Source organism: uncultured Clostridium sp. (assembly GCF_963515715.1).
GTDB lineage: Bacteria > Bacillota > Clostridia > Clostridiales > Clostridiaceae > Clostridium_AW.
Genome location: NZ_CAUPZS010000032.1, coordinates 1 through 50,295, shown reverse-complemented (window position 1 = coordinate 50,295; position 50,295 = coordinate 1). Strand labels below are relative to the sequence as shown.

Sequence of the window (50,295 nt, the reverse complement as noted above, 5' to 3'; positions counted from 1 at the left end):
TAAGTGCATAATATTTTAATTAAATAATCTGTCTACTTGACAAGGGTCAGTTCATTTACTCCACGGCTTTTTTATTTGCAGTAATAATTTTTATTTTATATTTTTATTAATATCTTTTAATACTTTATCTATATTTTCATTTATTATATTAATATTAACCATTTCCATTGCTTCATCATCGATATAATATTTATTCTTAAGTTTTAATATTCTATATAACTTTTCATCAATTTCTTCTTCACTTAAAGTTCCATCTTTTACTGATTTTTTTATAAAATTAATCATCTCCTCTTGTTTATCTGGAGTGTAACAAGACAGTACTATATCAGAACCAGCCTTTAATGCCTTAAGTGCACTCTCACCTACCCCATATTTATTTGATATTGCCTTCATTGATATATCATCTGTTATAACCACACCTTGGAAACCAAATTTCTCTCTTAATATATCTTTGATTATTACTGGTGATAAGGTAGAAGGATTCTCTTTATCTAATTGAGGTAGTAAGATATGTGCAATCATAATCACATCCGCTCCCTCTTCTATACCTTTTTTGAAAGGTAACATCTCAAATTTTTCAAGACTTTCTATATCTTTATTTATTATTGGCAAATCCTCGTGTGAATCTACAGATGTATCACCATGGCCTGGAAAATGCTTTAATGCTGGAATAACTTCTGCATTTTTTAATCCTTTCATAACTTCAATACCTAACTCGCTAACAGTTTGAGGATTATCCCCAAAGGCTCTATCCCCTATAACTTTATTTGCTGGATTATTGTTTATATCCATCACAGGAGCAAAATTCATATTAATACCAAAATTTCTTAATTCCTCTCCCACTGTTAATCCAACATTATAAGCCACATCCTTACTTCCTGCCCTGCCTATTTGTCTACTACTAGGCAGTTTTCTCACTTCTTTAGGCATTCTAGTTACCCTTCCACCTTCTTCATCTATAGAAATAAACAAGGGTATAGGATTTTCCACATTATATTTTTTTATGGAATTAATTAATTTTACTAACTGTGAGGAATCTTTTATATTATTTTGAAATAATATCACTCCTCCAATTTTATCTTCTGTAATTAATTTCACTGTATTTTCATTAACCTCTTGTCCTTCTATTTTCATAATAAACATTTGCCCTATTTTTTCTTCTAATGTAAGGTTTTTTATCTCCTCTTTAATGGGGTCTATAGTAGGAACTATAGGTTTATCTTCTATTTCCTTGATTTTACTTTCTTCTTGTCTACCACATCCTAAAAACATAGTACATAAAATTAAGATTAAAACGGTAATTTTTTTAAACATAATTCTTTTCCTTTACTAATTTAATAATAGAATAGTTTATTAAATATAGGATAAGACAAAATACACCAAACATAAATGTATATTTTAGTGATTGATAATTGATATCTTTTGTAAGCATAGCTACTATATTTTTAGGTTTTATTACATCCCAACTATTCCATCTTACAAACCTACCTAAATATATAGCAAATCCGCTAAGCATATTAACAACAAATACAAATATCCAACTGATAAAATTGTTAGCTTTTTTTCTTATTAACCTTTGATTTATATATAAGGATATGAATCCCACTACATATCCTAACCACACTCCTATGGCAATATTTATAAACTCTAACCAGACTTTTAAATCCTTATTGTATAGGACTTTTGGCTCTAACCCATAAGGAATATAATTAGGATTTGAAAAATAAAATTTCTTAGTTGATAAATGAATAAAATCAGTGATTATATAAGGTGAATTAGGGTAGAACAACAACCAAAGTATCCCTAAGAAAAGTACAATAATATTATTCCTTATTTTTTTACCACCTTTTTTACTTAACTTATTCATTTGCATCGCAACAATTAACGGAATCCAAGCTAAAAATAGGTTCCATATCATATAAAACAAGTGTATATTGCCACTTAAAATAATCCACCCAAAATAAACAATTGTTAAGACTGCTAAATAACTAATCCCCACTTTCCCCTCCTAATTAAGTGTTATAAATCATTAGCTTATCCAAGTCATATCCGTATTTTCTAATTTCCATTGCCCATCACTAAGTTTTATAGTTGACTTAAATCCCACTGCCCCTTTTCCCGAGCGAAACTTTGAACCTTTCACTACAGCCCGATTATCTGAAGTGAATTCAATACTTTTAATTGATAATAATATTCCTTCAATATAATTTCCTTCTTTGACCATACCCTTTTCTTTTAAGCTTTCAAAAGATTCGTCAATGACTTCTAAATTATACTTTTCGAAATATTTTATTATAAGATTTTTCTCTTCTCCTTCTACTCCCTTTAAAGTATCAAAATCTATAGCTATATATTTAATATCATCATTCAATCCAGAGTCTATCGTCATATAAGAGTCTAATGTTTGAGAACAAATAAAATAATATTTGGAATAATTCTGTTCTCTGTTTTCTATGCCATCAGTATCTTTAATTTGCTCTTTACTATACTCCATACTTTTTTTAGTACATCCTGCAAAAATCACCCCGAATAATATTAAAAACGTAATTATTATTCTTTTCATTTAATTACCTCCTAGTACCCTATTTACTTATATTACGGAGTACCAAGGAGATAAGTTAATAATTTATAATATTTCTACACTATTAATTCCTTCGCTCTTTCTTAACTCCATAACAATCTCCTCTTTATGAGCACGTCTAGGTAAGAGAACTGTATATAAGCTACTTCCAAAACCTGTATCCTCATCTTCCAAAAAGAATTCTATATTTTTAATTTTTATGTTGCTTTGCTGAAAATAATGTGTTACATCATTAATAGCTTTTTCTTTATTATTATAATCTATTTGAAATCGTATAGCGGTACACTTTTCTCTAAACATATTTTCAAACTTCGTTAAAAATGCCAATATGATAATCACAGATAGAGCTGAGATTATACTTAAGGAATAATATCCCTTTCCCACTGCTAATCCAATGCAGCCAACAGTCCAAAGACTTGCCGCTGTAGTAAGCCCTTTTACGGAACCCTTGTCATGAATTATTGTACCTGCTCCCAAAAATCCAATACCACTTATAACTTGTGCTCCTAGTCTTCCTACATCTGCTTTTAAAACATTGCCCCATTCTGCTCTTTCATTTATTAAATTAAGGGTATATTCTATATCATATAATTGTATCATTGATATAACAGCTGCACCTAAACAAACTAAAATATGAGTTTTGAAACCTGCAGGCCTATTTTTATTTTCTCTTTCATACCCTATAATTCCACCAACTAATATTGCTAATAGTACTCTACTTATAATTTCTTTTACATTCATAGCCACTCCTCCCTTCTAATCTATTATGACTTATTCATAATAATAGATTAATTTATTTTCTTATAATTTACAACCATATTATGTAAGTAAAGTATTGATTTATATATTTTCACTTAAAAAAAGTTGTGTCCTAGGACACAACTTAGTTTTTATTGATCTTTATTCTTAGTTAACAGTTCCCCAACTGCCGCTATGCTGCCAAAGGACGAAATAGCTTCATTTGGTAATATAAGTTTATTAGCTGGATTTTTAGCCATTTCTCTAAGAGCTTCAACCTGTTTTAATGCTATTACTTTTTCATTTGTACCAGAATCAATTATAGCCTTATTAACCATTTCAATTGCCTTAGCTTCAGCTTTTGCTACTGCTTCTATTGCTTCAGCTTTACCATCAGCTTCAAGAACTTGAGATTGTCTTAATCCTTCTGCACGTCTAATGTTAGCTTCCTTTTCCGCTTCTGCTTGAAGTATTTTAGCTTGTTTTTCACCTTCTGCTCTAGCAATTTCAGACTGCTTTTGTCCTTCTGCTTGAAGTATTGCAGCTCTCTTATCTCTTTCTGCTCTCATCTGCTTTTCCATTGCTTGTTGAATTTCTGCTGGTGGAATAATATTCTTAATTTCAACGGATAAAATTTTTATTCCATAAGCATCTGTTATCTGATCTACTACTTCCAATAACTCATTGTTGATTTTATCTCTTCCTGATAAAACTTCGTCTAGACTCATATTACCAACTATATTTCTCATATTAGTTATTGTTGAATAAACTATACCAGATTTATAATTTTCAATATTATAAACTGCATCTTTTGCACTCATAACCTTATAGAATATAACATTATCTATGGAAATTTTAACATTATCTTTTGTTATAACACTTTGTGGCTCAATATCTAAAATTTGTTGTTTTGTAGAAACCTTTTTTCTTACAAAATCTGCAAAAGGAATAGTAAAATGCCATCCTGGTTCTAACACCCTATAAAATTGTCCAAATCTCTCTAAAATGTAAAGATATCCGGTGTTTACAACTTTAATTGAAGATAGCACTCCTGATAATAAAATAACTAAAATCAAAATAAATATAATTTTTCCTATCATAAATTAACCCCTCCTATATTTTTTTTATTATTAATTTATTTCCTTCTATACCAACTATTTTCGCTCTGTCACCTTTTTTCAACACTTCATCCTGAGCTTTAGCTGTCCAATAAATTCCATCTATCTTTATTAATGCCGTCTCTATAACATCATTATCTACATTAATTTCTCTTCCTATATACCCTTCTTCCATAGTAAGTGTCTTGTCCACAGTTTTATTTAATGTTTCCTTCGCCAAAGGATATCCAATTGCCATGAACAATGCACTTACTGCACCAAAAGTAATTAATTGAGTAGTAAAAGAATAGTTTAAAATTAAAGCTATTAGAGAAGCCAACGAACCTACCGTAAACCAAACAAACAATAAACTGCTAGTAAATAAATCTATAGCTACACCACCTACACCTATAATTACCCACAATAAAATAGATACTGTTGTTCCTATGGCCATTCCCCCCTTTCAAAATAAATAACAAATTTGATTTTAAATATAATTATTGTTATTATCATTATACAATAGTTTTCTTATAATTTGCATACTTAAATGCATTTATAAGATAAATTTAAGTATATGTAAAAATTGACATATAAAAAGGGTTTATTTAATAATAATTTTGTAAAAAATATATTTAACAATCTAATTGGAGGAAAATTTATGAACTCAAGCAATAATAAAAATTATAGCCCTGAAAAAGATTTTATAAATGTGGCTGCTGCATGTCCTATAACAAATGTTTGTGATATAAATTTTAATATAAAGAATATAAAGAAATGTATAGATGATGCTTTAAATCAAAATGTGAAGCTAATAGTTTTTCCTGAACTTTCAGTCACCTCATATACCTGTGGAGATTTATTCTTAAATAGAAGCTTTCTTTCAAAATCTTTAGTGGGCATAGAAGATATATGCTCCTTTTCAAAAGGCAAAGATATATTAATTGCAGTAGGTGCTCCCCTAGTATTCAATGATTCCTTATATAATTGTGCCTTCATAATTTACGAAGGAAGAATACTCGGCATAGTTCCTAAAAGCTTCATACCAAATTACTCTGAATTCTATGAAAAAAGATGGTTCTCTGAGGGAATTTGTATTAACAACGAAAAAATTAGTCTAGACTTCCAAAAGGACATTCCCTTTGGAATAGATTTAATATTCAAAAGTGGAGTAATTAAATTTGGCTTTGAGATTTGTGAAGATCTATGGGTAACCATTCCTCCAAGTAGCTATTTAAGCCTAAAAGGCGCCAATATAATAGGTAATCTTTCCGCTTCTAATGAAATAGTAAGTAAGTCTTCTTATAGAAGAGACTTAGTTAAGTCTCAAAGTGGTCGTTGCGTTTCATCATATATTTATGCATCTTCAGGAGTATATGAATCTTCTACAGATTTACTATTTAGCGGACATTTAATAATAGGAGAGAACGGATCTATATTAAAGGAAAATGATAGATTCGAAAGAGAAGGAAACATAATAATTTCTTCTATAGATGTAGAGAAGCTAAATAACGAGAGGTTAAAAAACATCAGCTTTAGAGATAACAACAAAAATACTTTATTTAATGTAAGGGAAATAGAGTTTAGCTTTAAAAAATCAAGCTTTAAAATGCATAGATACATAGAAAAACATCCTTTTGTGCCAAAAGATATTAATGAACAAAAAATAAGATGTAAAGAAATATTTAATATTCAAAGTTCTGCATTGGCTAAAAGAATAGAACATACCAATCTAAAAAAAGCCGTGATTGGAATTTCCGGAGGACTAGATTCAACTTTAGCTCTTTTAGTAGTTGTTAAAACCTTTGATTTATTAAATATAGAACGTAAAAATATCATCACAATAACAATGCCTGGTTTTGGAACAACAGATAGAACCTATAATAATGCCATTAACCTTTGTAAAAAGTTAGGTACGGAACTAAGAGAGGTGGATATAGTTCCTTCTTGTCTTCAACATTTTAAAGATATAGATCATGACCCATCAATTTATGATGTAACCTATGAAAATGTTCAAGCAAGAGAAAGAACTCAAGTTTTAATGGATGTGGCTAACAAGGAAGACGCTTTAGTTATAGGTACTGGTGACTTGTCAGAGTTAGCATTAGGTTGGTGTACATATAATGGAGATCAAATGTCAATGTACTCTGTTAATCCCTCCATACCAAAAACTTTAGTTAGATATTTAGTTAAGTACGTTAGTGAAAATGAATCTGAAGAAGAAATTTCTAATATATTGATAGACATTTTAGACACTCCAGTAAGCCCTGAGCTTCTTCCAAAGAATAAAGAAGGAGAAATAGCTCAGAAAACCGAGGACATAGTGGGCCCTTATGAGTTACACGACTTTTTCCTTTACCACTTTGCAAAAGGTTCATCGCCAGAAAAAATATTATATTTAGCTGAATTAGCCTTTGAAGGAATCTATGATAAAGATACCATATATAAATGGCTACAGCTATTTATCAAAAGATTTTTCACTCAACAATTTAAACGTTCCGCTATGCCTGATGGCCCTAAAGTTGGTACTATCAGCTTATCTCCTCGTGGAGACTGGAGAATGCCTTCTGATGCAAGCTATAGTTCGTTTTTAACAAGAGAATAAAATAAATATTTGAAAATACGTTTGTAAGCACAAAAGAGCTAAGTATGTAGTGAAATAGCGACTTTTTCTGGAGCGCCTTCACTGCTTGCTTAGCTCTATTCTGTATAACAATTTAACTTTGTAGAAAATTACAGTTGAGAAAACAATTTTTCTTAACTACATTTTTTCAGGTTCTGGATATTCTACTCCAAAAGTTTCTACAGTAACTTCTTTAATTTTTTGAGGTTCTAATGGTTTATCCATATGGTCTGTAGCCACTGCTCCCATTTTAAGAGCTATGTCTAAACCTTCAGTAATTTTTCCAAAACCAGCATATTGCCCATCTAAATGTGGAGCAGCACCTATCATTATAAAGAACTGGCTTCCTGCTGAATTAACATTCATAGATCTTGCCATGGATAAAACTCCAACAGTATGCTTTAAGTCATTATTAAATTTATTGCTTTTAAATTCACCTTTAATAGCATATCCTGGGCCACCCATTCCAGTACCTTCTGGGCATCCCCCCTGTATAACAAAACCTGATATTACTCTATGAAAACTAATTCCATCGTAAAATCCCTTCTTAATTAGGCTTATAAAATTATTTACAGTATTAGGGGCAATTTCAGGATATAGTTCTCCTTTCATTATATCCCCATTTTCCATTGTTATTGTAAATATTGGATTGCTCATATTCATCTCTCCTTTTTTGGTAATACAAAGTAGATTATATTATTATTTAAAACAAATTGCAAAATATTTTATTCTAGGAATTTTTAAAAAGTAATATTAACCAACTTTATTATACTTACCACATCTATCTCCAAAACATCCAATTATATTATCATCCTCATTTATTCTGACAACTTCACATCTGTTACTACATCCTTCACATTCAAAGCTTGATGAAGTCATAGGATTCTCTCCAAGATTTAGCCCCCTAAATCTACTTCCTCCTGCTTTCTCTGCGGCAGATTTCGCAATAATTGCAGCACCTACTGCTCCCATTATATTATAATGTTCTGGAACAACTACCTCAAATCCTAATGCATTTTCAAAGGCTACTTTCATACCTCTATTTGCAGCTACTCCCCCTTGAAAAAACACTTTAGACTTAATTTCCTTACCCTTCCCTACATTATTGAGATAATTCCTAACCATAGCTTCACAAAGACCTCTTATTATATCGGATTCATTATATCCCAACTGTTGCTTATGTATCATATCTGACTCTGCAAAAACAGCACAACGCCCTGCAATCCTCACAGATATATCTGATTTTAACGCATAATCACCAAATTCCTCTATTGGAATTTCAAGTCTTTCCGCCTGCCTATCAAGGAAAGAACCTGTTCCTGCAGCACAAACAGTATTCATTGCAAAGTCAGTAACTATTCCGTTTTTTAAAATTATAATTTTTGAATCTTGTCCGCCTATTTCAATTATAGTTTTTACATCCTCATCTACTTGCAGGGCTGCAACTGCATGGGCAGTTATTTCATTTTTCATTGCATCTGCACCGATTATAGCTGAGGCTATTTGTCTTCCACTACCTGTGGTTCCAGCTGCAAGTATTTTAGCCCCATCATATTTATTTTTTAAAGCCCTAAAACCTTCCTGAATAACATTTATGGGTCTTCCCTTTGTTCTTAAGTATAGTTTCTCTACAACGTTCATTTTATCATCCAAAAGCACAAAGTTCGTACTAACTGAGCCTACATCAACACCTAAATAATACATTATCTCTTCTCCTTTCAAGCAAATCTATAAAGGCTTCTATTCTTGTAACATAACCTGCTTCTCCTGTCATTTCGTCAACTATGAGAGTCATGATTGGAAAATCTTTATCCTTTGATATTTGTGGCAATATTGCTTTTGATACAATCTCTGGCATACACCCCATTGGAAATACTTGAATAGCGCCATGAAATCCTTCTTTATGAGCTAACACTGCTTCTCCTACACATTCTCTTGCATGACCGCCAATTTGTACGGGCAAATATTCTTTAGCAACTTTCTTAATATCTAGCTGATTTAATTTTGTAGGATGTAATGCCATATTTTTAACCCACCAGCTAGGGGTAAGTTTTCTTTTAGTTGAAACCCCATAATCCATTAATTTATCTTCAATATAAAAATTTGAAAAGGGCTCTATAACTGTATATATCTCCCCTATTACAGCAATTTTAATAGGATCTTTTGTTTTATCTATTTCTACATTGTTTATTTTATTTTTATATTCCTTCAAAATCTTAATCATATTTTCTGGATTATTACACTTTTCAGCTTCTGCTCTACAAGTATTTAAAATCTTTTTACATTCACCTTTTGTTTTCTCATAGCCTGCAAGATAATGTGCCCTTGCCTCTATTCCATCAATTAAATTCATAACATTTAGAGCCCGAGTTGCAGCTTTAAGTTTCTCTCTTTTACTTTTTTTACTATTAAGTGATATTTTATTTATTCTATTTAAAAGCTCTTGTACTCCTATGTCTTTCGGAGCATCCATAACTATAAAATCCACATCATATCCTAATCCTTTTAATGTGTTCATTTGCATTTCGCAATACTCTCCAAACCTACATGGCCCACAACTACCTGTCAATATTACTGTATCTGCTCCCTGTTCAATTGCTTGTATATAATTCCCTATCATTAATTTAAATGGTAAACATATTTCATCTGGAGAATATAATGAACCAATTTCAAGGGACGCTTTACTATTCAAATCAGGTATAACATAGTCTATTCCAAGTCCATCGAATAATGCCTTGGCAGCTAAATATACATTCCCCATATGAGGGCTTGTTATTTTCAAATCAACAGCTCCTTTCTAACATATCAACAAATGCTTCTATTCGAGTATCAATACCAGCTTCTCCTGTGTGTTCATCTACCTTAAGAACCATGAAAGGAAAATCTTCAATTCTGTCCTTTACGAGTTCAATTACTACAGAATCTATTCCACAGGCAAAAGATGATATATATATGATTCCATCAACCTTCTTATTTTTTGATATATGTGATAAAAAACCATAAGTATTTCTTGCAAAAGTCCAAAATGGTTTTTTATAAAGGCTTTTTACTTCACTATCTATGTATTCATCCTCTACATACTCCTCAGTTATAACTCCAATCCCTAATTTATTGAGTTTTTTAACCAAATTCATATTTATAAAGTCATCATATATATTATATGGATGTCCCGCTAAAGCAACATTAAGTTTAAAGTTTTCATCTTTTATGCCACTTTTAAACTTTTTTTGCTCCTCAATGGCTTCATTAAAAGCTTTTTCTATCTTCCTATTATCTTTTGTAATCATTTTTCCGGCTTCTTTGGCCCATTGATATAATTTTCTCATAGATGTGGAGTAAATGGGTGCTGTTATTGCCTTTGGCATATCTGGTATAGTATTTATCACCATTTCCGGTAAGCCACAAAATTTAGGACATATAAATTCCCCTTCTCTAATTTGCATAACCCTTGGTATTAATAAAATATCACATTTATCTTTTATTGAAGCAATGTGTCCATGAAATATCTTTATGGGTAGACAGGCTTCATCTACACAATATTTAACCCCTTCATCTAATATATCTTTATTAGTATCAGATGAATATATAATTTCTGCATCCAATTCTTTAAAAAACTTAATAAAAAATGGATAATACTTATAATATAAAAGACCCTTAGGAATTCCTACCTTCATACTAACCTCCATTAAAAATCATATAACATTCAAATATTCTATCCACATTTTATAAAGATATTCAATAAGATTGGAGTAACAAAAAATTCTAGCATACTTAAAACAATCACATTTTATAAGGCCAATTAGTTTTTATCAAACGAAAAGGGACTTTGTAAAACAAAGTCCCTACCATTTATTTATTCTTATTTTTTAATTCTTAACTTTTTATAAACTATTAATATACAACCAAATCATCTATCTTGCAACATAATATGTTGGCTAAAACTATAACCTTTTGCAAACTAGGGTTACTCTTATCTCCTCTCTCAAGTTCTTCTAAATATGACTTTGAAATTGAAGTTTCATATTTTGGGTTTTTAGTTAAATTTTCAATATCAGAAGCAGTATATCCTAAATTTAATCTATACTCCCTTATTTTCTTCCCATTTAACATGTAAAGACCCCCCTATTTGATTTTCTGAGTTGTTTTTATTATAACATATATTTTCATAAAAATATAGATGTCCCTTTAAATTCACGTAAATAGATTCATATTTTAACCAATATACTTCTTACCATTGCGAACTATATAGAAGTTTTATGTAATATATCCCACATAATCACTGTCCTTCTTTTCTTGCTAGTATAATATAATTACTATGACTTTAGATATTTTATAACTTCTTAAATATAAATAATTTTATTGAAGATAATAAATACTCCTTAGCTCTCTATTTCGAAATCCAACTTACTCTCGTAGAAACTTATAATAGACAGAATAATTTGTTGTAACTTAACTCAAAGATTTAATACTAAAAAATAAAACTGTTGACAAAATAACTTCGCCAACAGTCTTATTGCACAAAACCATAGTTTTCAAGTCTATGTTTTTTAAAAAACCGTAATTTTTTATATTATTTTAAAACTTTGATTTTGCTAGCCCTCCTAGGGATGTTTCTTTATATTCACACTTAAGGTCCATGCCTGTTTCCTTCATTGTAAGGACAACCTGGTCGAATGAAACCATGTGTTTTCCATCTGTATAAAGTGAATAGTTTACAGCATCAAGAGCTCTAACAGCTGCTGCTGCATTTCTTTCTATGCAAGGAACTTGTACATATCCACCCACAGGATCACAAGTCAATCCAAGATGATGTTCAAGTGACATTTCAGCTGCATACTCTATCTGCTCCACGGATCCTCCAAGTAAAAATGCTGTCATTCCTGCTGCCATAGCACATGCCGACCCTACTTCAGCTTGACATCCACCCTCTGCACCTGAAATAGTTGCATTTTCTTTAATTAAATTTCCTATGAGCCCTGCTACAGCAAGTCCCTTTAATACTTCATCCTTAGGTAAATTATATTCTTCTCTTAAAGCATATAATAGTCCTGGAATAACTCCTGATGCTCCGCAAGTAGGGGCTGTTACCACTGTTCCTCCACCGGCATTTTCCTCTGATACTGCTAAAGTATATGCAAATATCTTTCCTCTAAATACATTTTCAGGATTATCTTTTCTAGTTTTCCTATAAAAAGACTGTGCTTTTCTTGGATACTTTAGGGTTCCTGGAAGCACTCCTGTTTTATCTAGTCCTGTCTGAACACATTGTTCCATAGCTTGCCAGATATCTTCAAGATACTCCCATATGTATGCTCCTTCTGCTTCATCTACATATTGCCATATTTCTTTTTTGTTATTTTTGCACCATTCCATTATCTCTTCCATGGTTCTTAATGAATAAACTTTAGAACCACCTTGTCTTGCTTCTCCCTCGTCCATTATACTTCCACCGCCTACGGAGAAAACAAGCCACTCTGAAATCACATTTTCTTCACTATCCAAAGCAAAAAACTTCATTCCATTTGTATGATATTCATGTACAACTTCTGGTTTCCAAATAATTTCAGTAGAATATGGCTTTAACGTCTCTATAATGATCCAATCAGTGAGGTGACCTTTTCCAGTAGCTGCTAAAGAGCCGTAAAGTTCTATTTTAAATTTCGCTGCATTAGGATTTTCTGCCTTAAACTTTTTCGCTGCTCTTTCTGGACCCATTGTATGAGAACTAGACGGACCATTTCCAATTTTAAATAATTCTCTTAAAGAATCCATTTTTATCTCCTCTCGCCTGGTTATTTGTCAGGAATCTATTAATAGATTTTATATTAATTTATCTCCCTCAAATAATTCTACTTTATCTAAGCTTTGCATGAAATCTATATACTCTTTTTTAGTCATTTTTGCATTAAAGTTATTTAATATATCTTTTCCTGTTGATGCATTATCAAATAGTAAATCTACAACTGTTAAAGCCATAGCTTTAGCTGGTACTATATAAGCTAGATTTTCATCAACGATTTCAAATTCACGAGTATGTAAATCTCCTTTTATTCCTCCTATCATTGGGTGCATAGTTGGCATTATATGAGATACATCTCCAAAGTCAAAGGATCCTGTAAAGTCTCCTCCTTCTATTATCTTCTCTTCTGGCATACCCATGAACATTAAGTTTTCTTTAAATAAATTATCTAATGCCACTGTTCTTAGTATAGGAAGATATCCAGGAATACTTGTTATTTTCACATCTGCTCCAACTGCCATTGCTCCAGCTTTTAAAGCTCTATCTACTTTAGCATTAGAATCTAACATTCCATTTATTGTTCTTGCTCTTGCATATGACTCCATTTGGACATCAGCTGGAACTGAGTTTACAATATCTCCACCTTTTGTAATTATAGGATGAACTCTTACTCTATCAGAGTCTTTAAAAGTTTCCCTTTGTGCGTGTATATTGTTTATAGCAAGCATCGCTGCATTAAGTGCATTAATTCCATTCTCTGGAGCTGAACCTGCATGAGATTCCTTTCCTATAAACTGAACCTTTTTTCCTACAAAACCATTACTTACTGGTCCTACTAATGCATCTTTATCTCCCATATCTAAAGAGTGAAACATCATAGCCATATCTATATCATCAAAATAACCTTTTTTAATAAGCTCTTGTTTTCCTCCAAAATATGTTAGCTTTCCTTCATCTTTTAATTTAGCTCTATATTCTAATTCTACAAATTCTTCTGATGGTGTTGCCATAACAGTTACATCTCCAGAAAGTTCCGGTAAAACTCCACTTTTCACAAGACCCAAAATAGCTCCTAACATTCCTGCTATTTGAGCATTGTGTCCACAAGCATGAACTGCTCCCCCTTCAACTGAATCACGGTGATTTGCACAAGAAATAGCGTCAAGTTCTCCTAATATAGCAACATTAGGACCTGGTTTTCCACCTTTTATGCTTGCTTTACATCCTGTAACTGCAATATTTTCTTCAACCTCTAATCCAAGATTTTTCAAGAAATTAGAAGCTGTCTCTGTAGTTTTAAATTCTTTATATCCCATTTCAGGATTAGCATAAATCTCCTTACCAGCTTTTAGTATGACTTCCTTATTGTCATCTATTGCTTTAATTACTTTTTCTTTTAATTCATTTATATTCATAATATCCTCTCCTTTAAGATACTTAAATTTTTCCTTGCAATTTTAGAACTATCTGTGCAATAGAAGCACATGCAAAGAATATAGCTGTAAATATAAACATAGCTATTAAAATTATTTTCCATGACATTTTCTTTAAATCATCTATCTTATTTCCTACTGAAATTCCCGCAAAAGCCAACAAAGGTGTAGTAATAGCCATAAAGTTTATATTTTCTACATTTGATAAAAATATTTTTGATGTTGGATTATATGGCATACTAAGAATCAATCCTAATATAGTAGCCCATCCAAAGGCTGGAAATATAGATTTAGGAAACAAATCATTTATAATAAAAGAACTCTGTGCTACTAAAACAAGCATAATCATTCCTAAAAACGCCTTACTCATAGGTATTCCTAATCCTAATTGCTGACCCATTAGAATTATTAATCCAACTAAGAGCATTGAAATAAATTGATAGCCTGTTTTTTTGATATCAAAATTACCCATTTACGTTCTCCTTTGCTACTTTTTTCTTATCACGAATTTTTATTAATCTCTCATAGAACCAATTTGAAAAAGGTATTGTTACAAATATTAAAAAGTTAACCCCTGTAATTCCTGAAAGCATATTACTAGTAGCTGCATAAGCTAAAATTGTATCTGCCATTTCTGGAACTGCTACTGCTAAAGATGATGCAGCTGCAGTGGTCATACTTCCACTTCCTACTCCACATGCCATTGCTAATGCATAAGGATGTAATCCACTATATATACAAACAGAGCCTAAAATTCCAAAGAATATAGTTCCTAAAACAGTACCTACTAAGTAAGTTCCAAGTACACCATTACCTTCTGGTGAATCTATTCCATATTTTTCTGATATAACTCCTAAAGAAGGCTCTCTACCTATACTAGTAGCAGCTCCTATGGCTTCTCTATTCATACCTGCAAAAACTGCCATTGGTAAAGCTAATAGAGGAGCAACTATATGTCCAAATTCCTGTGCTAAAAATGCCCATCCAACACTTATAATTTTATCTAAATTAGGTCCAACTAAAGTTCCATATCTTACTCCTAGTAAGATAAGAGATATCCCTACTAGTTCTCCAGCTATACCCATCTCTTCTTTATCCACAAATTTTTGTAATGATTTTATTTTTTTACCTAACAAATCTGGCGTTATTAACATTCCTATTATTACAGCATATAACATTGGGAAAAATGCTATTTTAACTACTCCTATTTCAAGATTCCTTGCTCCAATCAATTCTGTAACTAAAGATATTATCATTACTACCAGAAAGATTTTCTTGTAATTTTTATTAATTTTTTCTTTCATATCCGTATCTCCTTACATATTATTCAAAATTTATATATGTACGTATTAGTTCAGTTCAAATCTTTCCTCCCTTCTTCATGCTTCTCTTGCTTCTTGTTAGTTTCCTGTAATAAATTATATAATTGCATTTAGGTCGTGTCCTTTGGTTGTCTTTAATGCTTTATGTACAATTATATGAAAACAGTTACAATAAGTCAATATATAATTGTAGATTTTTATCGAAAAAACAAGATTCAGTTTACCCGAATCTTGTTTAAATAATAATATATTTAATTTTTGTCGAAATTTATCCTAACTATTTTTTTAGGTCTTCCTAAAGAATTATTTGATTCTAATCCCACGGCCTCTCCACAGTTATTGTCTAGTATTTTTTTTATTATTCTATTTGCACTTCTTATACTTATATTTAAATATTGCGCCAACTCTTCACTTGTAAATGTATCTTTCGAATACTTTTCTTTTATAGCATTAATCTTCCTTATGTACAATGGATTTAAATTTATCAATTCTGCCATTTTTTCTACTTCAGAATTATTCATTGTTAAATTATACGCAAGTTCTTCTTCTTCTAACAAAGGACCTTCTATTTTATTCCCATCAACTTTAAAAATACAGCTTCTTTCTTCTTTAACAGCTACCTCTAATGCCTTTTTTGCATTAATTTCACTTTCATATGCTGTTCTTCCTAATCCTGTTCCAACAAAAATTTTAATATTATTCTTTTCTAAATAATCCAATGTCTTTTTTAATTTTGTTAAATTTTGAGTGTTCTCAATAGCTCCTCTAGTAGAAAATATTATGTATTGATTGGATTTTAAATTAAAAATACTTCCCTGGATTTCTTTTAAATATCCTACTAAATTACTTTCTATAAGTGATCTTATTTCCAAAGCTTTATATTGTGAAATATTTTCTTGGGCCTTTACATTTAGAACCTGTACTGCCATAGTTGCTTCTTTGACTTCTGCTTGCTTTATCTTATACAGCAAATCATTAATTGTATTTTTTATTGCACTTTTAGTTGAATAAAGCCTTATTGCAGGATATCCTTTCTTTTTTACTTCTTCATATACCCATCCTAGACCTATAATAGATACACTTACTTCTTTTCTCTCCTGCATTTCTACATGAAAATCAACATATTTCTGTTCAGGATACAAATGGTTATAGTCCATGCTTTGTACATTTATATCATTTAAATTTAACTCTTCAAGAATATCCTCTACTTCTGATTTTTCTACAATATCTATTGAAATATTTTTACAGTCTGGAAATCTTTCTTTTAATTCCCAAATTGATTTCATAATACTAGATGTTAAAAAAGGAGTATAAACGTATGGTGCAGAAGGGTCAATCTTTTCTATTATTTTAGAATATACTCCTACACCTGTAAAAATTAATCCTTCGCATTCTTTTTCAGATTTTTCAATTTCTAAATACGCTTCATCTATTTTACTAACAGCATATATCTTAGCTGTTAATTTAGGAAAATACTTTTTCATAACCTCAGCTATCTTTTTACAAGAATCTAAGGGACCTATTATTCCAATATTCAAATTTTTTATCCTTTCTTACATTTGTATTTTATTTTCAACACAATTATAGCCTTTTTAAATATAATAGTCTATATCTTTATTGGAAGGCATATGTAGATTAACCAACTTTTATTAATAATGAAAAGAGACTATCTTCATTTAGAAATTGCTTTCTATTTTAAGATAGTCCCTGCAATTTATTATCTATTGTATCCTAGGTTCTAGCTAATCCTCTAACAGGTTTATTCATGTTAGGGTCTACTTGCATGGTTATTGGATTTGCTGTCTTAGAATTTTTAGTTTTATTATCATTTTTTCTTTTCTTTTCACCCTTAGTTGCCATAGAATATCACTCCTTTTGTTTATGAATATGATTATTCTTAATGACTATATTCCAGCCTTTCAGCTCTTTTTTTTGCTTTTAGCAAAAAATTTTCAACACTATCCATTTCTTCTTTGACTCTTTCATCTGTCATGTTCCCTCTACCAACTCTATCACAAATAGCTAGAAGAGCTATCTCATCTGCTGAAACTTCTTCTAACATTCTATCTATTTCAGCAAAAGGCATATCTTTTGCTATGAAGAGTGGTTGCATATGCCACCTTACTCTATCCGCTACTTTATATATAAAATCATTATCTTCTATTAATTCCTTTAAAAAAATAACTGTCATATTTTTGCCTATTTTATCATGGTCGTAAGAAGTTATTTTGCCTTTTCTTATTCTAGTTGTAGGTGCCTTACCAATATCATGTAGCAAAGCTGCCCACATAAAAACTCTAGGATCTTCACTTAAATGCCTAAATTTTGCAGCCTGATCTAATACCAACATTGTATGATTCCACACAGTTCCTTCAGGATGATGTTTAGGACTTTGATCTGTTTTTATCAAATCCCATAAAAAATTAAGAGGATACATCTCCTTATATTCTTCCTTTTTTGATATATCATTAAAATATAATGATGGTTTGGAATCATTTAAAAGATGAGTATTAAATTCTTCAAATACTTTATTTTTATCCATAATATTATCTTCCCTTATTATTTTTTAGTTTCAGGAACAGGCTGTTGATTCTTATTTCTTTTCTTAGTTTGATACGTTGGCGCTTCTTCAGGTGCAGGTCTTTTCATACCTTTCTTAGCCATTTTTATTCCTCCTTTAATATTATCTTATATTATTATTTTGTTCAAATATATTTTCCCCAAAATCATTTTAAATACATATAAAAAAAGGAGGTTTTTTCAACCTCCTTTTACATTATTTTTTTAATTTTTCATTATAGAATTTAGTAGCATGATTTACTCCATATACAACACCTTCAGAACTTACAGTTGCACTAGTTACACCTTGAATCTCTTCTCCTACAGTCAATGGTTTATCTACTGGTTTATCTACGAAGTTATTAGTAAAATCTTTTTCTAATACTCCATCTCCAAGACCTGGTGTTTCTTGTTGCTCTATAACTCTAATTCCTGTTATTTTTCCATCTAATGATATACCAACTAAAGTTTTCAATTCTCCACCGTAACCTTCAGATATAGCAGTGATAGCATATCCTATTACATCGCTTCCTTTATAAACCGCATTAACTTCAGCAATATTATCATTTAATTCCACTTCATGTGGTTTCATTTCATCTCCATCAGGCATTACATCTTTAACAGTTACTTCTTTATTTTTCTCATCTACAACTTCTTCACCTAAAACATGTTCTTTATAAAAATTAATTGCCGTATTAGCACCTGCAAGCATACCTCCAGAACTTATAGTAGCTCCAGTAATAGCTGCAATTTCATTCTCAGCTGCTGCTGAACCTTTTACTAATTTTAAAGATTCTTTTGTTGGCTTATCTCTATATTGAGATAACACTTTTTCATCTTCAATTACGCTACCTATACCTGGTGTTTCTCCATGAGATGCTACTTTTATACCGCCGATATTGCCATCTTTATCAAAGCCCACTGTCATCTTTATAGGCCCGCCATATCCCTTAGGAGTTACAACGATTGCATGTCCAATAACTTCACCGTTTTCTAAAACCTCATAAGCACCTTCAACATTTTCTATTCCTTCAAGATTAATGTCCATTTCCTTTACATCGTTAGCTTTACTCTTTGGTAAGATAACTTCTAATTGCAAACTTTCTAATTTTTCTCTTTCTGCAATTATATCCTTAGTTGCACCATGACTAATACCTAAAATAAGACCGCAAATAGATGCTATTAACAACAATACAATGGTTCCTTTAAACTTTTTCACTTGTTTATTACCTCCCAATCTATTAAATAATCTAAGTTCTAATTTTAAAATTAAGGGGCTTTAACTTTTAAAAGCCTCTCAATATATTATTCTAAACTTAAAAATCTACTTTCATTAATTATGTTAATATAATATCATTTTAGTGTCAATATAATATTTATGAATTTAGTATAATATTCTCACAAAAGAACACAATTATTCAATATTTAATTCATCAAACCCATATCTTTGGAACAAAACTCCCAGTTTGCGAATTATTTTGTTTCTTCTCTAAGAGCTAAATTTTATTTTTATTTTAGTAAAATCCGTGTCTAGAAGGTTTTAATGCTATTTAAATGTATATATATAATTTATTTCATAAAAATATAGATTTTTTATAATTCTGTTTTTTTAATATTCAAACTTATTTTTTTCGTTTTATTTTTAATCTATATTAATTATTTTTGTTAAATTATTCTCTTATTATATATATGTCTTGTAAGAAAAAACATTAACATAGTAGGTAAAAGTTTCTTATATTATAAATCTTTATGAAGATATTTAGATTTCACAAATGAGGAACTGAGGTACATAGTGACGTCGCTTCGAAAAAAAGGCGCTCTCCCCCTATATACCTCAGTGTTGAAAACTTAAAAATGTTATGCAATGTGCCCCTATGCATTTGAGCAAAAATCTAGAAATTCTTATTGCAGTGAGACAGTATAAGAAGCATTATATGGCGTTTTTATTTGTTGAAATCATAAGTATTTCTCAATCTCTTTATATTTCTCTTAATAAATTTGCCATTTCTATTGCAGTAACCGCAGATTCATAACCTTTGTTTCCAGATTTAGTACCTGCTCTTTCTATTGCTTGTTCTATATTTTCAGTAGTCAATACTCCAAATATAACCGGTATATCTTCATCTAAGCTAACCTTTGCTATTCCCTTTGTAACTTCCGCTGTTACATGCTCATAATGTGTAGTTGCCCCTCTAATTACAGCTCCTAAGCATATTACTCCGTCATATTTTTTACCTTTAGCCATCTTTTTAGCAACTAATGGAATTTCGAAGGCTCCTGGCACCCAAGCTATTTCTATGTCTTCCTCATTCACTCCATGCCTTTTTAATCCGTCTACAGCACCACTTAATAATTTACTTCCTATAAACTCATTAAACCTTCCTACTACTATACCAAATTTCAAACCTTTTCCAATTAAATTTCCTTCATACATTTTCATATTGAACCCTCCTAAATTATTATTTTATTTATCAAAATTTAATAAATGTCCCATCTTTTCTTTTTTGGTTTTTAAATAAAACTCACTTTCTTTATGGTCATGTATTTCTACAGGTACTCTCTTTACTATTTCTATACCATATCCAGAAAGCCCAGAAATTTTCTTAGGGTTGTTAGTCATTAATTTTACTTCCTTTACCCCTAAATTAGATAGTATTTGAGCTCCTATTCCATAATCCCTTAAGTCCTCTGGAAATCCTAAAGCAATATTAGCTTCAACAGTATCCATCCCCTTGTCTTGAAGGTTGTAAGCTTTAAGTTTGTTTATAAGCCCTATTCCCCTTCCTTCTTGTCTCATATAAACTAGGACTCCCCTTCCTTCTTTGCCAATAGCTCTCATAGCTGCTTCATATTGATCTCCGCAGTCACATCTTACGGAACCCAAAGCATCTCCAGTAAGACATTCTGAATGCATTCTCACTAATACTGGCTCCCCATCATTAATATCTCCCTTTATTAAAGCCACGTGATGTTCTCCATTTAATTTGTTTACATATCCATATATTTTAAATTCTCCATATTTAGTAGGCATCTTTGCCTCTACTACTCTTTCTATTAAGGATTCGTTTTTTCTTCTATAAGCTATAAGTTCAGCTATAGTAATTATCTTTAAATTATGTTCTTTTACATACTCCATAAGCTGGGGAACTCTGGCCATCGTCCCATCTTCATCCATTATTTCACATATAACTGCTGCTGGGTATAATCCAGCGAGTCTTGACAAGTCCACTGATGCTTCTGTATGACCTGCTCTCTTTAATACTCCACCCTCTCTTCCTTCCAAAGGAAATATATGACCTGGTCTTCTGAAATCTTCGCTTTTTGATTCATTTTCTAAGACTTTTTTAATTGTAAAAGCTCTTTCAAAGGCTGAAATTCCTGTAGTGGTTTCTTTATGGTCTATTGACACAGTAAATGCTGTCCCTTTGTTATCTGTATTAATTTCCACCATTTGACCAATGTTTAACTCCCTTAACCTCTCCCCATCTATAGGCATGCATATAAGCCCTCTGCCATACTTAGCCATGAAATTTACGGCTTCCGCTGTGACCTTCTCAGCAGCCATAATTAAATCTCCTTCATTTTCTCTATCCTCGTCATCTACTACTACAATCATTTTACCTTCTTTAATATCTTCTATAGCTTCTTCTATTGTGTTAAATTTAATCATATTAACATCACCTCTTAAAAAATTTTAAATAAATCCATTTTGATTTAAGTAATTTAAATTTATAGAGCTTTGAAAATTATTTTTTTCTTCCTTAAAACTTATTAATTTTTCTACATATTTGCCTATTATGTCACATTCTAAATTTACTTCATCACCAAGTTTCTTCATTAATAATATAGTTTCTTCTCCCGTATGAGGAATAATAGACACTTTAAATTCATCATCATCAACATATGCAACAGTTAAACTTACCCCATCTATGGTTATAGAACCTTTATATATTACATATTTCAAAACTTCCATAGGAGCTTCTACTGTAATCCACATAGCATTATCCTCTTTTTTTAACCCTTTAATTCTCCCCCTTCCATCTATGTGTCCACTGACTATATGCCCGCCTAATCTGTCTGATACTCTTAAAGCCCTTTCTAAATTAACTTTGCTTCCTATAGACAAATCTTTTAAATTGCTTTTTCTCATAGTTTCAGGCATTACATCTACAGTAAAATCTTCTTTATTAAAAGCTGTTACCGTAAGACAAACTCCATTAGTGCATATACTATCTCCAAGCTTTACATCTTCAATAACTTTTAGAGATTCAATTGTTATGCTTGCTGAATACTGCCCTTTTTTTATGGTTTTCACCTTTCCTATCTCCTCTACAATACCCGTAAACATCCTTATCACTTCCTTTCCTTTCGAGTGAATAATTAACGTAAGTATCCTTCTATGAGAAAATCCTCTCCGAATTTTTGAAAAGAAATATTTTTTAAATTTATTGCATGTTTCATACTCTCAATTCCCTTACCTTCTACAGAGGTTTTAGAGGAGCTTCCTCCAATTATCTTAGGTGCAATAAAGGCCATGACCTTATCTACTAATCCTTCTTCTAGAGCTGAATAATTTAATGTACCTCCCCCCTCTAAGAGAATACTGTCAATTTTCCTCTCTCCTAATTCTTTCATTAAATACTTTAAATCTACTTTATTATTTTTTAATGGAGTAATTATTATTTCTGCTCCCAATTTTTCTAGCTCAAAACGCTTATCAGTAGGCATATTTTCAGTAGCAGCTATAATAGTTTTCCCCTCTTCTTTTAATAATTTTGATTCTACTGGTATCCTTCCTTTACTATCTACAATTATTCTTATAGGATTTCTCCCTTTTTTATCTTTAAGCCTTGTAGTTAAGCTTGGGTTATCTTTTATAACTGTGTCTATTCCAACCATTATTCCACTTATTTTATTTCTTATTTGATGTACGTGTTCTCTAGCATTCTCTCCAGTTATCCATTTCGAATCTCCTGTTACTGTAGCTATTTTACCGTCTAAAGTTGTTGCTGTTTTTAAAATGCAATATGGCAATTTAGTTGTTATATATTTTATAAATACTTCATTTAATCTTTTTGCTTCCTCTTCTAATATGCCAACTTCAACCTCTATACCATTGGATTTTAGTAAATCTATTCCTCTACCACTGACAATAGGATTAGGATCCTTCATAGCAATTATTACTTTGCTTATTCCTTTTTCAATAATGGAATTAGCACAAGGCGGAGTCTTTCCATGATGGGAACAAGGTTCTAGGGTAACATACATATGAGCACCTTTTACATCCTCTATAGCATTATTAAAGGCATTTATTTCAGCATGAGCTCCTCCGAAAAACTGATGATATCCTTCCCCTATTATCCTTCCATTCTTTACTATAACTGCACCCACTAATGGATTAGGATTAACAAAACCCTCTCCTAGTTTAGCTATTTCTAAAGCTCTTTTCATATATTTCTCTTCCATAAGCCCCTCCTTAAACTCATTTAATTCAGGATAAATTCAATTATAAAATCAACGGCAAAAAAGCCCTGAAGATTCTCTTCAGGGCTTAGTATATACAGATACAAAAATAGTATAACACTCCTATAAAATGATAGATTTTATGCACAAATAAAACCCTATCATAGGTATAAATATACCATAGGCATTACACTTTCTTCCTTCTTTCATCCAGACTATAACTGTCGGCCCTGGAGTTTCACCAGATCTGCCTTTCGGCTGGCGGGCTATACCGCCGGTATGGAATTTCACCAAACCCTGAAGGAACTACGATATTTAATTATAATTAAAGAATACCACTTTGATATTTTTATGTCAATATTTTTTATTTTTATTGACATATTTTCTTACCCTGTATAAAATATACATGGTACGCTAGTAAAATACATATGTTTATTAAATAAGAACATAATTTTATAAAAATTTTTAAGGAGGGTCTTTGATGAATAGGGAAGAACTAAAAGAATTAGTTTGTAAAACCATAGAGGAGAACAAGGAAAAATTGCTATCCTTAGCTAAAGATGTAGAAAGTTTCCCGGAACTTGGTTACAAAGAAGTAGAAACCTCAAAAAAAGTTTGTAACTTTTTAAATGAGCTAAATATTTCTTATAAAGATGGAGTGGCTTTAACTGGAGTTAAGGGAAAATTAAAGGATAATTCTTCTGGACCTAACGTAGCAATACTAGGTGAACTAGATGGAGTAATCTGCTTTGACAGTAAAAATGCAAATAAAATAACAGGAGCTTCTCATACCTGTGGACATAATTTACAAATTACTGCGATGCTAGGTGCTGCTCTTGGTCTTAAACTTTCCAGAATAGAAAATGAGCTCCATGGAAACGTAACTTTTTTAGCAGTGCCTGCTGAAGAATATATCGAAATAGAATATAGAGAAAAATTAAGAGAAGAAGGCAAAATAAATTTCCTAGCTGGTAAACAAGAGCTTATATATAGGGGTGAACTAGAAGATGTAGACATAGCTATGATGATGCATTCTCTTAAAAATTGTCCAGAGCCTACTGTAGCTATAGGAGAAACTAGTAATGGATTTATTGGTAAAACCATTCAATATTTAGGACAGGCCGCTCACGCTGCAGAAGCTCCTCATGATGGAATTAATGCTTTAAATGCAGCTACACTTGGAATTATGGGAATAAACGCTCTTAGAGAAACATTTAAAGATGAAGATTCTATAAGAGTTCACCCAATAATCACTAAAGGTGGAGATACGGTTAATAGTGTTCCATCAGATGTGCGCATGGAATCCTATGTAAGAGCCAAAAACGTAGATGCTATGATGGCTACTAATAAAAAAGTGGACAGGGCTTTAATTGCTGGTGGCTATACAATGGGAGCTAAAACAATCATAAATACAATACCAGGACATTTACCACTTAAATGTTCAAAGGAACTAAATAATTTATTTAGAGAAAATAGTTTAAGTTTATTACCAGAAGATAAAGTTATAGATGCTGGTCATTTTGCTGCTTCAACAGATATGGGAGATATATCAAACTTAATTCCATCCATACATCCATTTGTAGGAGGAGTTTCTGGAGCATTGCATACAAAAGACTTTAATGTGGAGGATTTCGATGCTGCATGCATATTGCCAGCTAAGTTAATGGCTATGACAGCTATAGATCTTTTATATAATGATGCTGAAAGGGCTAAAGAGGTTATAGATTCTTATGTACCAACATTTAACAATAAAGAAGATTATATCAAGTTTTTAGAAAGTTGCTTTGAAAGGAAGGTTGAAGAATGAAGAATTGGAAAAACCACCTATTGGTTTTAATTTTAGTAGTTATTGCCGAAGCCATAGGAGTGATGAAATTTAACTTTGGTCCTGGAACCATAGTATTATTACCTATGCTTTATGCACTTATTATGGGAGTATTTTTAAGCCCTAAATTTTTAAAAGTTGTAAATGATAAAGATATGAAAGATGCAGGAACTTTAATAACTATATCCTTAATGCTTTTAATGGCTAGATATGGAACTATGATTGGACCTACTCTGCCGACAATAATCAAATCCAGTCCTGCTTTGATATTACAAGAATTCGGTAATTTAGGTACCGTTTTCATAGGTGTGCCGCTAGCAGTAATGCTTGGATTGAAAAGAGAAACCATTGGAGCTGCTCACTCTATAGCTCGTGAACCAAATATAGCCTTAATAAGCGATATTTATGGTTTAGATGGCGAAGAGGGACAAGGTGTTATGGGAGTTTACATATGTGGTACAGTTGTTGGTACTGTTTTCTTTGGACTTCTTGCAAGTGTCTTCGCTGCTTATACACCATTACATCCTTATTCTTTAGCGATGGCATCCGGAGTTGGAAGTGCTAGTATGATGACTGCTGCTGTAGGTTCTTTAAGTGCAATGTATCCTGAAATGCAAGAAACTCTAGCTGCCTTTGGAGCTGCAAGTAATATGTTATCAGGATTAGATGGTCTTTATATGTGCCTATGGTTATCTCTACCAACAACAGAATGGTTATACAGGAGATGTTATAAAGCAAAATATGGAGTTGAAGCTCCTAAAGTAGAACATTCTAAATCAAGCCCTTCTAAGGAGGTTTAATTATGAAAATTAAAGATAACGCATTTATATTAGTTTTAATAGGAGTACTTACTCTAATAGGAAATATGATAGGCCCTAAACATAATATCTTAGAAGCAATTCCAGGAATGATTATATTGATATTAATATCCTTAGCAGGTATGTTACTAGCTAAGGTAATGCCTGGAAAAATACCAGCTGTTGCTTATGTTGTAACTCTTGGATGTATTTTAACTTATCCTTCTGTACCTGCCGCTGCAGCAATAGCAAATTATATGTCTAAGGTAGATTTCTTAGCATTAACAACACCAATACTCGCGTATGTCGGAATTTCCTTAGGTAAGGACTTAGATACATTTAAAAAATCTGGCTGGAGAATCATTATAGTTTCCTGCTTTGTATTCACAGGAACTTACATAGGTTCTGCACTTATAGCTCAAGTAATTTTGAAATTATTAGGACAAATTTAATTAGATGTTTAGATATTTAGATTTTTAGATATTATAAAATACAAAAGAGCTAAGTATGTAGTGAAATAGCGACTTTTTCTGGAGCGACTTCACTATGTACTTAGCTCTCTGTTTGAAAAACTAAATTATCTTTGTAGAAATTTATAAATTTAAAAACAATTTAGGATACGACAAATAGAAAATGTTATATAATGTTTTACACAATAGATAAGTGTCCACAATTCTCGATTAAAATAAATTCACAAAAATCCCTGCTATTATTACTGATGTAATAGTTACTGTAACAAAACCTCCTACTATCATTTGAGGAAGCATTTGATCCATTAAATACTTTTTTTCTTCTTCATTTTTAGCTAAAGCTTTTGAAGCTTCTTCTGTTAAAACATAGTTAGGCGGGAATCCATATAGTGCTGTAAGGGATGTGGCGAAAGCCATTTCCTTTGTCATACCGAGTATTTTCCCCGCTATTATGGAGGTTACTGCCATACCTGAAACGCCAACAACTATTATTAAAATTAATGGTCCTACTATCCTTAAAAGCATTTCTGGAGTAGCCTTTGACAATGCTCCGAAAATATATACCATTAAAATAAACATAAGAAATCCAAAAGATTTAGAAACATTTAAAGAATCTCTATCTAAAAATCCTATTTCTTGAAGTATTATTCCAAAAATTAAGCATAGTACAAAGGGAGATATCTTATTATTGGTTAACCCAGCTACTTTGAAGGCCAAAAATGAATTTAAGGCCATTTTAGCAAGAACTGTTGCTGTAGTGTTATATTTATCAGGTATTGGTGGGATTAACTTTTTCTTTTTAATTATTTCTTTAGAGTGTGATTCATTTTCCTCCTCTACCTTTGTTCCTTGCGTATTGTATATCCTAAGTAATCTTCTCCCCTCTTTTTTGAGACAAATTGCTGTTAATGGATATCCCGCAAAGCCTTGCATAACGTACATCACTATAGCTAATATAGAAGCTAACTCCAATCCTTGTTTCATGGCTGCTTCTTGCATCATTAAAGCCGCTACAATCCCTCCAGTTAATGGAGGAAGCCCTGCTATAATATATTCCTTTCCAATGAGTGGAACGCATATAAGCCAACAAGCTAAAATCATACCTACTAGACCAGCACAAGTCACAACAATAACTTTCCATTGCTTTATCAGTTCAGAAACACTAATAATAGTCCCCATATGAGTTATACACATGTACATACCAATACCCGCTAAAGGCATGCCTAGACCTGGTATATCGATCAAATTTTTAGGTAAGCAAGTCCAAAATCCCAATAAAAACAACACAGCAACAACAAATACAGAAGGTATCCAAGCTTTTGTTTTTGTACCTACAAAATCACCAAGAGCAAAAATAACTGCAATTATTAAAAGCGCAGTAATTGGAGCCATTCCCATACCATCCTCCTCTTTTTATTTAATATTAACTTAGGTATATTTATAATAATATGTAGAATGTATATGCATTTATGATGATCTACCAAAAATATTTGGATATGTTATTATTCATGGCTTTAGAGGCAATAAAAATAGGGTTCTGAAAATCAGAACCCATTATTTTAAATTATAATTCTCTTGTAGATGGAACTACTGTTGCAGTTACCACTCCAAGGCCATCAACTCTTAATCTTGCAAATTGAGCTACTGCATTAGTTGTTAATACAGCCTCTCCATTAGCAACTATAGCTATAAGAGTACCTGATTCATCAGTCCAATTTACTCCATCGTTGCTTAACTGTATAATTGCATTTGCTGCACCTACTCCGCTTAGTTTAATACTAAAGCTTACTTCTGTTTTTGGTCCTAATTCAATTGAGCTAGTAGTTTGACTTCCAGCTGCCAAGAAGCTTAATACCTCAGCAGGATATATTGTTATAATCCCTGTAACATAATCTACAACCAAGTATGGCCATACAGTATAATCGTTATCGTCAACTCCTTGGAATCCGATTAATGCATTAGAAGCTTCTACTCCTTCAAGGGTTATACCTGTATTTGGAATAGTTCCATTTAACCATGCTGTAACCAAGCTAGTAATATCTACACTAATATAGGTGTTAAGCTCTGCATCTAATACGCTATGAGTTCCTACTGATGCTCCTAAATTAGGTTGATTATTCCAAGTTACTTCATTTTCATCAAAATCATTTAAATTAGGGTAAACATTTAATAGTTGTGGTCCTGGAATATCTTTTCTGCCTACATATAGTCTTAAAGTCGCTGACTTTACTGTAACTTTTTGAGGCATTTTACTTAAATCAAATTTTAAAAGACTTCTATATATATCCCCTGCTCCAGCAAATCTACCTACAAATAATCTAATTGGATTGGGAAAATTCTGATTAGGATAGTATTCTGCTACATAAGCAGTCTCAGAAGTATGCAAATTTACTATTGACATAAAAGTTCCTCCTTATTACATAATTTTGTATATTAAGACGTAAATTTCTAAATTATTTGGTTTGTCTAATATATTGTATTAGCACTTATGTAATAAGGTGCATGTCAAGTTACTTATATATATCCACTAAAAGGCCAGTAATTTCATCAATACTGCTTGCAACATCTAAATTTTCTTTTTGTTCACTTAAAAGCATTTCTGTCAATTCTTGTAGTTTTTCATCTATTGTTTCTACTGTTATAAAATACTGTGTTTGCCAGAAGCTAATATCTTTTTTTATGCTATACATATAATTTAGTACAGAATTTAAATAGTCTTTTATCATTCTCTTATAAGCTGCCACGTCTGCATAGCATTTAGTTACTACTAATCTATTTCCCTTTTTCTGTATATCTTCTAGCATCTGTTTCAATTGCTCTTCCGATTTTCTTTCCCTAGCAAAACTAAAACTCTGAGAAAAGTCCTTCTTGCTAGCTACTGTTTTATTATCACTGTTCCTTACTGGGGAGTTACCTCCCACTCTAGATATTTCCATATTAAATCACCTACAGTTCTTTACTTATTCTTTCTTATCTATATTATATATTAATTTTATATACAAACAAATACAACATTATCTATTATGTATATTTACTATAGGATCATATCTACTTATATAGTGAGTTTAATTGGGATAAAAATTGAATTTATCCTAATACTATTATAAAATTTTAAATTCACAATATAACTAATGGGATTTTATGTATTAAATATTAATTTTTTGTTAATAAACTTTTACCAATATATAAACGTCGTCCTATGCTAAAGTTATTTAAAGTTATTTAAAGTTATTTGAAGTATTGTAGATTTATTCCTTGTCCAATAAATCTCACGGTATATTTATCGAAATTACGTAGAATTACTGAATTTTTTTTAATTTTCTTATGCTTTCACTGATTTTACAAGTAACATCTTATATGTTAGAATTAAGTTGTCACTTTATAAAAGGAGGGAATTTTATGATAGAATTTAAAAATGTATCAAAAAGTTTTAAAAATACTGATGTATTAAAAAATATAAATCTCACTATAAATGATGGAGAATTTTTAGTACTTATTGGTCCCAGTGGTTGTGGTAAGACTACTTCTCTAAAAATGATAAACAAATTAATTAATCCTACCTCTGGAACTATATCAATCAACGGTGAAGATATATCTAAAAAAAATACCATTGAACTTAGAAGAAATATAGGATATGTAATTCAACAGACAGGCCTCTTCCCTCATATGACTATAGGAGAGAACATAGAGTTGGTTCCATTTCTTAATAAATGGTCTTTTGAAGATAGAAGAAAAAAATCCAAAGAACTATTAGATTTAGTTGGATTAGATCCAGATAAGTACATAGATAGGTTCCCAGATGAACTAAGTGGTGGCCAGCAACAAAGAGTTGGGGTAGCAAGAGCACTGGCAGTAAATCCAGATATCATATTAATGGATGAACCCTTTAGTGCTTTGGACCCAATAACCAGGAATACTCTTCAAGAAGAGGTGTTTAAACTTCAACAGGAATTAAAGAAAACCATAGTATTCGTTACTCATGATATGGATGAAGCTATAAAATTAGGAGATAAAATTTGCATAATGAAGGATGGGGATATCGTTCAATATGACAATCCTGAAAATATCCTTAGAAATCCTGAAAAAGGATTTGTGGAAAACTTTATAGGAGCTAATAGACTATGGAACAAGCCAGAGTTTATAAAAGCAGAGGATATTATGATTAAAAATCCTATAACTTCATCTTCTAACAGAACAGTTTTACAGGCCATAAGGATAATGCAAAGTAATAAAGTAGATAGTCTATTAATAGTAGATAATTATAATAAACTTTTAAGCATAGTTACTTCAAAAGATGTAAGAGAACATATGGATTCTCCAAATTTAAAAATTGGATCTTTTATGCCTAAAGACTTAGTATATGTTTATAATGATGATTCAATTAGCACTGTATTGAAGTCCATTAACGAGCATAATGTTGGCTTCATACCAGTAGTAGATAAATTTGGATTACTACAAGGACTTGTTACAAAGAGCAGTCTTATAACACTATTTGAAGAAAAGTTATTTTAATGAAGGCGGTGAATATACATGAGAACAGGTAATTTTATAGATTTTATAATTCTTAAAAAAGGCGATATTCTTTCTTTAGCTTTAAAGCACATACAACTTTCTCTATTTGCTGTTATAATTGCAATAGTTATTGGAGTACCTCTTGGAATACTTATAGCTAAAAGAAAAAAAATGGCTCCTCCTATTATAGGAATTGCCAATGTATTGCAAGCTATACCTAGTTTAGCTTTAATGGGATTTTTAATTCCTGTTTTAGGAATTGGAGAAACACCTTCAATAATTATGGTTTCTCTATATTCCCTTTTACCTATAATAAAAAATACATACACAGGACTTATTAATATAAACCCTGCTACTATCGAAGCAGGTAGGGCCATGGGAATGACAGAGACTCAACTTCTTACAATGGTACAACTTCCTCTAGCACTCCCAGTTATGATGGCAGGTATAAGAATTTCTGCCGTAACTGCTGTTGGGCTTATGACTATAGCAGCATTTATAGGTGCTGGTGGTCTTGGTAGTTTCATTTTTACAGGAGTACAGACTGTAAATACTAATATGATTTTAGCTGGTGCTATTCCAGCATGTATACTTGCACTGCTTATGGATTTTGTAATCGGAAAGGTTGAAAAGACCGTTAATCCTAAGAACAAATCAAATAAAGTTCAAAAGAAAAGATTAGCTATAGTAGCTGTAATTCTTGTAATAGCTATTATTTCTCCAATGGTATTTAGTGCTTTTGGCAAAAGCGATAAAATAGTCATAGGCAGTAAAAATTACACCGAAAATAATCTTCTTGCAAATATGTACGCTATATTAATTGAGGAAAATACTGATGTTAAGGTTGAGAAAAAGCTGGATTTAGCAGGAACAGATGTAGTATTCAAAGCTACTACTATGGGTTCTGTTGATATATATCCAGAATATACAGGAACGGTTATAGTCAGTGTATTAAATGAAGAAACAACTTCTGATCCTGAAAAGACTTATGAAGCGGCAAAAAATGGACTTAAAGAAAAATATGACATTGAAATGTTAAGACCCCTTGGGTTTAATAATACCTATACTTTAGCAGTTACACAGGATTTTGCTAAAAAACATAAATTAGAAACCTTCTCAGACTTAAAAAAGATAAGCAATAATACGACAATTGGTGCAACTATGGAGTTTTTAGGAAGAGACGATGGGCTCCCTGGATTAAAGGAAAAATATAATATGAACTTCAAATCTGAAAAAGGGTTGGATTCTGGTCTAAGATATACTGCTATAAATTCTGGTGAAATAGATGTAACTGACGCTTTTGCAACAGATGGTCTTCTAAAAGCCTTCGATTTAAAGGTACTAGAAGATGATTTGAAATTCTTTCCTCCATACTATGCAGTGCCTATAGGCAGAAGTGAAACCTTTGAAAAACATCCTGAAGTTAGAGAAGAACTTTTAAAACTAGAAGGATTGATTGATGATGAAACAATGAGAGATCTTAATTATCAATGTGATAAACTAGGAAAAGAAACTCAAACTGTAGCTAGAGAATTCTTAAAATCTAAAGGATTAATTAAATAATTTTACAAATAAGACTCTGCAATATAAAAAATTGCAAAGTCTTATTTTTTATGACTTTTAGTATTCATGAACATCATCTGCACTTATAGAATTGGTAGATATATAATTTTAATGTATTAATGCATTAAAGGTTATAGTTCCAGAAGTTCCCTTTACTCTAAGACCTAAGTTCCATGTTATAGTTGTAGTTCCATCTACATTATTCACCACTGAAGTTGGAGGCATTGATGCTGATCCTACAATATAACTTTGACCATCAGGAAGAGTATCTGTAATTATAAAGCTTGAAACGCCATCATATCGATTTATTTTATATTCTAAAGTATAAATTACTATAGAACCTACATCCCCTATTGAAATATTAGAGGATTTATTTATTAATGAATCCTTTGCATGGGTAGCAGTATTAGATGCCGCTGGACTTGATAGCACATTTAAAGTAATTGTATTTAAAAGTGGAGCACTATTTGGTATTTTACTACCACTGTTTTCTATATAACTGCTGTTATAATCATTCCATACTGCTGCATTGAAAGTTATAATATTCATGGAACCTTGAGATAAAGTTATAGTACCCCCGCTTATATTAGCACTGTTTGTACCCCCTGGTACAGGTGAAGGACTTATTGTATTAAGACTAGAAAGCTGCGCTACATCTGAGTCAGTTATATAAGGAGCATCTAAATACCTTGTCCCATCAGGCAAGTTATCAAAACGAGTCACTGTAGAGGGAAGGCTTGTGTTATTTTCCACCGCTACTCTATATTCATATACCCAAAGAGGAGCTGTAATAGAATTAATACTTCCCGCTCCCTTTGCCACTTTTCCTGGATCAAATTTTTTAGTATTATATCTCAATGGAATAAAATTCACATCTGAAGTCTTTATTATTTCTACATTAGCATTATCTTCATTACCTCTAGGCAATGTATCCACTTTTGTACTTACATTTATAGAAGTTAAAGGTATGTCAAAAGGTACTGGAAGTCCTGTACTTCTAAAATTTTCATCGGATTTTAATATTAAGTTTATAGAATAATCTAATTCATTTGATGTCAAATCCTTTATATTTGTCCAAGTAATAGTTATGGTACCTGATGGATTATTAACTATTGAATTTGGATTAACTGAAGAGCTTAAGAAAGATACTCCATCTGGTAATATTATAGTTAATGATAAGTTATAGACCATATATAATAAACTAGTATTACTAGCACTTACTCTAAAATTATTTGATTGTCCTACAACACTTCCGATTAAATTTGGATATACACTTAAAATAAAATCTGAATGACTTATAGACAAATTTCTCACCTCACATATTATAAAAACACCTTATATATTATATGGATACAATATATTTATAGTGAATAAATTAGAGACTGACAATAATAAGTCAGTCTCTTAAAATTCTTTCTTTTTTTAGTATCTCTATAATTTGTTCCGTTCTTTTTTGCCAACTGTTATTGTCAGCCATATTTTTTCTTAAATTCTCTAATTTATGATTCTTTTCTTTCACAGCAGTAACTATATTTTCTTTGAACTCTTCCATAGTGTTAGATACATAACATAGATGAGAGAAATTTTGCACTTCTTTCATCGCTGTAGTCACCACCGGTTTTCCTAAACTCATATATTCATATAATTTAATTGGATTACAACTATTAGTCATTTCATTGACACTAAAAGGTATTATACAACAATCAAAGTTGTTTATATAATAGGGAAGTTCTTCATAATTTTTCATTCCTAAAAAATATACATTGCTTCGTATTAATGGAACTGAGTTTAGATTGTATAGTGGTCCTACAAAAACAAAATTATACATTGAGTTTTTTACTATATGATTGATTAACGCCCAATCTATCCATGATGCTACTGCTCCTACATATCCTACTATCTTTCTATTAGTAGGTAAATCTAGTGGCTTCTTATTTTTAGCCAATGAAAAATTTTCTAAATCTACTCCATTGTTTACTAAATTTACTTTAGCATGTCTTTTACTAAATTTATCATACAAATTTTCTGCTGAGGTAAAAATTACATTGGCTCTTCTGATCATTTCATCTATATAAGCACCCCAAATTGCAAATTCATGCGATGCATCGTCTACCACATCATATACTACATAATCATGTTTTATTTTATCTATATTAAGAACCTGATCTGGACAAGAACACCACAGTATTACAGGTTTTTCTAAATTTAAATTATTCATATCATATTTGCTTCCTACTAAATACAAATTAGCAGTCTTTTTTATTAAATAATTTTCATTAATATCCTCTATATAATAGACCTTATGCCCCATTTCACTTATCTTTTTCATGATTTGCTGAGGCCTTTGAGTCATTTTATTATATGGTACCGTGGGCATTTGAATAAATGTCGCCATAACTAGCCTCCTTTAATCTCTCCAAACATTTAAGTTTTTTAACTCTTTAATTAATTTAGGAATCTTATCTTTATAACTGTGCTCTTTATAGCATATTTTTTGACCATTTGAAGCTATTTTATTTCTTTCTTGAGGATTCTTTAAATAATAATCTACATTTTTTAAGGTTTCATTAGAATTTCTGCTCCAAACTAAATGCTCTTTATTTACAAAGTATCTCTCTAGCGAAGGAACATATTGTGATAAATAAAACCCTCCGCATCCTAATACTTCAAAGGTTCTCATGCTCATCATGGTTGAAGAATTATCTACAGAATGCAGTCCCAAAACTATTTTAGCAGTGGAATATGCATCTTTAATTTCTTCATAGTCGCAATATCCACCATAATATTTTCTATCTAATTTAAATCCATTATTTTCTTCAAACCACCAATCATTGCCGAAGATCTTTATATCATAATCTCTTTCTATTAATGGATTTAACACTGTTTTATTGCCATATTGCCTAGCTTTATGATTGGAATAATTATTTCCTATGAATATAATGTCATGATCAAACTTCTTATTATATATTCCTACATTATGAAAATTTTCATTGCATCCGAACATAAAAAAAATAGCATTTACTCCTATTTTCTTATAAGGTTCTAAACATTCTATTGCTGTTGTCATTGTTAAATCCGACGCTTTTGCATGAGGCAAAGAAATATGTCTATAATATAAAGGGTCTTCTATAGCCCAATAAATGTAAGGTACTTTAAGCTCTTTTATTTTTTCTAAAAATTTTTTAGCATTTTTGTAAATACACATACCTGCATTAAATATAGCATCTGGTCTAAAACTTTTTATCTCTTCTTCTAAAGTATCTAATATTCCATTTTCAACATCTATATAAATTTTAGTATATTTAACTTCTATTCCATACTGCTCCAATGAATATCCTATACCATATTTTATTAAAGGTGCATCTTCTACAAAAAGTATCTTCACATAAGACACCTCCTCATAATAAACAGTTTATTCAATAAATCTATATAAGTTACCAAAAATAAAAAGCGGACTTTTCCGCTTAGATTTCATACAATTTCCATATAACTCTCATATAATTTATCGATACACTTTTCCCAATTATAATTATTCAAAATATGCTCCTTTAATATGTTACTTCTGGTTTTTTTTAGTCCCCTTTCTATTCCTTCTTTTATTGTTTTTTCCTCATATGGATTACAATATATAGCCATATCTTTAAAATACTCTTCTGCACTTCCCTCATTAGTTGTAACAATACTGCATCCATTTACCACTGCCTCTATGGAAGCTAAGCCTGGTGTCTCTATAAATGAAGGTAGTACATGTAATTCTGCAGATTTATATGCACTGCAAAGATTATTACTATCCATAAATCCTAAATAAATTACATTACCATATTTCATACATTCCTTGTAGTATTTTTCATCATTTATACTACCTATAAGAACAAGAGTTTTATTTAATTCATTACATATTTTCGCTAAAGTCAACTGATTTTTTCTCTTGCATATTCTTCCTACGCATAGTATATAATCATTTAAATTATATCTATCTTTAAAATTATATGTTGGGACGCTCTCTCCCTCAAAATCAAAACCATTATATACTACAGTATAGTTAATGCTTTTATCAAAATCTTTTCTAATTATTTCTCCCTCTAGCTTACTATTCGGATATATGGCTTTGCACCCTTTCAATATTTCAAATCTATAATTATTACATTTATTCCAAAGCTTTATACTTTCATTATCCATTATGTTCTTGTAATATTTTTTTAAGTTCCAGTATATAGGGGATATCAATATAGGCTTATTATATAATTTTGCTATTTTATAATATTTATATGTCTCTCCCATTCTAGTAAGATTGAATAAATGCACTATATCGTAGGATGAGTAATCTTGTATGTTTCCATTATTAAAATCTACTATAACTCCTTTTTTTCTTAAATATTCCGCGTATTTAATCGCCTGCATGGAATCCCCTGCAAAATTTATTAAATAGTCATTTCTTATACAATAAAGAACTCTCATATAATATACTTTCCTTCCCATTCAACCTTTTAAACTATTTGAATATAATAATATTGAAACTTAATAATTATTAATAATTGGAGTGGATTTTATGTCATATTTATACTATACACCTAATAAAGACCTATATATTTCGCAGTATTATAGCAACACTAATTTTAATGGTGCATCAGAATTATTTGTAGGAAAGTTTCTTAATAATAATGATATATACCAATTCCTTATACAATTTGATATATCATCTCTTCCTACAGGTGCTAATATTACCTCTGCAACATTGAAATTATATATATATAGAAACGATGCTCCTCTTGTAACTTCCAATATAGGTATCTATAGATTATTAAATAGCTTTGATAAAAATTCTGTAACTTTCGCAAATGTTCCACCCATAGAAAATACACCTACAGACGTTAAGCCAGTTACTTCTGAAATTAATACATTTATCAATTTTGATTTAACTACCTTAGTTAAAAATTGGCTTACTGGTTTAGTTCCTAATTATGGTGTATTGATTAAGGAAGTCAATAATTCCTATGGAATAGTAGGATTTAGAAGTACTTTCTTTAATAATAGCAACTATTTTCCTGTATTAGAAGTTCAGTATGATTTACCTTGTCCATGTACTGAGGGTGGTAGTAGTTTTACTGAATATCCTGTAGAGATAGTTACTACTACTAATAACTTTACAGGTTCTACACCAATACCATTAGGCACTGAAAAAGCTACCTTTGGTGTTATGAATATAGGTGCTTTAAACAGTGCAGAGGTAACATTACAATTAAGTTCAGATGGAATAAATTGGATAGATAATATATTGTCCTTTGTATCTACTCCAATTTTCGCACCTGGTGACAATTTAATTATGAATACAGATGGTCATCTAAAATACGCTAGAGTATCTTTTAAATCAAAAGTACTTAATCAACCTGCAACTCTATCAATATATGCAGCAACTGTAGGATGATTATAAAAAAGGTTAAAGAGGCTTCAAACCTCTTTAACTTTTATTTAATATCTTTACATCTGACAATTGACATCTTGATACTGTGGTGGGAAGAAGTCTTCTGGGAATGGAGTCTGTGCAAAATCTAAGAAAACTTCACATATATCTTCTGGTATATCTCCTGTATAGTCTTCACATTCTGCTGGTTCTGGACAATATCCAAACGCAGGAACTAACAACTGAACCTGCCCTGCAACTTTTATTACTATAAATACTCCAACAGCAAATACAATGTTTCCTCCAGATATAGTTGGAACATTTAATAACTCAGTTCTTGTTTCTACAACTATTTCGAAATTAAATTCATCACGAGATTTTGGCATAAACATAACTATATCTTTTGGAATTGGAAGTAAAACAGTATCTAAAGTTTGGCCATTGTTATATGAAATAGTTACTGGAACATCTATAGTAAACTGTACTCTAGAGAAATTAGGCCTTTCTGTCAATGGTGTAATTACTAATGAACCATTTCTAATTACACCATTTTTAAAGGTAATTGGACCCACGCTATTAAATGTAACTCCTGTTGGAGGCTGTATAACCACATTAGGTTGACAATCTCTTGATTGACAGTGTGCGAATACCTTTTTAGCTAATATACAAACTGATTCTGTTATATCATCTAGCTGGTACGGATCCGTTAAATCAATAGGATCTCCTGGAGAAATTGTTGATCCAAAGTATCCTGATTCAACATCAAAAGGTATTGGAGTAAGTCCTATTGTGCCCTCAACTGCATTAGTAATAGTGTCAATTAGGGTTAGTCCTCCTGATCCATTTGTTGCCAACAACTTTTCTCCATCTGGAGTTACAGATAGTCTTGTTGGTTGTACTGTTGGAATAGTGGTTACAAGCAATTCATAAGTTACTGTATTGATTAAAGCTATATTATTTGCTGCGCGATTAGCTACATATAAAGTTGTTCCCTTTATCGCAAGACCAGTAGGTCCTGATCCAGGAATTAATGGTATATTTAGTATTTGAACTAAATTAACTAAGTCGATAACAGTTATTGAACTATCACCTTGGTTAGCAATAAATGCTCTCTTACTATCTTCTGTTATTAATGCATATATAGGATTAGTTCCTACTGTAAGGGTTTTTAATAAATTTAAGCTACTAGCATTATAAATTTTTACTTGATTGTTATCTAATACTAATAATTTACTTCTATCTGGAGTTATTTTTATGTCATTAATACTAATAAATCCTGGAATGCTTCCAATAAGAATACCGCTGGCAGCATCATATATATTAACTGTATTTCCATTAGAAACATATAATTTTCCACCAATACTATCAACATCAATCATTCCATCATTAGCTATGGACATAGTCTTTATTGTACCATTTAGACATATAACAGAAATTACATCATTATCTGCACTTGCTACATATGCTGTACCATCTTTAGTTAAAACAACTTCTTTAGCTCCTAATCCTACAGTATAAGTTGCTACAATGTTATTAGTAAAGCCATCTATTACAGATAGTGTTCCTGTTGTAGGATTGGAAACATAATATCTTATCCTCTTAGTAACATCAGCTACTGGCATATAATCTCCTCCTAATAAAAAATATGATAAAATTGAATAATTTTATTCTTCAGTACAGTATATGCATGGAAAATAATAATGTTATTATTTTCTAATACTATATTTATAATAATTTCATAATACTTCACATATAAATTAATAGTTAGTATTTTAGTAAATTGGGGGATAAGTAATGATATACAATTTAAATAAATATTCTTACATCCTTAGAAATTCTAAAAATGAATTCTTAAATATTAGATTAGATGCTAGAAACTTAAATATAAAACCTTTTAACTGTGAATTTAACTCTTCCTTAGAAATAAAGGATGTTGTACTTGATTATTCTGTTGATATGGATAAAAATGATGTTATCCACCTTATATATCTATGCTCTGATGGTAAATTAAAGTATAAACTTTATCCTTCTCTCATTGAAACTACTATAAATAATATTAATTTAAAAATGCATAATATTAGATTTCTATCTTTAAAATTAATTAACAATCAAATACATATTTTTTATATGCTGGGCAATAAAATCAATTTACAAAGTTGGGAAATATGCCATAGTTATTGGACCGGGAAAAATTGGATCAATAAAAAGGTCACACAAGTATTTTCTCAAAAATATATATACCCTTATATGATTAGTTATGATGAAAGTAATATATATCTTTTTTATTCTAAGGATTCCCAAGAGAATTATGGTATTAAAAAATTCAACCTAGATTTCCGCATTTGGGGTACTTTAGAGGATAATATTAATATTAAAAATTCTCATAACACTACTTTTTTTCAATATAATAACTTTTTCATCATATATTATAATATTTCTATTAATAAAACCATGAAAACTTTGATAAGATATAAAGATCTATCTTCAGTAAATCAATCATGGTCCAATGATTTAATTATCTCAAATAATAACTCTATCTCAATACATCCTTCAATTTTTAACCTAAAGAATGATTTATATATTTTATGGATTGAACAGGGTAAAGCTATATACAAAAAAACTAATAATATTAATAAATGGGGTCATGAAAAATATATTGATATAAAAGATATGAATATTATTAACAGTATTTATATAAGCAACAATAAAGAAGATATGAAAACAAATAATAATTTCATGCACTTTATAGAAGAAAATATACCTATTCCAATTATAGAATTAGATAAAAAAATAAATAATGAGAAAATCAATTACGAAAAACTTATTCCTTTTAAAGCTAAAGATATAGTGGATAATATTAGTTCCATAAATGTTGAAACCGATAAAGTAATTTTAAATGAGCTCGAATTAAAAAATAATTATATAAGTCAATTATCTGATATCATAGCTTCTAAAGATGTAATGATTCGTCAATTACTAGATAAAAATACAATTTTAAGCAAAAAAGAAGATGTTTTAGCAAATCAAATTAATAGTTTAACCACGAAAATTGAAGACTTAACAAAAGAAAGTCTTCATCTTAGTTCTGAAATAAAATTATTAACCAATAAAAATGAAAGTTTATTATCAGATAGCAATATTAAAATCGAAGAATTAAATAACTTAATTAATTCAAAAGAAGATTTCATAATTAACCTAAAAGAAGAATTAAAATCCTTAGAAGATGAAATAAAATCATTAAAAATTGAACTTGAGGAAAAATCAGTTAAAAAACCTTGGCGATTTTTCTAAATATATTAAAATAGAGGAATGATATGTCATTCCTCTATTTTAATATATTTTATTATATTTAAGTTTTTTATTTTCTAGAGTAATCTCATAAATTCCTCGTACATTTTGCTGTCCTGCTATTAATCCTTTAATATATTCTAAAGAATCCTCTTTAAATTTAACCGCTTGGCTACATCCTGAAGCTATTCTACATGGTGTAGAAATTAATTCTGCTGAATAGCCCTGCCTTAATAATTTGTTATATAAAGACATAGCCACACTATAAGAAGCACAAACTAATATATATTTTTTTATATTATAGTACAATCAACTCACTCCTATATTTTTTCTTATCCATATAATGTTATTAAGTATTTCTATATTGTTTTTATCTAATAATATAATATGGCTATGAGGTATGAATGTATATAAATATTTTATATTTTTATTGCTAAAAATATCCTTAATAACATCATACATATTTTTCAGTTCTTCTTTATCTAAATTCTCAAAAATGCTTCTTATATAAATATATACAAAAGCCTTATCCTGAAAAACTTTGTAATTAAGAAAAAATATATTTTCACCTAAAATAATTTTATCCCATTTATCTAATGGCTTTACTAGTCTTTTAGGAGTAATATTAGAAATAATTTCATAAGTCTCTTCAATCTTTTCATCCTCTTCAATTTCGTAATTAATTTTATTAGATTTATTGTTTTTATTTAACTGTATTTTTATATTTAAATTATGTTCTAGCAAGTAATAGCCTATCTTTTCTATGCTTTCAACCTCTTTTGTGTATAATATTCTATCTAAGTAACTAAATCCTTTAGTCTTTACATATTTACACACTAACTCTTCGATTATTGAATAATCTTTAATATAGGCTCTTTCTTCAAAAAATATTTTGTGCAAAAAACAATATCTGCCAAAAGTATCATATTCATAGCTTACTAAAACATATGCCTTCAAATTTTCATCACAATATATTCTAAATATATCTATACTATTATCAGAGAAATTTGTATTTATATCACAATTAAACTTAATATAAATCTTCTCTTTATCTTTAACATTAGCTATAGGATATATCTTCCAAGGATTTTTTTTAAAAATAATCTCATATAAATTTTTTACAACTTTTTTAAACTCTTCACTGTTTACATACCTCTCAATATTACTTCCTTCTTCTTCGTATGTTTTATAATGTTCTAAAGCTTTCTCTACTAATTCATCATAGGTTATATCCTTATCTCTACAATATCCATCAATCCATTGATCTAAGCTCATTATGATCACCTCTTAGACTCTATGATTATATATATCTTTTAAAGCTTTTATTAATTTTTCTATATGCTCTAATGTATTAAAGTAATTAGAGCTTATCCTTACTGTACCAAGATTAGATGTGTTAATAGAATTGTGTATCATTGCCGCACAGTGATATCCTGTTCTAACCGCTATATCTCTTTGATTCAATAAATACCCTACCGTAGAGCTATCAATGCCTTCTAAGTTTATAGATACGACAGAAGATCTATTCTTATTTATTGGCCCATAAATTTTTATAAAACTTAATTTTTGTATCTCACTTATAAGATAATCTGTTAGCTCTTCTTCATAATTCTTTATATTATTTATACCAATTGTTTTAATAAACTTTATCCCTTCACATAGGCCAGCAATTGCAGGTACGTTAAGAGTGCCACTTTCAAATTTATCTGGAAGAAAATTGGGCTGATTTAATAAATTTGAATTACTTCCCGTTCCTCCATGGCTAAAATAATTAATATCTATGCCTTCATTGATAAATAATCCTCCTGTGCCTTGAGGACCAAGTAATCCTTTATGTCCTGGAAATGCCAATAAATCTATATTATCCTTCTTTACATCTATCTCTATGCTCCCAGCACTTTGAGAAGCATCTATCATGAATATAATATCATTTTCTTTAGCTATTTTTCCTATTTCACTTATATTTTGAACGGCTCCTATTACATTTGAGACATGATTTATTACAATTAATTTAGTATTTTCATTTATTTTTTCTTTCAATGCATTTATATCTACATATCCTTCTTCATCAATACCTAAAAAAGTAATAGATATCCCCTTTTCTACAAGACTGCTTAAAGGTCTTAATACTGAATTATGCTCAGTTACCGTTGTAATTACATGATCTCCTTTTTCTAAAATTCCCTTTATACCTATATTTAAAGCTTCTGTAGCATTTTTAGTAAATATTATGTTGAAAGGGTTAGATATGTTAAAAAGACTTGCTATTTCCTCTCTAGTTTCTAATATCTTAGCGGAAGCTTTAATTGACAAATCATGAGAGCTTCTCCCTGGATTTGCAGCATAGTTTCTCATACAATTTAATACTTCATCATATACTTTCTCTGGCTTTGGAAAGGTAGTTGCTGCGTTGTCTAGATATATCATAAACTCCTCCTAGTTATTTATATAAACTACTAAAATATATTAATTATTTCTTTTTATTATGAATAGAAAATAAACTAAAGCTAACATAACAAGTTAATTTATTATTTTTGAACATACAAAAAACTATTTGTGTTTAGTTTCTCAATAAAGTCACTAAAACACAAATAGTTTTCATTTATATCTATTTTTCTCTAGCTCTTATAAATATCTTAGCAATTTCATTAACCACTAGTGGTATTATTGACAACATTGCAACTATTGACCAATCTAGTATACTAAGATTTATAACATCAAATGTTCTCGCAAGTGCTGGTATAGATACCACTGCATTCTGTAATATTATACCTAGTACTATAGATCCAATTAAGTATTTATTAGTAAATAGTCCTATTTGGAATATAGATTTTTTTGAATGTCTTAAAGTAAGTGATCTAAATAATTGTGATACACTTAATACTATAAAGGCCATAGTCTGACCACTCATCATAGCTTCAGATGATATCGTCGCTGGTAATAGTGGGAACAGTGCAGTCATTCCCATGTGCTCTTTAACACCTATAACAAAAGCAGCTAAAGTTAATAGTCCTATTAAGAAACCATTTAATACTAGGAAAACCCCAGTTCCTCCTGCAAATAAGCTAGCTTTAGGATCTCTTGGTTTTTCCTTCATTACATCTGGATCTCCAGGGTCTGCACCAAGGGATAAAGCTGGTAAACTATCTGTTACTAAGTTAATCCATAAAAGATGGATTGGTTTTAATGGTGATGGCCATCCTAGTAATATAGCAAAGAATAATGCTACTACTTCTCCAATATTACAAGATAGTAAATATACTATGGATTTCTTAATATTATTGAAAATATTTCTACCTTCCTCTATAGCTGACACTATTGTTGAGAAATTATCATCAGTCAAAATCATATCTGAAGCACCTTTGGCAACATCTGTCCCTGTAATACCCATGGCAACACCAATATCTGCCATTTTAAGTGATGGAGCGTCATTAACACCGTCTCCAGTCATAGAAACTACATTACCTTTAGATTTAAAAGCTTTAACTATTCTTACCTTATGCTCTGGTGAAACTCTAGCAAATACTCTTAAATTCTCTACTCTATCTGCTAATTGTTCATCATTCATTTTATCTAATTCAGCACCGAATATGGCTTGTGATTCCTCTTCTGCTATACCTAGCTCCTTAGCTATAGCAAAAGCTGTGTTTTTATGGTCACCAGTAATCATTATTGTTTTTATTCCTGACTGCTTACATTCAGCTATAGAACCCTTAACTTCTTCTCTTGGTGGGTCAATCATCCCTACTAGTCCTATAAAGGTTAAGTCTCCTTCTAGAGTATCTATTTCTACATGCTTTGAACTTATCTTTTTAAAAGCTGCTCCTAAAACTCTTAAAGCGTCATTTGACATATCTATTGAAGCTTTAGATATATTTTCTTTAATTTCTTCTGTTATTGGTATTATTTCACCATTAATATAAGCTTGATTACATAATTTGATTAAGTTATCTGTAGCACCCTTTGTCATTACATAGTATTCACCGTCATATTCATTGACAGTAGTCATAAGCTTTCTATCAGAATCAAAAGGTACTTCACTTACTCTAACATGAGTTTTCTCTAACTCCTCTTTAAATAAATTATATTTAGCCCCTGCTTCTAGTAATGCTATTTCAGTTGGGTCTCCTGTCTTTGATTCTTCTTTGTATGTAGCATCATTGCATAGTATTAAATTTTCTAAAAGCAATCTATGAATAATATTATCTTTATTTAAAGTATTTATATCTCCAATATAGTTATCTGCATAAAATTTAGTCACTGTCATTTTGTTTTGAGTTAATGTTCCTGTTTTATCTGAGCATATTACATTTACTGAACCTAGGGTTTCAACCGCTGGAAGTTTTCTCACTATAGAATTTTCTTTTATCATTTTTTGAACGCCTATTGCAAGAACTATGGTAACTATAGCTGCTAAACTTTCCGGTATTGCAGCAACTGCTAAACTTATAGAAGTTAAGAACATTTCAACCAAGTCTCTTTTTTGAATTACTCCAACAATAAACATTAACGCACATATAGCTATTGAAGCGAATCCTAACATTTTTCCAAGTTCAGCTAACTTTTTTTGAAGAGGAGTTAAATCATCTTTTTGTTCTTCAAGCATTTTTGCTATCTTACCTATTTCAGTACTCATTCCTGTACCAACTGCTACCCCTACTCCTCTACCATAGGTTACTAAGGTTGACATAAATGCCATATTCTTTTGATCACCTAAGGTAGTGTCACTGCTGTCTAAAACTAAATCCGAATTCTTATCAACAGGTACTGATTCTCCTGTCAGTGCAGACTCTTCAACTTTTAAGTTGGCAGTCTCTACAAGTCTTAAATCACAAGGCACATACCTTCCTGCATCTAATATTATTACATCTCCAGGTACAACTTCTTCTGATGGAATTTCTTTCATTTCTCCATCTCTTTTAACAATGGCCTTAGGAGTAGCTAGTTTTTTTAGTGCTTCCAATGCCTTTTCAGCCTTAGCTTCTTGAATCAACCCAATAACAGCATTTAGTATAATAACAAAACAAATTATAATTGAATCAGCTATTTCACCAACTATTCCTGATACTAATGCTGCCGCTAGTAATATATATATTAACGGGTCGTTTAGTTGTTCAAAAAACATCCTTACAATGGATTTCCCTTCTTTTGCAGTTAATTCATTTAATCCATATTTTCCCTTACGTTTTTCTACTTCTTCTGTTTTAAGACCGTTAACAATGTCTGTGGATAACTCAGTTATCACATCTTCTTTACTTTTGTCAAACCACATTTAAATTCACCTCTTATATATTATTTGTCTATATATAATAATTTATTAATTGTATTTATTTTCCACTTCCGAAAAATAAATTCAAAAAAGACCTTTGTCCTACAAACCTAGGACAAAGGTCTTGCATCTCTAAAATGAGTAACTATCCGGGCATATGCCGTATTGACGAATAGTTAAATTATGCTACTCCCCTTCGTTAGGAAAATTATATCATATGAATAATATATATACAATATATTTATATTATTAACCATAAAGAATTATACCTAAAATTCCAGCTATGACTATTACTAATATTGGATGTATTTTTTTTGATATCAACATTACTGCAACTATGAGACTAATTATTATGCTTTTAAAATCCTTATAGGATTCCTTTGCTAAAGATAAAAAAGCTGAAATAATAAGCCCTATTAGTGCCGGCCTCATCCCCATAAGGGATGCTTTCATTATTTTTGATTCTTTAAATTTTATAACATAATGTGTAGCTATAGATATTAACAAAAATGAAAAACTCACTACCCCTAATGTAGCAACTATACTCCCCCATATTCCACCAATTTTATATCCTACAAATGTAGCAGAATTTATAGCTATTGGTCCAGGTGTCATTTGAGAAATACCTATTATATCTGTAAATTCTGTAAAAGTAATCCACCCTTTGTTATTAACTATTTCTCTTTCAATTAATGTAAGCATAGCATATCCACCGCCAAAGCTAAATGCTCCTATTTTCAAAAAGGATAGAAATAACTCCAATAATAGTTTCAATTACTCCACCTTCTTTCTATAGTAAAGATAACCATATACTGCTGATATAAGAATTACCAAAACTGGATGTATATTTAGAACAGTTATTGCTATTACCGTTAATATTACTATAATAAAATTCATATAACTCCTATTGATAGATTTGGCTAGGCTTACCACTGCAATCAAAACCAACATAGGTACTGCTGCACTTATTCCTTTAAAAACTAAATCTACATAGTAATTACTTCTAAACTGCATAAAAAAAGTAGCTATGAAATATATAATCGTAAATGAAGGTAATACCGTTCCTAAAAGCGCCATAATAGCCCCTACAACGCCTCCAATTCTATATCCGATAAATGTTGAAGCATTGACAGCCAACGCCCCTGGAAAAGATTGAGCTATTACTAATATATCTAAAAAATCATCTTTTTCTATCCATTTTTTATTATCTACCACTTCAGCTTGAATTAATGGAATCATAGCGTACCCACCGCCAAAAGTAAAGGCTCCTATCTTAAAAAAGCTCCAAAACATACTCAAAACTTTGTTCAACTTAAAACCTCCTAATTTTACTATTCCATATATATTATACAATAAACTTCCACATTAAAATAATTATTTAAAGGATTAACATATATAAATTACCCCTAACATATATTAACAATAAGTTTATAATTTTAAAAAGGGGGATGTACATGAGGAAAAAGAATTTCAAAATACTTAATCTATTGTTAACCCTAACCATTTCTTTTAGTATGCTATTGTCACCTGTATTAAACTCAAATGTACAGGCCAAAGAAAGTAAAGAAGTTAAAAATGTAATTCTATTAATTCCCGATGGCACAGGTATAACCCATACAACCTTAGCTAGATGGTATAAAGGCGGTGCTCCTCTAGCTATGGATGAAATCGCTTGTGGTCTTATAAGAACTTACTCTTCTGATGCAGTGATTGCAGATTCAGCACCTGCTGGTACTGCTATGGCTACAGGATTTAAATCCCACACCGGCTTTATTGGAGTGCTTCCTGATGTAGCTGATATGCCACTATTAAATCCAATTCCTAAAGGAGAAGAAAGACGTCCTGTTGCAACTGTTCTTGAATCAGCTAAATTAAAAGGAAAAGCTACTGGACTTGTGGCTACTAGTGAATTTCCACATGCAACGCCAGCTTCTTTTGCTTCTCATTATCCAAAGAGATCTGATTATAATACTTTAAGCGAACAAATGGTTTACAATAATGTAGATGTAGTTTTAGCTGGAGGATATAGTGAACTAACTCCTGAAAAAAGAAGTGATAAAGAAGATTTAATAAAAGTATTAAAAGAAAGAGGTTATGGAGTGGTTAGAAATAATGAAGAGCTAACCAACTTCAAAGGAAATAAAGTTTGGGGATTATTTGCCCCCTCTGCTATGCCTTATGATAAAGACAGAACAGAAAATACCCCTAGTATGGCTGCTATGGCTGCAAAGGCAATAAATATACTTTCTAAAAACAAAGAAGGATTTTTCTTAATGGTTGAAGGAAGTAAAATAGATTGGGCTTCCCATGCTAATGACCCTGTGGGAGTAGCTACAGAAGTATTAGCTTTTGACAATGCGGTAAAAGTTGCTTTAGACTTTGCTAAAAAAGACAAAAATACTGTTGTTATTGTAGCTCCTGACCACAGCAATGGTGGAATGAGTATTGGAGATTCAGGCCTAGATAAAACCTACGATAATGAGCCACTATCAACCTTTTTACCACCACTTAAAGCTGCTAAGTTAACTGGTGAAGGTTTAGAGAGCAAAATTAATTCTGAAAAAACAAATATAAAAGAAGTTATGTCTTATTATTATGCAGTGTCTGATCTAACTGATAAAGAAGAGGAAGCTATAAAAAATGCAGAACCTGGAAAACTAAATTATACAGTTGGCCCTATCATAAGTAAGAGAGCTCATATTGGCTGGACTACTACTGGTCACAGTGGTGAAGAGGTTGGGTTATATGTTTACCATCCTAAGAATGCTAGACTCTCTGGAGTAGTTCAAAATACAGATATAGCTAAGTATATATCTGAAGTTTTAGGAACAAATCTAAACAAAACTACAAAAACTCTATTCTTACAAGCGGATAAAGCTTTTAAAAACAAGGGAGCTTTAGTTACTGTAGATTCTATTGATAAGGAAAATTTAGTTTTAATAGTTTCAAAGGGAGATATAGAAATTAAATTCCCACAAAATAAAGATATAGCTATAGTTAATGGTAAAGTTGTAAAAATGCCAGGAGTTACTGTATATACTGGAGATAAAGAAAAAATTGATATCTCAAAATGGTATGTATCTCAAAATGCTGTAGATTTAATTAAATAAGTTTTAAATGTAAACTATGAATGTAAGCAAAAATAAAAACATGTAAAGGCTAAATTAATAGCTCTTTACATGTTTTCTTTTAAGCAACAATATCTATATTTTCTTCTTTCCAGCTCAATAATTTTCTTTCAATAATGCCTGCAACTAGATATAATACTAATCCTATGAGACTAAGTACAAATATTGAACTAAGAACTAAATTAATATCATAGGTTTCATTACCTAATGTTAATAGATATCCTAATCCTGATTTGGCACCTATCATTTCACCTATAACAGCTCCAACCATAGCTTGAGTTAGTGCTACTTTTATACCAGATAGTATAGACTGAAGGGAGTATGGCAATTCAATGTATATAAATTTCTGCCATCTTGAAGCATTTAATACCTTCATTAAATTAAATACATTAGTATCTATACTTCTAATTGCTACTACCTCATTAATCATAACTGGAAATGAAACAACTAGCACCACTAACGCAATTTTTGATTGAAGTCCTAATCCAA

At 30.7% G+C, this 50,295-nt stretch carries 47 protein-coding genes and 1 riboswitch; of the genes, 9 read left to right on the top strand and 38 right to left on the bottom strand.

Features of this window, described 5'->3' with window-relative positions:
- Positions 1–90 precede the first annotated feature (90 nt).
- The 6 genes from nagZ to RYO54_RS17400 form a co-directional block, all read right to left on the bottom strand.
- Positions 91–1,314 (bottom strand): beta-N-acetylhexosaminidase, encoded by a 1,224-nt coding sequence (gene nagZ, locus RYO54_RS17425; RefSeq protein WP_315121666.1) that lies wholly within the window; start codon positions 1,312–1,314, stop codon positions 91–93.
- On the bottom strand, positions 1,307–1,999 hold the full coding sequence (locus RYO54_RS17420) for a DUF1361 domain-containing protein (RefSeq protein ID WP_315121664.1): 693 nt from the start codon (positions 1,997–1,999) through the stop codon (positions 1,307–1,309). Before RYO54_RS17420 ends, nagZ begins: the two co-directional genes overlap by 8 nt.
- 30 nt (positions 2,000–2,029) lie before the next feature.
- The gene (locus RYO54_RS17415; RefSeq protein ID WP_315121662.1) at positions 2,030–2,563 is read right to left on the bottom strand and encodes a hypothetical protein; all 534 of its coding nucleotides are present in this window, start codon (positions 2,561–2,563) and stop codon (positions 2,030–2,032) included.
- Positions 2,564–2,626: 63 nt separating this feature from the next.
- Positions 2,627–3,322, bottom strand: coding sequence for an MgtC/SapB family protein (locus RYO54_RS17410; protein WP_315121661.1), 696 nt, complete (start codon positions 3,320–3,322; stop codon positions 2,627–2,629).
- A gap of 149 nt (positions 3,323–3,471) precedes the next feature.
- A complete protein-coding gene (locus tag RYO54_RS17405; protein ID WP_315121658.1) occupies positions 3,472–4,419 on the bottom strand; it encodes an SPFH domain-containing protein in 948 nt (315 codons plus the stop codon).
- Positions 4,420–4,432: 13 nt separating this feature from the next.
- A complete protein-coding gene (locus RYO54_RS17400) occupies positions 4,433–4,870 on the bottom strand; it encodes an NfeD family protein (protein ID WP_315121657.1) in 438 nt (145 codons plus the stop codon).
- Between the two features lie 204 nt (positions 4,871–5,074).
- On the opposite strand from RYO54_RS17400, the gene RYO54_RS17395 reads away from it, so the two are divergent.
- On the top strand, positions 5,075–7,018 hold the full coding sequence (locus RYO54_RS17395; RefSeq protein WP_315121655.1) for an NAD(+) synthase: 1,944 nt from the start codon (positions 5,075–5,077) through the stop codon (positions 7,016–7,018).
- A gap of 156 nt (positions 7,019–7,174) precedes the next feature.
- Here RYO54_RS17395 and RYO54_RS17390 read toward each other — a convergent pair whose 3' ends face one another.
- The 17 genes from RYO54_RS17390 to ribD all read right to left on the bottom strand — a co-directional run bounded on the left by RYO54_RS17390 (position 7,175) and on the right by ribD (position 23,556).
- Entirely contained in the window at positions 7,175–7,693 is a 519-nt protein-coding gene (locus tag RYO54_RS17390) for a peptidylprolyl isomerase (RefSeq protein ID WP_315121654.1), read from the bottom strand.
- Positions 7,694–7,789: 96 nt separating this feature from the next.
- On the bottom strand, positions 7,790–8,740 hold the full coding sequence (locus RYO54_RS17385; protein WP_315121652.1) for an acyl-CoA dehydratase activase: 951 nt from the start codon (positions 8,738–8,740) through the stop codon (positions 7,790–7,792).
- Positions 8,721–9,818 (bottom strand): 2-hydroxyglutaryl-CoA dehydratase, encoded by a 1,098-nt coding sequence (locus tag RYO54_RS17380; protein WP_315121651.1) that lies wholly within the window; start codon positions 9,816–9,818, stop codon positions 8,721–8,723. The genes RYO54_RS17385 and RYO54_RS17380 overlap by 20 nt, the downstream gene beginning before the upstream one ends.
- Position 9,819: 1 nt before the next feature.
- Positions 9,820–10,710: an acyl-CoA dehydratase activase-related protein gene (locus RYO54_RS17375; protein WP_315121650.1), complete on the bottom strand. Its 891-nt coding sequence runs from the start codon at positions 10,708–10,710 to the stop codon at positions 9,820–9,822.
- Positions 10,711–10,927: 217 nt separating this feature from the next.
- The gene (locus tag RYO54_RS17370; protein ID WP_315121648.1) at positions 10,928–11,146 is read right to left on the bottom strand and encodes a helix-turn-helix transcriptional regulator; all 219 of its coding nucleotides are present in this window, start codon (positions 11,144–11,146) and stop codon (positions 10,928–10,930) included.
- A gap of 465 nt (positions 11,147–11,611) precedes the next feature.
- Positions 11,612–12,808, bottom strand: coding sequence for an L-serine ammonia-lyase (locus RYO54_RS17365; RefSeq protein WP_315121646.1), 1,197 nt, complete (start codon positions 12,806–12,808; stop codon positions 11,612–11,614).
- Between the two features lie 48 nt (positions 12,809–12,856).
- The gene (locus tag RYO54_RS17360) at positions 12,857–14,191 is read right to left on the bottom strand and encodes an amidohydrolase (RefSeq protein WP_315121644.1); all 1,335 of its coding nucleotides are present in this window, start codon (positions 14,189–14,191) and stop codon (positions 12,857–12,859) included.
- A gap of 22 nt (positions 14,192–14,213) precedes the next feature.
- The gene (locus tag RYO54_RS17355; protein ID WP_315121642.1) at positions 14,214–14,681 is read right to left on the bottom strand and encodes a hypothetical protein; all 468 of its coding nucleotides are present in this window, start codon (positions 14,679–14,681) and stop codon (positions 14,214–14,216) included.
- Positions 14,674–15,513 carry a DUF3100 domain-containing protein gene (locus RYO54_RS17350; RefSeq protein WP_315121641.1) on the bottom strand — a complete coding sequence of 280 codons (840 nt, stop codon included), beginning with the start codon at positions 15,511–15,513 and terminating at the stop codon, positions 14,674–14,676. Before RYO54_RS17350 ends, RYO54_RS17355 begins: the two co-directional genes overlap by 8 nt.
- Positions 15,514–15,782: 269 nt before the next feature.
- On the bottom strand, positions 15,783–17,069 hold the full coding sequence (locus tag RYO54_RS17345) for a hypothetical protein (RefSeq protein ID WP_315121639.1): 1,287 nt from the start codon (positions 17,067–17,069) through the stop codon (positions 15,783–15,785).
- Between the two features lie 193 nt (positions 17,070–17,262).
- On the bottom strand, positions 17,263–17,391 hold the full coding sequence (locus RYO54_RS17340; protein ID WP_315121636.1) for a hypothetical protein: 129 nt from the start codon (positions 17,389–17,391) through the stop codon (positions 17,263–17,265).
- A 37-nt stretch (positions 17,392–17,428) separates the two neighbouring features.
- Positions 17,429–18,073: an HDIG domain-containing metalloprotein gene (locus tag RYO54_RS17335; protein WP_315121634.1), complete on the bottom strand. Its 645-nt coding sequence runs from the start codon at positions 18,071–18,073 to the stop codon at positions 17,429–17,431.
- A gap of 234 nt (positions 18,074–18,307) precedes the next feature.
- Positions 18,308–19,309 carry an RnfABCDGE type electron transport complex subunit G gene (locus RYO54_RS17330; protein ID WP_315121632.1) on the bottom strand — a complete coding sequence of 334 codons (1,002 nt, stop codon included), beginning with the start codon at positions 19,307–19,309 and terminating at the stop codon, positions 18,308–18,310.
- Between the two features lie 759 nt (positions 19,310–20,068).
- Entirely contained in the window at positions 20,069–20,530 is a 462-nt protein-coding gene (gene ribE, locus RYO54_RS17325; RefSeq protein ID WP_315121630.1) for a 6,7-dimethyl-8-ribityllumazine synthase, read from the bottom strand.
- A gap of 24 nt (positions 20,531–20,554) precedes the next feature.
- Entirely contained in the window at positions 20,555–21,760 is a 1,206-nt protein-coding gene (locus tag RYO54_RS17320) for a bifunctional 3,4-dihydroxy-2-butanone-4-phosphate synthase/GTP cyclohydrolase II (protein ID WP_315121628.1), read from the bottom strand.
- A 24-nt stretch (positions 21,761–21,784) separates the two neighbouring features.
- Entirely contained in the window at positions 21,785–22,438 is a 654-nt protein-coding gene (locus tag RYO54_RS17315; protein WP_315121626.1) for a riboflavin synthase, read from the bottom strand.
- A 32-nt stretch (positions 22,439–22,470) separates the two neighbouring features.
- A complete protein-coding gene (gene ribD / locus RYO54_RS17310; protein WP_315121624.1) occupies positions 22,471–23,556 on the bottom strand; it encodes a bifunctional diaminohydroxyphosphoribosylaminopyrimidine deaminase/5-amino-6-(5-phosphoribosylamino)uracil reductase RibD in 1,086 nt (361 codons plus the stop codon).
- Between the two features lie 191 nt (positions 23,557–23,747).
- Positions 23,748–23,862: riboswitch (FMN riboswitch) on the bottom strand.
- A 172-nt stretch (positions 23,863–24,034) separates the two neighbouring features.
- Here ribD and RYO54_RS17305 point away from each other — a divergent pair.
- Genes RYO54_RS17305 through RYO54_RS17295 form a run of 3 tightly spaced genes read left to right on the top strand, consistent with a single transcriptional unit; the run spans position 24,035 to position 26,627 of the window.
- Complete coding sequence (locus RYO54_RS17305; RefSeq protein WP_315121622.1) at positions 24,035–25,360, top strand: amidohydrolase; 1,326 nt, start codon at positions 24,035–24,037, stop codon at positions 25,358–25,360.
- Positions 25,357–26,178, top strand: a complete 822-nt coding sequence (locus RYO54_RS17300) for a DUF3100 domain-containing protein (protein WP_315121620.1) — start codon at positions 25,357–25,359, stop codon at positions 26,176–26,178. Before RYO54_RS17305 ends, RYO54_RS17300 begins: the two co-directional genes overlap by 4 nt.
- Before the next feature lie 2 nt (positions 26,179–26,180).
- Entirely contained in the window at positions 26,181–26,627 is a 447-nt protein-coding gene (locus RYO54_RS17295) for a LysO family transporter (protein ID WP_315121619.1), read from the top strand.
- 228 nt (positions 26,628–26,855) lie between these two features.
- Here RYO54_RS17295 and RYO54_RS17290 read toward each other — a convergent pair whose 3' ends face one another.
- From RYO54_RS17290 to RYO54_RS17280, 3 genes are all read right to left on the bottom strand, one after another.
- Entirely contained in the window at positions 26,856–28,043 is a 1,188-nt protein-coding gene (locus RYO54_RS17290; RefSeq protein WP_315121618.1) for a hypothetical protein, read from the bottom strand.
- Between the two features lie 166 nt (positions 28,044–28,209).
- Complete coding sequence (locus RYO54_RS17285) at positions 28,210–29,046, bottom strand: DNRLRE domain-containing protein (protein WP_315121616.1); 837 nt, start codon at positions 29,044–29,046, stop codon at positions 28,210–28,212.
- Positions 29,047–29,155: 109 nt separating this feature from the next.
- Entirely contained in the window at positions 29,156–29,581 is a 426-nt protein-coding gene (locus RYO54_RS17280; protein WP_315121614.1) for a YaaR family protein, read from the bottom strand.
- 463 nt (positions 29,582–30,044) lie between these two features.
- Between RYO54_RS17280 and RYO54_RS17275 the strand changes: the two genes are divergently transcribed.
- Both RYO54_RS17275 and RYO54_RS17270 read left to right on the top strand, forming a co-directional pair.
- A complete protein-coding gene (locus RYO54_RS17275) occupies positions 30,045–31,157 on the top strand; it encodes an ABC transporter ATP-binding protein (protein ID WP_315121612.1) in 1,113 nt (370 codons plus the stop codon).
- An 18-nt stretch (positions 31,158–31,175) separates the two neighbouring features.
- Complete coding sequence (locus RYO54_RS17270; RefSeq protein ID WP_315121610.1) at positions 31,176–32,720, top strand: glycine betaine ABC transporter substrate-binding protein; 1,545 nt, start codon at positions 31,176–31,178, stop codon at positions 32,718–32,720.
- Positions 32,721–32,828: 108 nt separating this feature from the next.
- Here RYO54_RS17270 and RYO54_RS17265 read toward each other — a convergent pair whose 3' ends face one another.
- The 4 genes from RYO54_RS17265 to RYO54_RS17250 all read right to left on the bottom strand — a co-directional run bounded on the left by RYO54_RS17265 (position 32,829) and on the right by RYO54_RS17250 (position 37,178).
- Complete coding sequence (locus RYO54_RS17265) at positions 32,829–34,025, bottom strand: hypothetical protein (protein WP_315121608.1); 1,197 nt, start codon at positions 34,023–34,025, stop codon at positions 32,829–32,831.
- A gap of 91 nt (positions 34,026–34,116) precedes the next feature.
- Positions 34,117–35,115 (bottom strand): glycosyltransferase, encoded by a 999-nt coding sequence (locus tag RYO54_RS17260; RefSeq protein WP_315121606.1) that lies wholly within the window; start codon positions 35,113–35,115, stop codon positions 34,117–34,119.
- 12 nt (positions 35,116–35,127) lie between these two features.
- Positions 35,128–36,105 carry a glycosyltransferase gene (locus RYO54_RS17255; RefSeq protein WP_315121604.1) on the bottom strand — a complete coding sequence of 326 codons (978 nt, stop codon included), beginning with the start codon at positions 36,103–36,105 and terminating at the stop codon, positions 35,128–35,130.
- An 86-nt stretch (positions 36,106–36,191) separates the two neighbouring features.
- Positions 36,192–37,178: a glycosyltransferase gene (locus RYO54_RS17250; protein WP_315121602.1), complete on the bottom strand. Its 987-nt coding sequence runs from the start codon at positions 37,176–37,178 to the stop codon at positions 36,192–36,194.
- 91 nt (positions 37,179–37,269) lie between these two features.
- On the opposite strand from RYO54_RS17250, the gene RYO54_RS17245 reads away from it, so the two are divergent.
- Complete coding sequence (locus RYO54_RS17245; protein ID WP_315121600.1) at positions 37,270–38,145, top strand: DNRLRE domain-containing protein; 876 nt, start codon at positions 37,270–37,272, stop codon at positions 38,143–38,145.
- A gap of 53 nt (positions 38,146–38,198) precedes the next feature.
- Here the strand turns inward: RYO54_RS17245 and RYO54_RS17240 are convergent, their stop codons facing one another.
- Entirely contained in the window at positions 38,199–39,743 is a 1,545-nt protein-coding gene (locus RYO54_RS17240; RefSeq protein WP_315121598.1) for a hypothetical protein, read from the bottom strand.
- Positions 39,744–39,915: 172 nt separating this feature from the next.
- Here RYO54_RS17240 and RYO54_RS17235 point away from each other — a divergent pair, with 172 nt between their 5' ends.
- Positions 39,916–41,412: a hypothetical protein gene (locus RYO54_RS17235; RefSeq protein WP_315121597.1), complete on the top strand. Its 1,497-nt coding sequence runs from the start codon at positions 39,916–39,918 to the stop codon at positions 41,410–41,412.
- A gap of 39 nt (positions 41,413–41,451) precedes the next feature.
- On the opposite strand, the gene RYO54_RS17230 is transcribed toward RYO54_RS17235, so the two are convergent.
- From RYO54_RS17230 to RYO54_RS17205, 6 genes are all read right to left on the bottom strand, one after another.
- Complete coding sequence (locus tag RYO54_RS17230) at positions 41,452–41,718, bottom strand: DUF3343 domain-containing protein (RefSeq protein WP_315121595.1); 267 nt, start codon at positions 41,716–41,718, stop codon at positions 41,452–41,454.
- Positions 41,719–42,684 (bottom strand): hypothetical protein, encoded by a 966-nt coding sequence (locus RYO54_RS17225; RefSeq protein ID WP_315121594.1) that lies wholly within the window; start codon positions 42,682–42,684, stop codon positions 41,719–41,721. It lies immediately after the preceding gene.
- A gap of 12 nt (positions 42,685–42,696) precedes the next feature.
- The gene (locus tag RYO54_RS17220) at positions 42,697–43,836 is read right to left on the bottom strand and encodes an aminotransferase class V-fold PLP-dependent enzyme (protein WP_315121591.1); all 1,140 of its coding nucleotides are present in this window, start codon (positions 43,834–43,836) and stop codon (positions 42,697–42,699) included.
- Between the two features lie 181 nt (positions 43,837–44,017).
- The gene (locus RYO54_RS17215; RefSeq protein WP_315121589.1) at positions 44,018–46,681 is read right to left on the bottom strand and encodes a cation-translocating P-type ATPase; all 2,664 of its coding nucleotides are present in this window, start codon (positions 46,679–46,681) and stop codon (positions 44,018–44,020) included.
- 246 nt (positions 46,682–46,927) lie between these two features.
- On the bottom strand, positions 46,928–47,452 hold the full coding sequence (locus tag RYO54_RS17210; protein ID WP_315121587.1) for a chromate transporter: 525 nt from the start codon (positions 47,450–47,452) through the stop codon (positions 46,928–46,930).
- On the bottom strand, positions 47,453–47,989 hold the full coding sequence (locus RYO54_RS17205) for a chromate transporter (RefSeq protein WP_315121585.1): 537 nt from the start codon (positions 47,987–47,989) through the stop codon (positions 47,453–47,455). It lies immediately after the preceding gene.
- A 143-nt stretch (positions 47,990–48,132) separates the two neighbouring features.
- On the opposite strand from RYO54_RS17205, the gene RYO54_RS17200 reads away from it, so the two are divergent.
- The gene (locus tag RYO54_RS17200) at positions 48,133–49,788 is read left to right on the top strand and encodes an alkaline phosphatase (protein ID WP_315121584.1); all 1,656 of its coding nucleotides are present in this window, start codon (positions 48,133–48,135) and stop codon (positions 49,786–49,788) included.
- Between the two features lie 79 nt (positions 49,789–49,867).
- Here the strand turns inward: RYO54_RS17200 and RYO54_RS17195 are convergent.
- Positions 49,868–50,295, bottom strand: a 428-nt coding sequence (locus RYO54_RS17195) for an ABC transporter permease subunit (protein ID WP_315121582.1), incomplete at its 5' end; no start/stop codon positions are given.

Bases quoted from the DNA above. Each gene is read 5' to 3' on its own strand.
- nagZ (WP_315121666.1), bottom strand. From the start codon at position 1,314: ATGTTTAAAAAAATTACCGTTTTAATCTTAATTTTATGTACTATGTTT.
- RYO54_RS17415 (WP_315121662.1), bottom strand. From the start codon at position 2,563: ATGAAAAGAATAATAATTACGTTTTTAATATTATTCGGGGTGATTTTT.
- RYO54_RS17410 (WP_315121661.1), bottom strand. From the start codon at position 3,322: ATGAATGTAAAAGAAATTATAAGTAGAGTACTATTAGCAATATTAGTT.
- RYO54_RS17405 (WP_315121658.1), bottom strand. From the start codon at position 4,419: ATGATAGGAAAAATTATATTTATTTTGATTTTAGTTATTTTATTATCA.
- RYO54_RS17400 (WP_315121657.1), bottom strand. From the start codon at position 4,870: ATGGCCATAGGAACAACAGTATCTATTTTATTGTGGGTAATTATAGGT.
- RYO54_RS17395 (WP_315121655.1), top strand. From the start codon at position 5,075: ATGAACTCAAGCAATAATAAAAATTATAGCCCTGAAAAAGATTTTATA.
- RYO54_RS17390 (WP_315121654.1), bottom strand. From the start codon at position 7,693: ATGAGCAATCCAATATTTACAATAACAATGGAAAATGGGGATATAATG.
- RYO54_RS17385 (WP_315121652.1), bottom strand. From the start codon at position 8,740: ATGTATTATTTAGGTGTTGATGTAGGCTCAGTTAGTACGAACTTTGTG.
- RYO54_RS17375 (WP_315121650.1), bottom strand. From the start codon at position 10,710: ATGAAGGTAGGAATTCCTAAGGGTCTTTTATATTATAAGTATTATCCA.
- RYO54_RS17370 (WP_315121648.1), bottom strand. From the start codon at position 11,146: ATGTTAAATGGGAAGAAAATAAGGGAGTATAGATTAAATTTAGGATAT.
- RYO54_RS17365 (WP_315121646.1), bottom strand. From the start codon at position 12,808: ATGGATTCTTTAAGAGAATTATTTAAAATTGGAAATGGTCCGTCTAGT.
- RYO54_RS17360 (WP_315121644.1), bottom strand. From the start codon at position 14,191: ATGAATATAAATGAATTAAAAGAAAAAGTAATTAAAGCAATAGATGAC.
- RYO54_RS17355 (WP_315121642.1), bottom strand. From the start codon at position 14,681: ATGGGTAATTTTGATATCAAAAAAACAGGCTATCAATTTATTTCAATG.
- RYO54_RS17350 (WP_315121641.1), bottom strand. From the start codon at position 15,513: ATGAAAGAAAAAATTAATAAAAATTACAAGAAAATCTTTCTGGTAGTA.
- RYO54_RS17340 (WP_315121636.1), bottom strand. From the start codon at position 17,391: ATGGCAACTAAGGGTGAAAAGAAAAGAAAAAATGATAATAAAACTAAA.
- RYO54_RS17335 (WP_315121634.1), bottom strand. From the start codon at position 18,073: ATGGATAAAAATAAAGTATTTGAAGAATTTAATACTCATCTTTTAAAT.
- ribE (WP_315121630.1), bottom strand. From the start codon at position 20,530: ATGAAAATGTATGAAGGAAATTTAATTGGAAAAGGTTTGAAATTTGGT.
- RYO54_RS17320 (WP_315121628.1), bottom strand. From the start codon at position 21,760: ATGATTAAATTTAACACAATAGAAGAAGCTATAGAAGATATTAAAGAA.
- RYO54_RS17315 (WP_315121626.1), bottom strand. From the start codon at position 22,438: ATGTTTACGGGTATTGTAGAGGAGATAGGAAAGGTGAAAACCATAAAA.
- ribD (WP_315121624.1), bottom strand. From the start codon at position 23,556: ATGGAAGAGAAATATATGAAAAGAGCTTTAGAAATAGCTAAACTAGGA.
- RYO54_RS17305 (WP_315121622.1), top strand. From the start codon at position 24,035: ATGAATAGGGAAGAACTAAAAGAATTAGTTTGTAAAACCATAGAGGAG.
- RYO54_RS17300 (WP_315121620.1), top strand. From the start codon at position 25,357: ATGAAGAATTGGAAAAACCACCTATTGGTTTTAATTTTAGTAGTTATT.
- RYO54_RS17295 (WP_315121619.1), top strand. From the start codon at position 26,181: ATGAAAATTAAAGATAACGCATTTATATTAGTTTTAATAGGAGTACTT.
- RYO54_RS17290 (WP_315121618.1), bottom strand. From the start codon at position 28,043: ATGGGAATGGCTCCAATTACTGCGCTTTTAATAATTGCAGTTATTTTT.
- RYO54_RS17285 (WP_315121616.1), bottom strand. From the start codon at position 29,046: ATGTCAATAGTAAATTTGCATACTTCTGAGACTGCTTATGTAGCAGAA.
- RYO54_RS17280 (WP_315121614.1), bottom strand. From the start codon at position 29,581: ATGGAAATATCTAGAGTGGGAGGTAACTCCCCAGTAAGGAACAGTGAT.
- RYO54_RS17275 (WP_315121612.1), top strand. From the start codon at position 30,045: ATGATAGAATTTAAAAATGTATCAAAAAGTTTTAAAAATACTGATGTA.
- RYO54_RS17270 (WP_315121610.1), top strand. From the start codon at position 31,176: ATGAGAACAGGTAATTTTATAGATTTTATAATTCTTAAAAAAGGCGAT.
- RYO54_RS17260 (WP_315121606.1), bottom strand. From the start codon at position 35,115: ATGGCGACATTTATTCAAATGCCCACGGTACCATATAATAAAATGACT.
- RYO54_RS17250 (WP_315121602.1), bottom strand. From the start codon at position 37,178: ATGAGAGTTCTTTATTGTATAAGAAATGACTATTTAATAAATTTTGCA.
- RYO54_RS17245 (WP_315121600.1), top strand. From the start codon at position 37,270: ATGTCATATTTATACTATACACCTAATAAAGACCTATATATTTCGCAG.
- RYO54_RS17240 (WP_315121598.1), bottom strand. From the start codon at position 39,743: ATGCCAGTAGCTGATGTTACTAAGAGGATAAGATATTATGTTTCCAAT.
- RYO54_RS17235 (WP_315121597.1), top strand. From the start codon at position 39,916: ATGATATACAATTTAAATAAATATTCTTACATCCTTAGAAATTCTAAA.
- RYO54_RS17225 (WP_315121594.1), bottom strand. From the start codon at position 42,684: ATGAGCTTAGATCAATGGATTGATGGATATTGTAGAGATAAGGATATA.
- RYO54_RS17220 (WP_315121591.1), bottom strand. From the start codon at position 43,836: ATGATATATCTAGACAACGCAGCAACTACCTTTCCAAAGCCAGAGAAA.
- RYO54_RS17215 (WP_315121589.1), bottom strand. From the start codon at position 46,681: ATGTGGTTTGACAAAAGTAAAGAAGATGTGATAACTGAGTTATCCACA.
- RYO54_RS17200 (WP_315121584.1), top strand. From the start codon at position 48,133: ATGAGGAAAAAGAATTTCAAAATACTTAATCTATTGTTAACCCTAACC.